Raw genomic sequence first — 57671 nt, 5'->3', positions numbered from 1 at the left:
GGGTTCGATGGGCGCGACTTGGTGTCTGCAAGCGAAGCCGACATGAACCGTTTGCGTGGCCAGTTCATAGGAATGATATTCCAGGAGCCGATGACGGCGCTCAACCCGCTAATGACCATTGGCGATCAAGTGGCCGAGACGGTTCGCGTTCATCAAAATCTGGAGCGCAGGGACGCCAGGGCGTTGGCAGCAAAAACGCTTGAACGGGTTGGTTTGCCCGGTGCGAAGATATCGCCTTCGCGGTATCCGCACGAACTTTCCGGCGGTCAACGCCAGCGGGTGGGCATCGCTATGGCGATTGCCTTGCGCCCGAAACTGTTGATTGCCGATGAGCCGACAACAGCGCTCGATGTGACAACGCAGGCGCAAATTTTGGAGCTGTTGGCAGGGCTTGTCCGTGAGGAGGGCATGGCCCTGCTGCTGATCACACACGACCTTGCCGTCGTGTCGCAGATGGCCGACGCAGTCGCCGTTCTGAAAGAGGGCAGGATCGTCGAATCCGGTCCTGTCGCCGCGGTTATCTCCGAACCGAAGTCAGGGTACACGCAACAGCTCGTATCCGCGAGTACCCACGTGCCGACCCGCGCAAGCCGGGCGATTGGCAAAGTTCTGTTGCAGGTTGAAGGGGCAAGCCGCGACTACAAGTTGCGGTCGGGCGTGGTTCCGAGTGCGCGCAAGGTCTTCCGGGCATTGGATAATGTCAGTCTAACGATCGCCCAAGGCGAGAGTGTTGGGCTGGTGGGAGAAAGCGGTAGCGGGAAATCGACGCTGGCGCGCGCCATTTTAGGACTGGAGCCCCTCGACGCCGGACACGTGCGATTTGCAGACCAGCAGGTGAAGCGAGCGGGGCGCGCAGCACGGCTTACACTGCGTGATATGCAGATGGTGTTCCAGGACCCTTATGGGTCGTTCGATCCACGGCATCGGGTTGGACGCTTGGTGGCCGAGCCGCTTCATCTCCTGGGCCGAGCAGCGCCACACGGGGCGGCGCGCGAGGGCCTTGTGGCCAAAGCGCTCGAATCGGTTCAGATCGATCCGGCAGCGGCGGGGCGTTACATTCACGAATTTTCCGGCGGGCAGCGTCAGCGGATCGCCATTGCGCGTGCATTGGTGATCGAGCCGGCGCTGATTATCCTCGACGAGGCGGTTTCGGCATTAGACGTTTCCATCCGGGCGCACATTCTCGATCTTCTTGCCGAAATATCGCAACGTGCGAGGATCAGTTATCTGTTCATAGCTCATGATCTGCAGGTGGTTCGGGCCATCACCGACAGGGTGCTGGTGATGGAGGGGGGGCGAATCATCGAGCAGGGGACGACTGAACAGGTGCTGGAGGATCCTCAACACGCCTATACGCGGCAATTGGTGAGTGCCGCTCCCAAACTGATGGGCAAGAGAGCAGGGTAAAGCCTTGCGTCGGTTCGCAGGCGGCGGTATTGACCGGTCATCAGGGCCGAAAGCACTTATGGAAGGCAGTTCGATGGATTTTTCGCGCGCGCGCCGGACGATGGTCGACAACCAGTTGCGAACGAGCGGGATTACCGATTGGCGTATTCTGGACGCGATGAACCGTATTCCACGTGAACGTTTCGTGCCCGATACGCATGCGGGGTTTGCCTATAGCGACGAACCGATTGCGCTTTCGCCTACCAGGACGATGGCATCGCCCGCAGATTTTGCACGGCTGGTGCAGCTCGCTGAAGTGTCCAGCCAGGATGTCGTTCTCGATGTAGCATGCGGCACCGGCTATTCGGCCGCTGTGCTGTCGTTGTTGGCCAACGCCGTTGTGGCCCTGGAAAGCGACGAGGTTCTGGCGGGGCGCGCCAACGACATTCTCTCCGATCTCGATATCGGCAACGCGGCCGCAGTGGCCGGTCCGATCGAGAATGGAGTGGCCAAGGAAGCGCCTTTCGATGTCATAATTGTTGAGGGGGCGGTGGATATGGTGCCTCAGGCCTTCCTGGCTCAACTGCGTGACGGCGGACGACTGGTTGCGGTTATCGGCTCGGGTAACGCCGCAGTGGCCAACCTTTTCATCAAGACGGGCAATGATGTGGCGCCGCAGCCGAGTTTTAATGCGAGCATTCCGGTTTTGGGGCGATTCGCGCCTGCGCCGGATTTTGTTTTCTGAGGCAGTTTAAGGTCCAATGCGCCGCCCGGTGTTACCGACACGCAACGGCATTAATGCTACATGCATCAAATTTAGGGTAATCTCTCCGTTTGGCGTTGAACGGATGGCTGCGCGCCCGTAGTTTGAGGCAGCGCTGGAGGCGCAGGCGATGAAATTTAATCAAGTATTGAGTGTGAGCGTCATTGCACTGATGAGCATGGTCTCTGGTGCACAGGCGGAAAGCCTGACGTCTGCTATGGCCTACGCGTACGAGAACAATCCTGACATCGCCAGTTCATTCCTATCCGTACGTGCGGCCCGTCAGGGAATCATTGCCGCTGAAGGCGCGGCGCTGCCAACGATTGGCGCTGAAGCGAGCATTGGCAATACCTGGTCAAACATTCCCTCGCGGGGTGGTCCCAGCGATACCGTCGGGCTTAGCTATTCGCAGACACTTTTTGACAACCATGCGACCAGCGCCGCGATCAGCGGTGCCGAGGCGCAATATGACGCTGCAGTGTATGGTGCCAAGAATGCCGAGCAGAACGTTCTGCTATCGGTCATTCAGGCATATGTAAACGTCGTGACCAACCGGCGGATCGTACAGATTCGCGAGGAGAGCGTCGGGTTCGTTCGGGCGCAAGTTGGATCGGCACGCGATAGACTCGAACTGGGCGAGGGCACGCAGCTCGAAGTTTCGCAGGCCGAAGCGAGCCTTGCGCAATCGACTGCATCATATCAGGGCGCTATCAACAATTTGCGCATCAGCGAGGCCAATTACCAGCGATGGGTTGGACGCGCGCCCGGAAGCCTGTCTGGCGGCTACAATTTTTCATCCTTATTGCCGAGTTCGCTCGATGCAGCGCTGGGGCGCGCCAATAGCGGACATCCCGCACTTCTGGCATCGGCCGCCCAGTTGCGCGCCGCGCAGTTTGGCTATGAGGAAACGCTTGCCAGCTTCGGCCCCAATCTCTCGATCAATGGCCAGGTTGGTGCAGGGGGGTGGACCGGCGGCACTGTGGCGACAGAAGCGAGCGTGAGCCTGCGGTTGAGCGTGCCGATCTTTGTTCCCAGCCGAACGCCTTCGGTTGAACAGGCCAATATCGGCCAGATCCAAAGCCAGCTTGAAGGGTTCGCAACTCGCGATCAGATCGTTGAGGCTGTTCGTCAGGGCTGGGCGGGCGTTCAGGCCGCCACTGCGCAGATCGAAGCTGCGACCGCGGCTGTTGCGGCCAGCCGCCTGGCTTTGCAGGCGACAGTCGATCAAAACGAGCTTGGTCAGGCGACCACTCTCGATGTTCTCGATGCGCGGTCCTCAGTTGCCTCCGTCGAAGAAACGCTGATTTCGGCGCAGTCGCAAAGGACAATCGCCGCCTATTCGCTGATTGCGGCGATGGGTACGCTCAGCGCCCAGCATTTGGGGCTGCCCGTGCAGCAACGCAATGTCGAGGGCACCGTTATAGTCCCGGCAGTAGCACCCGCAGCGCCAGCCGATGCGTGGGGTAACCTACGCTAGAATACAAATACCGCTGCTTTTCCGTGGATTACGCCCCCTCGCCGGGGCGTTTCTCTTTTCTGGCGCCAAGCTCTCACGTTAAGGTGTTGTAAAGCGAATCAGCGCCTGCGCGCCATTTTCGCTGCCAGTACTGAGTACCGGCCAAGGCGGCCAGAACGAAATCGGGGCAGATATGAACCAGCCGGCATCAAAAGAACCGACAATGGACGAAATCCTCTCGTCGATACGGCAGATTATCGCCGACGATGACGAGGCAGCAGCCCAGAAGATGCCGGTAGCCAAGGCTAGTGCTCTCAAGCCCGTGCCGGCTCCCGAGCCTGTTGCCGCGATGCCGTCGGCTGCCGAGATCGACCCTTTCAGCGACGATGATGACGATACGGTGGCCCCGCTGGCACTTTCGCCCGAACAGATCGTGGAAACCGCTACGGCAGAGCCCGATGAGTTTGAGCCGGAAGCGCAGGAAAAGGAAATGCCGTCAGCGGCGAGCCTTGATATCGCCGCGGAACTGGCTGCAGAGCTTGTAGTGCCAGACGATGTGGCATTCCAGCTCGACAAAGACGAAGAGCCAGCACCTCGGCCTTCGCCACAGATGCAGGCGAAGCCAGCACCAGCGCCAGCGCCGGAGCCGGAGCCGGAAGAAGAGCCTGCCCCTGAACAGCAGCAGAGTGCCCGGCCGTCGGGTAATTTTTCTCAAGCCGCGCCGATGCCCGATCCAGATTTGAGCAGCGATCTCGCCGACGAATTGCTGGAGCCGGCGACATCCGCCGCAGTCCGCTCGGCATTTGCTAAGCTTGGCGCGCCCAAGGCCGCGCATGACATGGCGGTTGGCGCGAGCGGCCTCACAATTGAGGCGATGATACGCGAAATGCTACGTCCCATGCTCAAGGACTGGCTCGAGGAAAACTTGCCTTCGATGGTTGAGCGACTTATCGCGCAGGAGATCGAGCGCGCATCGCGCGGTTGACTTCGCCGTCCGGCTTGGCTTTACACGTAGAAACACACTTTCAAGACCCGTCCCATCATAGGGGCGGGTCGTCGTTCTTGATTGTGTGGCCAGTTAGGTGATGGTGAGGCGCGTGATCGTCGGAGCCGGTCTCTGCTGAATTTCATTTCGGATCACCCTGATCTAACTGGTCATACAACCAAGAGAAATCTCGTTTTTGTTTTATCGCGCGTCCAGACAAAGTGTCGGCCACTTTATCTGGACGCGCTCTAGGGATACCGGCACAGATGATCGAAAAGACCTATGAACCGCGCTCGGTCGAAGGGCGTATCTACGGCTCCTGGGAAGAGGCTGGCGCCTTCAGGGCCGGCGCTGGCAGCAAGCCGGGTGCCGAGAGCTATTCGGTCGTCATTCCGCCGCCAAACGTGACGGGTTCGTTGCATATCGGGCACGCGCTCAACAACACCATCCAGGATGTTCTTGTGCGCTTCGAGCGCATGCGTGGCAAAAACGTGCTTTGGCAACCAGGCACCGACCATGCGGGCATCGCGACCCAGATGGTTGTCGAGCGCCGGATGATGGAGCGCCAGGAGCCAACTCGCCGCGAAATCGGGCGTGAAGCTTTTCTTGGAAAGGTTTGGGAATGGAAGGCCGAAAGTGGCGGGACGATTCTCAATCAGCTCAAGCGGTTGGGGGCGTCGTGCGATTGGTCGCGCGAGCGCTTCACCATGGACGAGGGGCTTTCAGAGGCCGTGCGCAAGGTCTTTGTGGAACTGTACCGCAAGGATCTGATCTATCGTGCGAAGCGGCTGGTTAACTGGGATCCGCAGTTCGAGACTGCCATTTCCGATCTCGAAGTCGAGAACACCGAAGTCAACGGCCATATGTGGCATTTCAAATACCCGCTGGCCGGTGGCGAGACCTATACGTACGTCGAAAAGGACGCCGATGGAAATGTGGTGCTGGAAGAAGAGCGCGACTACATTTCGATAGCGACCACCCGGCCCGAGACGATGTTGGGCGATGGCGCCGTTGCCGTGCATCCCGACGACGAGCGCTATGCACCCATCGTCGGCAAGATGTGCGAGATACCGGTGGGTCCAAAAGAACACCGGCGTCTCATCCCGATCATTACCGATGAGTACCCCGATCCCGAGTTCGGTTCCGGCGCGGTCAAGATCACTGGCGCGCATGATTTCAACGATTATGAAGTTGCCCGGCGCAACGCCATTCCAATGTATGCGCTGCTCGACGAGAAGGCAGCAATGCGGGCCGACGGTGCGCCTTATGAGCAGCAAGCCTTGCTGGCCGGCAAGATCGCACGCGGCGAAATGGACTTCGACGATGCCGTGACCACTGCCATCAATATCGTTCCCGATGAATATCGGGGCCTGGATCGGTTCGAGGCGCGCAAGAAGATCGTTGCCGACATCGATGCCGGAGGACTGATGGTGCTGGTCGAGGACAAGAAGATCATGCAGCCATTCGGCGATCGCTCGAAGGTTGTGATCGAGCCTTTTCTGACCGACCAGTGGTTCGTGAACGCCGAAGTGCTCGCACAGCCGGCGATCGCCTCCGTGCGCGAGGGGCGCACCAAGTTCGTGCCAAAGAGTTGGGAAAACACCTATTTCTCATGGATGGACAACATCCAGCCCTGGTGCATTTCGCGCCAATTGTGGTGGGGACATCAAATCCCGGCCTGGTATGGTCCTGATGGACAGGTGTTTGTCGATTATGACGAAGCGGGCGCCGCAAAGGCCGCCGAGGCTCATTATGGCGAGCCGGTTGAGCTGACGCGCGACGAAGACGTGCTGGACACCTGGTTCTCCTCGGGCCTGTGGCCTTTCTCGACTATGGGTTGGCCGCAGCAGACAAAAGAGCTTGAAAGCTACTACCCCACAGCGACGCTGGTGACCGGATTCGATATCATTTTCTTCTGGGTTGCCAGGATGATGATGCTGGGTCTTGAATTTACGGGTGAAGAGCCTTTCGAGACCATCTACGTGCATGCGCTGGTCCGCGATGAGAAGGGCCAGAAGATGTCGAAGTCGAAAGGCAACGTCATCGATCCGCTTGAGCTTGTCGATGCCTATGGGGCCGACGCCACGCGGTTCACCCTGGCCGCGATGGCGGCGCAGGGACGCGATATCAAGCTGGCTATGAGCCGGGTCGAGGGTTACCGCAACTTCGTCACCAAGCTCTGGAACGCGGCGCGGTTTCTCGAAATGAACGAGTGCGCACGGATTGAGGGGTTCGATCCAACGACATTGTCGGCCCCGCTCAACCAGTGGATCGCCGGCGCCACGGCGCGGGCCGTGGCCAATGTCGAAAAGGCAATCATAGAGTACAAGTTCAACGAGGCGGCCAATCATGCCTACGACTTTGTGTGGGGCACTTTCTGCGACTGGTTCGTGGAACTGGCAAAGCCCACATTCTCGGGCGCCGATGAAGTGGCGAAGGCCGAGACGCGGGCCGCGGCGGCCTGGGCGCTCGACCAGATCCTGAAAATGCTGCATCCGTTCATGCCGTTTGTGACCGAAGAGCTTTGGGCGGAAACCGGCAAGAGCGGTCCGAAGCGCGAGGGGTATCTTATGCTGGCCGACTGGCCGGTGCTCGACGCGATTTCCTATCCGCAGGCGGGCGCCGAACTGGGCTGGCTGATTGAGGTGATTTCGGCCATTCGCTCGGTGCGGACAGAAATGAACGTTCCCGCCGGGGCCAAGGTGCCGCTGGTCGTTGTGGGCGCAAGCGCCGAGACGTCGGCACGGATGGCGGCGCATCGCGCAGCCATCGAGCGGTTGGCGCGTGTGTCGACTATAGATGCCGTTGAAGTCATTCCTCCCAGTACCGCTCAGTTCGTCGTGGGCGAGGCAAGCTGGGGGCTGCCTCTTGCCGATCTCATCGACATCGCCGCCGAGCGCCAACGGCTATCCAAGGACGTCAAGAAACTTGAAGGTGAGATTGGTGGGCTTGAGAAAAAGCTCGGCAATGAGCAGTTTCTGGCCAAGGCACCCGAGGACGTTGTCGAGGAGCAGAAAGAGCGCCTTGTCGAAGCCAAGGCGCGGCGCGACAAGCTGCACCAGGCATTAGCCTCGCTGGGATGACCTAAGCGGCCCATCTTTGTGATAATTTTGCTACACTCTCGACAGACTCGTGATCGCGCCATGCGCGGTCACGTTTTGCTAAGGGCCCATGCCACAATCTTACCCTAAACCAGCCGGAGAACGGTTGGCGGTGGGCGGAGATAGGATCGTGGTGCGCGCTTTGGCGCATCGGGCTGCATGCCTGCCGACCGGAGCCCAAGACGCGACACTGTCGCGTGTTTGGGCAGGAGCAGGACAGAAATGGCAAAAGGCAAGGCCCACAGGGGGGACAACATCGGCCATCTGGCAAGCGCGTGCGCTGATATTTTGGTGACGGGCGTTTGCTCTAATGCCGACACAATGAGCCGTTATCGTAGGTTCAATCAAACATATGAACCGCTATTGAAGGTTCAGCCATTTGCTCGTGTGGCGGCGTGTTTCGCCGCGCGGAATGTGAAGGCACAAACAACAAAAAACTACAGGGTGGCGGCGGACACACGATCTGCCGTCGATAATGATACGGTAGATTTTCCCCGTCCGGCAGTGGGCACGCACATAAGAGTGCGAGCGCTGCGCGCGGGGGGCGTGAGAAGGTGTGTTATGCCTAAAGTCAGGAGTACCGCGTTCGCTCTGGCTGCGACCTGTTCGGCCGTACTGTCCTTCGGGTTAGTGGCGCCAGTCTATGCCCAAAGTGCGCTTGATGCCGCCCAGGAGCTGGCGCAGATGCTTGACGGTGTAACGGCGACTGAGTTGAGCGGCGACAATCTCGTCTCTGCCCTTGAGGGTGCTGCAGACGCCGGCCAGCCAATCGCGCTTTGGCAGCTTGGCACCATGTATGAAACTGGGGCAGGGGTTCAAAAGGACCCGGCAAAGGCCTTTCAATATTTTTCCCGCATTGCCAATGAAAATGCCGACGCACCGCCAAGCTCGCTCGATGCGGATATCGTTGCGCAGTCCTTCGTCAAGATCGGTGATTACTATCTGCATGGGGTTCCCGATGCGGGCATTCCCGAGGATGCATCGCGGGGACATACGCTCCTAATGCATGCGGCAACTTATTTTGGTGATGCGGATGCGCAGTTCAAGGTCGGCATGTTGTATCTCGATCCTGACGGATTTGGCGTGAACCCATTGCAGGGCGCGCGCTGGCTGTCGCTGGCCGCCCGCAAGGGACATTCGGGGGCGCAGGCACGGTTGGGCGAAATGCTCGTTGTGGGAAATGGCATCGAAGCGCAGCCGGTCGAAGGGCTGATGTGGCTCAACATTGCTTACCGCTCGGCGCTTGGAACCAGCGATGAAGGCTGGATCCGGGAACTGACGGAGGGCGCCATGGCGCAGGTTGACCCTGCACAAGCCGAGGCGGCCGTACGCGCTGCCGATACGCTGGGAAGCCAGTTCGCCGACTTCTAGGCCGCTTTTACCGATAGGCCGGCAAGGGCGAAATCGCCCTCTACAGGAACGTGGTCCGATGGCTTTTCCCAACCCCGGGTGTCTTTGTGGACGGTAACGCCGGTGAGGCGGTCGGCTGCCTGGGGTGAAAGCAATAGGTGATCTATGCGAATACCTGCGTTGCGGCGCCAGGCGCCGGCTTGAAAATCCCAGAACGTGAATGCCTGATCGCCGGTCGTGGCGCGCAACGCATCGGTCAGCCCCAGATTGACCAGACGGCGCCATTTTTCCAGGCTCTCGGGCCGGAACAGGGCATCGCCCCACCACGCCGACGGATCATGGCAGTCATCGCCAGTTGGGATGAGATTGAAGTCGCCCATCAGGATGAACGGCTCTTCATAGCTCAAGCGCTGTTCGACGAAGTCGTGGAGACGGTCCATCCAGCCCAGCTTGTAAGGGAATTTTTCTGTATCGACAGGATTTCCGTTAGGCAGGTAGATATTGCAAACGCGCACGACACCGCCGTCTTCGGTTGAAAAAACGCCCTCGATAAGCCGAGATTGGGGATCGTCGTCATTGCCTGGCAGCCGGCGATGAACTTCGTCGAAGGGAAGTTTGGAGAGGAGGGCGACGCCGTTAAAGCTCTTTTGGCCGTGGGTTTCCACATTGTACCCACGTGATTCGAACTCGGCGCGGGGAAAGTTCTCATCAAGGCACTTTATTTCCTGCAGGCCGACGATGTCGGGCTTGGTTTCGTCAAGCCAGGTGAGGACGGCCGGGAGGCGCGCATTGATGCCGTTGATGTTCCAGGTCGCTATGCGCATCGTGCCGTCTCGTTTGTTGGTCAGTGATCTGAAAGTGCAAGGCGCAGGCCAAGCAGGCCAAATGTGCCGGCAAAGCTGCGCCTGATCCATTTGAGCACGTCGGGTCGAGAGATTACATAGTCTCGCGCCAAGGCGGCGCAGGCTCCATACCCGACGAATGTCACGAAGGTTATCGCCATGAACGCCGCAGCATGCAAGGCCAGTGTTGGGGTGGCATTGGGCGTGTCGAGCGCGACGAACTGAGGAAGGAAAGCAAGGAAAAACAGGCTTAATTTGGGATTGAGGATGTTGATGAGCCCGCCACTTGTGGCAATCTTTGTCATCGATGCTGGCGTGTTGTCAGCCTGGAGTCCCATTGCGCCGCCTGAACGTAGAATCGACCACGCCATATAAAGTAGATAGGCAACGCCAGCATATTTCAGAAGCTGGAAGGCCAATGCGCTGGCATGGAAGATGGCGGCCAGTCCCACGATAGACGCTAAAGCCGATGGTATGATGCCCATAGTGCAGCCGAACGCTGCGGCGACTGAGGCCTTGAACCCGCGGCCCAGCCCCACAGCAAGCGTATAAAGTACGCCCGAGCCGGGCAGCAGGCAGACAATCAATGCCGTGATCAGAAATTCAGTGCTCATAGTTTGCCCTCTGCACAATTCGCGTGCGCGGAGGTAAACACTATAGCGGTCTCAAAGCGACCCGGAAAATGCGGTGTTCAGACTGCAAAGCTTGTCCCACAACCGCAAGCGGCCACAGCATTGGGGTTCTTGATCTGGAAAGACTGCCCGATCAGGTCATCGACAAAATCGATTTCAGAGCCGCCCATAAATTCAAGGCTCATCGAATCGATGTAGACGGTGGCGCCATCGCGAGTGAGGATCAGGTCGTCGTCGGTGGGATCTTCCTTGACGATGTTGTATTCATATTGAAACCCGGAACACCCTCCGCCTGCTACGGCGATGCGCAGAACGGTTCCCGGCTCTTCTTTTGACAGAATGCGATTTATCCGCTTGGCGGCGCGCTCTGTCAAAACGACCTCGTTTGGTGATAGTTGAATATCGGTCATGGCGCTGCTGCGTTGTTTGAACTTTCGACCTCCAACATAAGATCGTAGAGCGACGATGAAAAGGGGCACGCCCACATGAGTGATATGCATGCGGTCTATGCCGAAGATCCAGCGCGGTCGCGGGGCCGTGTTCACAGGCCCTCGGCCAGTCCCACGCGAAATGAATTTCAGAGAGATCGTGACCGGATTATTCACTCCACAGCGTTCCGGCGCCTCCAGCATAAGACGCAGGTTTTTCTCCATCACGAGGGGCAGCATTTTCGCACGCGCCTGACCCACACCCTTGAGGTGAGCCAGATTGCGCGTTCGATCGCCCGAGCGCTGCGACTTAATGAGGACCTTGCCGAGGCTGTGGCGCTGTCGCACGATCTTGGGCATACGCCATTTGGGCATGCAGGAGAGCGCGTGCTTTCGGAGAAAATGTTCGAGCTCGGTGGATTCGATCACAATGTGCAGGCGTTGCGCGTGGTTGGCGTCCTCGAAAATCGCTATGCCGAACACGACGGGCTCAACCTCACCTGGGAAACCCTTGAGGGCATCTTAAAACACAACGGACCCGTTGTGGGCGGAGCATCCGAGCATGGCCAAGAGATTGAAGCCGTGCTCGCTGAAATTCCGGCAAGCGCTGATCTGTTGCCGGAAACGTATGCCTGCCTTGAGGCACAGGTGGCGGCGATTGCCGACGATATCGCCTATAACGCTCATGATATCGATGACGCGGTGCGGGCGGGACTTTTGGTCATTGGTGATCTGGCAGATGTGCCGTTGGTCGGGCCAATAGCCCGCGAAGTTATCGAAATGTGGCCGGGCCTTGAGCGCGGGCGACAGATCCATGAGGTTCAACGACGCCTGATTACGCGGACGATCGAAGCGGTAATCGCTGAGAGTGCTGAGCGTTTGATCGACGCCGGACCAAAAAATGCAGACGATGTTCGGCGTGCGGGACGGGCCTTGATCGGGTTTCCCAGTGAGATGGCCGTCGACGTGGCCAACCTCAAGGCGTTTCTGTTCGCCAAGGTTTATCGTGATTCACGGGTAATGGGGCCAGTGCGCGAAAGCGAAGCCGTCGTCGGCAAGCTCTTCGATGCCTATTTTTTCGAAGGGGATATGCCTGGCCGCTGGGGCCTTGCCTATAGCGCTGCGACGTCCGAGTCGGCCCGTGCGCGGATTGTTTGCGACTTTGTCGCCGGAATGACCGATCCATTTGCGCTTGATGAGCATGCCCGTTTGTTTGACGAAAGACCGGAATTCCGGTAACCCGCCCCGACATGCCGATATTGGCGTAATGGCGGGCTGAAAATCCCGGCTGTCCGCGCTCCTGGTGCTTGCGTATCGATGGGTGCGACGCCGGGCTCGTGAAGGCCAATGATGTAGTCCCTCCATCACGCCCATATTGACGTGTTGGCCTCAAGTTCCAATCATAGGTTCCTATCATGGATGTGTTTGCCCTCTTTGAAGGGCGCGTCACTGATGCGCTGATCGCAAGTTTTCCTGAACTGGCCGAGAATCGAGATTTGCTGGCCCGCGTCGTTGTGGAGCCACCTCGCGATGCCGCCCATGGAGACCTGTCGACCAACGCCGCCATGGTTGTTGCCAAGCCGCTGGGCAAAAATCCGCGGGAGATCGCCGCAGCGATCTCCGAGCGCTTTGCCGTCGATGAGGACGTCGCTTCGGTTGAAATCGCCGGCCCTGGCTTTATCAACTTCCGGCTTTACCAAAGTGTTTGGCACAAGGTTCTCGCTTCGATCGCAGAGCGCGGCGACTGGTTTGGGCGCGCCGATGTGGGGCAAGGTGAAAAGGTCAATGTCGAGTATGTCTCGGCCAATCCAACCGGCCCTATGCATGTCGGTCATACGCGTGGCGCCGTTTATGGCGATGCGTTGGCGTCACTGCTTGCCTATGCAGGTTATGATGTCTCCAAGGAATATTACATTAATGACGCCGGCTCTCAGGTGGATACGCTGGCCCGGTCAGCCTTTCTGCGCTATCGCGAGGCTTTGGGCGAGGCCATAGAAATTCCGTCCGGGTTCTATCCTGGTGACTATCTTGTGCCAGTGGGGAAGGCGCTCGTCGAAGAGTTCGGAAACAGCCTGCTCGACAAGCCCGAAGCTGCATGGCTGGCGCCGGTAAAGCAGCATGTGCTCGCTGCGATGCTCGAGCTGATCAAGGCTGACCTGAAAAAACTCAATATCGAGCACGACGTGTTCTTCTCCGAGAAGACGTTGCACGGGCCCGGTGGCGAGATCGAGAAAACACTTGCCTGGCTGCGTGAAGAAGATCTTGTCTATGAAGGTCGGCTCGAACCGCCGAAAGGTAAACTGCCCGACGATTGGGAAGACCGTGAACAGACGCTGTTCCGGGCAACTCAGTTCGGCGACGATGTGGATCGCGCGCTGATCAAATCGGATGGCAGCTACACATATTTTGCTGCCGATATCGCTTATCACCGCAACAAAGTACTTCGGGGGTTCACGACGCTTATCGACGTTCTGGGCGCCGACCATGCCGGGTATGCAACACGCATCGAGGCAGCAGTGAAGGCAGTTTCTGGTGGCAAGGCATCCGCAGACGTTAGATTTTGCCAGCTGGTCAAGCTGTTGCGGAATGGCGAGCCAGTAAAAATGAGCAAGCGTTCCGGTGACTTGGTGACACTTGCTGATGTGGTAGAAGAAGTGGGCGTAGATGCTACACGTTTCATGCTTCTGTTCCGCCGGAACGATGCAACGCTAGATTTCGACTTTGCCCTCGTCAAAGAGCAGAGCAAGGACAATCCGGTATTTTACGTTCAATACGCTCATGCCCGGACGTTTTCGGTGTTCCGCAACGCTGCACGCGATTTGCCTGGCCTCGACACTTCGGAAACTGCTTTGGCCGGCGCGGACCTTTCGCCACTGGCTAGCGCTGAAGAAATCGAGCTTATCCGGTTGCTCGGATCATGGCCGCGGCAGGTTGCAGCAGCGGCACGTGCGCACGAGCCGCATAGACTTGCGTTTTACTTGCACGACCTTGCTGCGCAGTTTCACGCCTTCTGGGGTAAAGGCAAGGAAGATCCCAGCTTACGCTTTGTTAACGATGAAGACCCGAAACTAACGCTGGCTCGACTCGCGCTTGTTGACGGCGTGCGCCGAGTTCTCGGTAGCGGCCTTGATCTTCTAGGCGTGAGTGCACCGCAAGAGCTTTCATAATTACGGCGCATTGCTGTGAACAGTTCTGTGGACATGCTCGCAATCAAGGGCAAGTTAAAGTTTAAGACTTTCGGGGCATTGCTCTATGAACGACACCAAGCGCAACCCGGCTGATGCGGGGCATGACTCCGATGACTTGATCGCGGAGCTGGCGCGGCTTGTGGCGCAGGATGCCCGCACAGCCGCCGCGCCAGCCAGCGCATATCGGCCTGAACCGCCGCAGTTTGCTCCAGAGCCGGAGCCGGTTCAGCATGACGCTGTCCAACAAGACGAGCCTCATGCTCGCGAGCCGAATTTCGGCGCAGCTCAAGACTACCAGCATCACGATGAATTGGTAGATGAGCGCGTTGAAGAAACTGCGCCGCATGCCGATCAAAGCGACGCGATGCCGATTTTCGATTTCGGATTTGGAACTGCGCATGAGGTGCAGGCAGAAGAAACTGTTTCGGATGATCCTATTGCCAATCTGATCGCGGATGCCGACGTCGAATCCTATGAGCGCGATACTGCGCAGGATCACGAATGGAGTGTTCCAAGCGACTCGCAGCCTGCGGCATCCGATTATGTGCCTTCATATGTCGAACATGATCATGCGAGCGCTGATTTTGCGCAATCCGAGCCTGTCGCGGCGCAGCAAGACCGTGATCCGCTCGGAGAGATCGAGGCACTTATTGGAGAGGCTGCACGGGCCAATTCCGGTGATACGGGATTGCCAGGTGGCCGGCGCGTGAAGTCTAGTTTTCTAGATGACTTTGAAACCGATGCCGCAGTGGATGCAGCAGAATCGGCCATTCTGGCCGCTGCCGCTGCAACTGGCGCTTCCGTGCATAGAGTCGAACCTGCGCAAGATGCTGACGATTGGTTGGTGGCCCCCGCACCACAGCAGATCGATAAGCGGCCAGAGCCCGAATTTGCCGAGCAGCATCGTCCGGAGCAGTTTATCCCCGACCCGTTGTTCTCTGCGCCTGTGCCGCCACGGTCTGAGCCGGCAGGCGGTGATAGCGCGAGCGATTATGCGGATGAACAATACGCTCCAGACGGATATGCCGAAGAGGTAGGTGTCGAGGACGAGCCGATGGCCCGCCGCTCGCGCCGCCCATTGGGTGGCTTTGTCGTTCCCGTAGCCGCAGGTGCGGTTATCGTGGCGTTGATTGGTGGCATTTACTTCGCCTTCTTTTCCGGGCCAGGCGAACCGGGTGAAGCCCCGGTGCTGACTGCGGATACGCAGCCGCTCAAGGAGCCGGCACCGCCATCCCAGAATGACTCGACGGCGAGCGATTCCGTTGTGTTTAGCGAGATCGAAGGCAATAGCCGATCCCCCGAAGATGAAGCACTTGTGTCGCGGGATCAGACAAACGGTGCCAGTGGCGCGCAGGTTGCCGATGTGCTTGCCCCAGAAAATGGTGAAACGGCATTGGCCAATCGCCCTGTACGTACGGTTACCGTGCGACCTGACGGCACGATCGTGCAAGCTCCGGATAGTGTTGCAGGCTCCAATGTTCTTCCCGTTGAGCGTCCTGACGTTCCTGCTGTACCCAATAGCACTCTGACATCGGATCCGATCGGTGAAGCCATCGCGCAGGCCATTTCGGGTGGCGAACTCGCCGCAACGTCCAACGCGCCTGCTTCTGCCGCAGAGCCTATTGAAGCCGATGATGGGGCAGGTTTGACCGAAACGCCGAGCGAGAGTTCAGCGACGGGCACGGCAACTCCTGCGACCTTAGCGCCCACGCCGGTTGCTCGTCCGGCAGGGCTGACGGCACAAACGACTCCGACTGCCGCTGCGCCGATCACGCCGCTGGCAGCCGAAACTGTCGCGGCGGCAACGCCCGCGCCGGCAACACCCGCTCCAGAAACAACACAGGCGGCTGCCGGCACTGTGGGTGCCTGGGTTCAGCTGTCATCGCAACGCAGCGAGGCCGACGCGCAAGCTGACATTCCTTCGCTACAGTCGCGTTTTGGCACTTTGTTCAACGGCGCGACGCCAGAGGTGAGCCAAGTCGATCTGGGCGAACGCGGCATTTATTATCGCGTGCGGTTGCCTCAACCGACCTTTGCGCAAGCCAATTCGGTCTGCAGTGCCATTCAGGGGCAGGGTGGAGACTGTTTCGTGCTGAACAACTAGCCAAGAACGGCGCTGATGGCTTGACTGGTTTGAGGGGAGTGGCAATGCTGCTCCCCTCTTTTGCTTTGCCAGCGGCGGGATATGGCCGAGACTTCTGATCCCTGGTTCGATGCGGTTCCTGACCATGCACAGACTAACGCTGTGCTGCATGTCGACGTGCGCGGTTATGAGGGACCGATGGACCTTCTGCTCGATCTTGCGCGCAAGCAGAAGGTCGATCTGGCCGGGATTTCCGTTCTGGCACTCGCCGAACAATATCTGGCATTCATCGAGACTATCCGCCAGCAGCGGATCGAAGTTGCTGCCGATTATCTGGTGATGGCGGCGTGGCTGGCTTATCTCAAGAGCCGCTTGATGGTGCCTCAGCAAACCGATGACGACGAGCCGAGCGGTGAAGAAATGGCGGCGTTGCTTCAGTTTCGGTTGGCGCGGCTTGAAGCGATGCGTGATGCAGCAGGACGGCTGCTCAACCGGTCCAGGCTGGGCCGAGAGGTTTTTGCGCGCGGCATGCCAGAGCCGGTTTCGATTACGCGTCACGCGCTGTGGGAAGCCGATCTGTATCAATTGCTGCGGGCCTATGCGGCGCAGCGCGAACGCGGTATTCCCGCTGAATATTCGCCCCACCAGCGCACAGTGTGGGGCTTGCAGGAGGCACGGGAAATTCTGGAGCGACTTATCGGGCAGAGTTTTGAGTGGATTTCGCTCGATACCTATCTCGCCGAGTATCTGGCACGGCCCGAAGAGCGGGCTACAGCGATGGCGTCCAGCTTTACCGCTTCGCTTGAACTGGTGCGCCTGGGGCAGGTGGAATTGCGCCAACAGGAGGCGTTTGCGCCGTTGTTGATGCGCAGGCGGCAAGGAGAAACGCCGCAATGAGCACTGCAAGCGATGGTTTGGAACTGCGCGACCGCAATCTGCGCATTCTCGAGGCGTTGCTTTTTGCCTCGGAAGAGCCTGTGGATCTGAGGGAGGTGCAGCCATTCCTCTCGGACGGGGCGGATGTGGACGACCTGATCGATGCGTTGCAGGCGCGTTATGCGGGCAGGGGTATCAATCTTGTGCAGCGCGGCTCGAAATGGGCATTCCGGACTGCTGACGACCTCAATTTCTTGTTGCGGCGTGAAGAGACCGATACGCGGCCATTGTCGCGCGCGGCCCTCGAAACACTGGCGATTATTGCCTATCATCAACCCGTGACGCGGGCAGAAATCGAAGAGGTGCGCGGCGTTTCAATCTCCAAGGGCACCCTCGATGTTCTGATGGAAGCCGGATGGGTCCGCATGCGGGGGCGGCGCAGGACGCCGGGGCGACCCGTTACCTACGGCACGACTGAAGCGTTTCTCGATCATTTCGGGCTGGAGAGCCTTGGTGACCTGCCGGGCCTTGAGGAATTGAAAGGTGCCGGGCTGCTCTCGAGCCGCGTGCCCGCGAGCTTTAAAGTGCCGATGCCGTTTGACGGTGCGCTGGGTGAGGACGAGGACCCGCTCGAGCCCGATGATCTCGGGGATGCCGAAACCGAGAGCGAAGATTGAACGGATCAGCGGTGCTCAGAGACGATTATGCTCGAACAAGCGCACACTGCATCCTTGTTTTCGCCGCCAATAATCAATATCTCTGGCCCAGACACATCTGCCGTTTCGCGAAATGCCGAACCGGCGACTAGGAGGTACACAATGAATCCCGGACCCTGGGGACTTCTGATAATTGCAATTGTCGTGCTGCTGCTTTTCGGGCGCGGCAAGATTTCGGGCCTGATGGGCGAAGTTGCAGGCGGCATCAAGGCCTTCCGCAAGGGCATGGCCGAAGAAGATACGCCCGACGACAAGCCGACGGCCACTATCGATCAGAAGCCCGGCCAGGCTGAGCCTACGCTCAACCAGACCAAGGAAGCTGAAACCAGCAAAGACGCCTAAACGCGCCTTTTCTGTTTAGCTCCCAAACGAGGATAGATCAGCATGCTTGGGCTTGGCTGGAGCGAGATGCTCGTTATCGGCATCGTATTGCTTGTCGTCGTCGGCCCAAAAGACCTGCCGATGATGATGCGCAATGTCGGTCGCATGATGGGTACTGTGCGCCGTATGGGAAATGATTTCCGGAGAGAAATCGACAAGGCCATTGCAGCTGATGAGATTGCCGAGGCAAAGAAGGCAATCTCCGACCCGCTCAAACAGACCAGCGCTGAAATCAATCGCGAGTTCAACGCGATTCGAAACGGCAAGGTCGAGCCAAGCGGACGACTTCAGCCCTCCGAGCCTGGCAAGGAAAGTGTTGTCGACGAAATCCGTGCGCAGGCCGGCATGTCGCAATCCCGGCCAGAACCTTCTGCTGCGTCCGCTGCTCTGCGGGCAAAAGTCAGCGAATCCGTTGCCAAGCCAGCCAATGCCGCGACCAGTGCGGCGGAGCAAGCTGCCCCGCTTGCCGATACGCCAACTGCCAAACCTAAAGTAAAGGCGGCGCCGCGCAAAACTGCTGCATCCAAGACCTCGAGCAAGTCCAGCGCTGCGACAGCGGAAACTGGAGGAAAGGCAGCCGGCGCCAAACCGGCGACAAAACCTGCGGCCAAGAAAAGTGCTGGTGAGACGGCAGCGTTGAAAGCAAAAGCACCGGCCAAGGCTCGGGCAGCCACTGGCAAGACGGCAACCAAGAAAGCCGCGCCGACCCCGAAGTCGAGCGATGCGAAAACGGGTGGTGATCAATGACGCAGGCGCAGGAGAAAATCGCTGGCCCTGTGCCCAAGGACGACGAACTCAAGGCCAGCGAAGCGCCGTTGATTGAGCATCTGACAGAGCTGAGGACACGGTTGATCTATTCGATCATCGCGCTGGCCGTCCTGTTCATCCTCTGTTTTTTCGTGGCCGACCAGATTTACAACTTTCTGCTGGGGCCGTTTATCGCTGCTGCAGGCAGCCCCGAAGCCGTGCGCCTGATCTATACAGCGCCGCAGGAGTTCTTTTTCACCAAGCTCTCGGTTGCCCTGTTTTCGGCTATTTTCCTGGCGTTCCCAGTCATCGCTTCGCAGATCTATGCCTTTGTCGCGCCAGGACTTTACAAGAATGAGCGGCTGGCTTTCCTGCCCTATCTTGTTGCAACTCCTGTCTGTTTTTTGATCGGTGCTGCCCTCGTGTATTACGGGGTCATGCCGTTGGCACTGGGGTTCTTCCTCGGGATGCAGCAGACTGACCCTTCGGGCGTCTCGATCGAGATGGTGACGCGGGTTTCTGAGTATCTAAGCCTGATAATGACGTTGCTTCTGGCGTTTGGCGTGTGCTTTCAGTTGCCGGTGATTTTGACATTGCTGGCGCAGATTGGACTGATCGGTGTCGACAACCTCAAGAAGTGGCGCAAATACGCAGTTGTCGCGATCATTGTCATTGCTGCGTTTCTGACTCCGCCAGATCCTATTTCGCAGATCGGCTTGGCCGTTCCCTTGCTGCTTTTGTACGAACTTTCGGTCTTTGCAGTACGCATCGTCGAAAAGCGTCGGTTGAAACGTGAGGCTGAACTGGCCAAGGATTTGGAGAGCTAGGGGCGAGCTTTCGGAAAGAACTGGCCATGGCGCGTTTCTGGCACGATGAAGTCGAGCGGGTCGCGCGCCATATTAGGGCCATCAAAACTAGCGCGCCTCGACCGCTGGTCGCTGCAGTCGATGGACGAAGCGGGGTTGGAAAGTCGAGTTTTTCCAGAGAGCTCGGATCCAGCCACGATGCCGTTATCATTGATGGCGACGATTTTTTCGCAGGCGGCGTTTTTGTGCGTGACGACCCTGCGGCTGCTCTTGCGGAAACCTGTATCGACTGGCCAGCGCAAAGAGCAGTGATCGAAGCGCTGCTAACCGAGGGCCGTGCTCAATATTTTCCGTTCGATTGGGACCGATTCGATGGCTCGAAGAGTTCTGAGCTGCGGATTGTCGCGGCCAGGCCTCTCATCATCCTTGAAGGGGTCTATTCGGCGCGGCCGCAATTGCGTGACCATATCGACCTGGCCGTCCTGATCGAGGTGCCTCCAGAGCGGCGCATTGCTCAACTGCTCAAGAGGGAGGGCGAGATCGGGCCATGGGAGAAACAGTGGCATCGGGCCGAGGACTGGTATTTTGCCGCGCTAATGCCGCGCGAGGCATTCGATATCGTTATCTGATGATAGCCGCGTGCTGCGATTACAACGCATGAGGAAAAGTCAGCTTCAGGCGCTGCTTGAGTTTGGCGCAGCTGTCGGTTAGGCACTGGAGCGTATTTTCTTTCAGGCGGACCGACGACATGTTCGACATCAAGTGGATCAGTGCAAATCCTGAAGCGTTCGACGTCGCGCTCAAGTCGCGCGGGATGGAGCCGGTTTCCGCATCTCTTATCGCGCTCGACGAAAAGCGGCGTGCGGTCGTGGCCGAGCTCAATGCCATCCAGGAAAAACGAAATGCCGCGTCCAAACTGATTGGCCAAGCCAAGGCCCAGAAGGATGACGCGCGAGCCCAAGCATTGATGGCAGAGGTTTCTGGCCTCAAGGACAAACTCGGCGAACTCGATGCACGTGAGAAAACGCTTACCGAAGATATTCGTACTGCGCTTTCAGTGATCCCGAACTTGCCGGCAGAGGGGGTGCCTGAAGGTGCAGACGAAGCCGACAATGTTCCCTATTTCCGCGGGAACGAGTCCGAAGCGACGCGACCGGCAAAGCCGAATTTAAGTTTCGCCGCCAAAGAGCATTTCGAGCTTGGCGAAGCCATGGGCGGGATGGATTTCGAGACAGCCGCCAAGATCTCGGGCAGCCGGTTCGTTGTGCTCAAAGGGCAGCTTGCGCGACTCGAGCGTGCCATCGGGCAGTTCATGATCGACCTGCATGTGGATCAACATGGCTATACCGAAGTGCAGCCGCCTTATCTGGTGCGCGATGAAGCTCTATTTGGAACAAATCAGCTTCCGAAATTCGAGGAAGATCTTTTTTTCGTCCCGCATGGCGATACAAGGTTGGCGCTGATCCCGACGGCTGAAGTGCCACTGACCAATTTTGTTCGCGAGTCGATCTTGAGCGAGGAAGAACTGCCGTTGCGCTTTACGGCCCTGACGCCGTGTTTCCGTTCGGAAGCCGGGTCTGCGGGCAGGGATACGCGTGGCATGTTGCGTCAGCATCAATTCAACAAGGTCGAGATGGTTTCGGTTACCACGCCAGACAAATCGGCTGAAGAGCATGAGCGCATGCTGGCCTGCGCCGAAGAGGTGCTGAAGCGCCTGGGTATCCATTATCGCGTCATGCAGCTGAGCACGGGCGATATGGGGTTCGGGGCAAAACGCACCTATGACATCGAGGCGTGGCTGCCGGGGCAGGACACCTATCGCGAGATTTCGTCGGTTTCGGTGTGCGGTGATTTTCAGGCCCGGCGCATGGATGCGCGCTATCGCGACGCCAACGGCAAGCCGCAATTTGTCCATACGCTGAATGGATCAGGTGTTGCCGTGGGACGAGCGCTGATTGCTGTCATGGAAAATTACCAGAACGAAGACGGTTCGGTCAGTGTTCCAGATGTGCTGCGTCCGTATATGGGCGGCATCGAGAAGATCGGCGCATGAAGGTCAATCCCCGCATCCTTTTGACCAATGACGATGGTGTGGACGCGCCCGGGCTTGCCGTTTTGCTCGACATTGCCCGCGCGCTTTCAGATGACGTGTGGGTCGTTGCGCCTACAAACAACCAGAGCGGCACCGGGCACCGGATGACGTTTGGCTACGAGATTGAGATCGAGGAGCGCGGCGAGCGCATATATGCGCTCGATGGTACGCCTGCCGATTGCGTGGTTGCCGGAATTACCCATGTCCTCAAGGACCATCGCCCCGATATCGTTTTGTCGGGGGTCAATCGCGGGCAGAATCTCGGCGACATCATGCATTGTTCGGGTACAGCGGCGGGCGCGCGGGAAGGCGCATTGCACGGCGCTGTGGGTATCGCGTTGAGCCAAGCCATGGATTACAACCACGGCCGCGACGAAATCGATTGGGCGCCGTCAGCCGAACTCGGGGTGGAAACGGTGCGTTCGATCCTTGAAGTGGCCGGACAGCGCAATACCTATTTCAATGTCAACTTTCCGATCTGCGCGCCGAGCGACGTCACCGGCATTCGGTTGGTGCCGCACCAGCGCTTTGCACATTCGCCGTTCGAGCTTTATGAGAGTGACAATCCGGGCAAACATTTCGTGACCATCCTGAGTACGCCCAAGCCACTGGACGCGGACGCAGATTTCCATATCCTGCATGAAGACAAGGCGATCACGGTGACCCCGCTCATGTTGCAGCAGACCGATATGGAATTTGTCGAGCGCCACGACGGGCGATTGCCGTTCAGGTGGTCGAGGCCGCAATGAACCAAGCGGCTGCTGCAGATTGGTGTATGTCGTCCGGCTGGTTCGGATCCAGTGCGCCGCTCTGCTTTTCCGGGCCGTCAGCCGAATTTACGATCAAACTGAAAGGCTTCGCGCCGATCAGTTTGGGTAGAGCGGGGCATTAGCGTGACCGACTACTGGGAAGCGCGGGCCGGTCTGATCCTTAACCTGCGCCAGCTCGGTGTGACCGATCCAGAAATTTTACGGGCTTTTGAAACTGTGCCGCACGAGCGATTCGTGCCTGAAGAGTTTGGGGAATACGCTTATCGCGAATCGTCGCTGCCGCTCGAATGTGGACAATCGATCACTGCTCCAGGACTTCTCGCGCAATTGCTGGTGCCACTTGCCCCTCAAGGCACCAACAAGGTGCTGGAGGTGGGAACAGGGTCGGGTTATTCGGCGGCGCTGCTTTCCCGCATGGCGCGACGTGTGTTCTCTATCGAAAAGTACCGCGCCCTGGCGAGTAGCGCACAGGCGCGCTGGCAGGCCGAGCGCTATACCAACATCATAGGGTTGAACGAGGATGGGCTGCTGGGACTTGAGCAGCAAGCGCCTTTCGAGCGCATTCTTTTGACCGGATCGATCAGCGAAGTACCAGAAGACCTTATCGAGCAGCTTGCCGATGGCGGAATCGCCGTAATGGCGGTCGGCGCACCCACCGAACGGCAGGCTATCCTGCGGATCGAAAGGGCCGATGAGAGCTTCATCGAGACGGAAATGGGCACTGTGCGCCTTGCGCCGTTGAGCCCGGGACGGTCACGTAGTCTCTAAAAATTGCAGATAGCGATGCGCTTTAAGCTCGTCTTTACCTTAACAAGTCTACTCTAATTTCCATTGAGTAGACGAGTTGACAGGCATTTCCCATGACCTTGAGCGTAACAGGTTCCATTCTGCGCAGCACCGGCTCCGCACTTGCAATGAGTGTTGCAGCGCTTGTGTTGGCAGGGTGTTCTTCCATGGGGTCATTCGGAGGCGATCCTACGGTTACGGGATCAACCTCGCGTACGGGTGGTGCCGTGATGGGGCAGGCGATGCCGGCATATCTGCCGCCAGCCAACATTGGCGGCGGTGCTGGTAATATTGCCAATTCCGGTCCGGTCCTTATCGATCGGACGACCGCTTCGCCGGTCGGTACGCAGTCGGCTGTCGTCTCCCAGGATCTCCCCGCTTTGCAGTCGTCAGTAACGAGTACCCAAGCCATGCCTGCACAAACCGCCGCAATATCCCCGCCGTCCTCAACGCCTTCCCAGTCTGCGCCGTCTACAGCGCCGCAGCTTGGCGTGGTGCAGGGCGATACCTACAAACACACGATCGCATCGGGCGAGTCGCTCTATACGATCGCACGCCGCTACGATGTGAGCGCAACCGACGTTATCGCCGCCAACAATATCAGTTCGCCTGACAAAATTGTCGTTGGTCAGAGCCTGATCATTCCCGGGCGGCCGGATCTTCTTGCCCAGCGCGGGCAGGCACAGCAGGTTGCCGCTGTTTCGGGCAGCCAGACGCTGACGACGCCGTCGGGTACTCCGGCTACGCAGCCAGCCAATACGCAAGCGGCAGCCCCTGCAGCGCAGCCGGCGCCTGCGCCGACCACCCAGGTTGCTGCAGCGCCGACACAGCAGCCGACGCCAACTGCAACACCTTCTGTGACGAGCGACAAGTTCCGCTGGCCGCTTTCGGGGCGGGTCATTACTGATTTCGCCGCTTCGCGCGGAACTGGCATCAATATTGAAGCGCCTGAAGGTACATCGGTTCGCGCCGCTGAGAACGGTGAAGTGATCTATGTCGGCAACGCTGTCGAGGGCTATGGCAACCTCGTGCTGGTCAAGCATGCCAATGGCTTTGTTTCTGCCTATGCTCACCTCAACACGATTGGCGTGGTCAAAGGCGACGCGATCTCGCGCGGCGACGCAATCGGCACCGTAGGAATGACCGGGTCGGTCTCGCGGCCGCAGCTCCACTTCGAACTGCGCAAGGGCGCGACACCAGTCGACCCGATGCCGTTGCTGGCTGGCTAGTTCAGCGAAATGCCGTGCCGGGCGTTGCCCGGTGCGGAACCTGCTCCAGAAATGGAGGCAAGCTCCACGTCACAGGCCGGCCCAGGATGGGCCGGCTTTGCTGTCTCAGGCTATCGATCTGCCCTTGAGACCTGCAAGGTGGCGGACGAACTGGATGGCGACGCGACCTGAACGCGAGCCGCGAGTTGCCGACCATTCGATGGCGAGCGCGCGCAATTCGTCCTCGGCAATATCGATCTGGTAGTGAGTGACATAGTTACGCACCATGGCCAGATAGGTGTCCTGATCGCAATTGTGGAAGCCGATCCACAGTCCGAAGCGGTCCGAGAGGGATACTTTCTCCTCGACGGCTTCACTTGGATTAATTGCCGTGGAGCGTTCGTTCTCGATCATATCGCGCGGCATGAGGTGGCGACGGTTCGAGGTGGCATAGAACAAAGTGTTGGCGGGGCGGCCTTCGATGCCGCCATCAAGGACGGATTTGAGTGCCTTGTAGCTGGACTCGTCCTTGTCGAAACTCAAGTCGTCGCAGTAAATGATGTAGCGCTCTGTGCGGTTGAGCAGAAAGCGCAGCAGCGCGGGCAGGGTTGCGATGTCCTCGCGGGCGATTTCGATGAGGATTAGCCGCGAAATCCCCGGTTCTTCTATTGTTTCGATGTGGCCATGGATGGCCTTGACCATCGAGGATTTTCCCATGCCACGTGCGCCCCAGAGCAGCGCATTGTTGGCGCCGTGCCCCCGTGCGAAGGCCAGGGTGTTTTCGAGCAGGATGTCGCGCAGATGCGAAACGCCTTCAAGAAGGTCGAGAGGGATGCGATTGACACTGCGCACTGGGCGCAAAACCTGGTCGGTGCCGTCCCAAAGATAGGCATTAACACCCTCTTCGATGCGCACTGCCGGCTCGGTGTTTCCGGCCATGGTTTCCAGGGCGCGGGCGATCTTGTCGAGCGACGCCGAAATTGTCGAAAGCTGGTCAGTATTTTCCACTGGAGAATAGTCCCTGAAACTGCCCGATAGGCTTTGCCTTTCGCCGGGCTCGCTAGTATAGTCCGCCCGATTTTTTGGGAGGAAATTGCCTACCCAAAACCGCAAGCGTCCCTATATGGGACAATCAGTCCTGCTTTGACAAGCAGACCGCTACGGAGTGCCTTAATGTTCGTTACGCCAGCCTTCGCCCAGGGTGCAGCAGCCCCCTCCGGCATGGATTTTATTTCCAGCTTTATACCTATCATCCTGCTTATCGCCATTTTCTGGTTTCTTATCTTCCGCCCTCAGCAGAAGCGGATGAAGACCCATCAGGCCATGCTGGCGGCTGTCAAACGTGGCGATACCATCGTCACCAATGGCGGTGTCGTGGGCAAGGTGACCAAGGCCGTCGACGGCGAAGATCTGGAAGTCGAGATCTCCCAGGGCGTCAAGATCAAGGTCGTTCGCACCATGATCGCAGATGTGCGGACCAAGTCCGAACCGGTCAACGACAACAAATAGTCGATTGGTTTTATCCGTAGGGCCGTTGTCCTGCGAACGCGAAACCGGTAGCGCCAGCGTGCCTTGAGTGGCAGCGCTGGCGCTATGGATCATTAAAAACGAAGGTTTCTCATGAAGTTCCCGCCATTCCGGACCATCGCCGTTCTTCTGGTGACGCTGCTCAGCGTCCTGGCGGTCATGCCGAATTTCCTCAGTGAGCAAACCAAGGCGGGTTTGCCGGACTGGTTGCCGAACCAGGAGATCGTACTTGGCCTTGATCTGCAGGGCGGGTCGCACCTTCTCTTGCAGGTGAACCGAGACGACATCGTCGAAGGTCGCATCAGCGATATTCGCCGCGATGCGCGGGCCAGTCTGATCGAGGCTGGAATTGGGAGCCTTATTACAACCAACGGCGCGACACTGAATGTCGAGCTGACCGACCCGAGCCAGCTTGACGACGCGCGCAACGCGCTGGCGCCGCTGGCACAGCCGGTTGAGGGCGGGATTTTCGGTGGCGGCACCGCAGCGCCTGAAATCGAAATCACCACAACGGGTGGCCGGATCCTTATCACGCTGACCGAAGATGCGATTTCCAGCCGAATGTCCTCGCTGGTCGCACAATCGCTCGAGGTGATCCGCAGCCGTATCGATGAAGTGGGTACGACAGAGCCGATCATCCAGCGCCAGGGCGAAGATCGCATTTTGGTGCAGGTTCCAGGCTTCGGCGATTCCGAGCGCCTAAAGGATCTCATCAGCCAGACTGCGCGTCTCACGTTCCATCTGGTCTATCCCTCGATGACGGCAGCGCAAGCGCAGGCACAGGGCCTGCCAGCGGGCACTATGCTGGTTCCGAGCTCGGATGGGTTCGACGAGCTGCTTTATGAGGACGTCGCCATCGGCGGAGAAGAACTGGTGGATGCTCAGCCAGCGTTCGATCAGAACAGCCGTCCGGTCGTATCCTTCAGGTTCAACACGCAGGGCGCTATCACGTTCGGTGAAATCACTTCGCAAAATGTCGGGCGGCGGTTTGCCATCGTGCTCGACGGGCAGGTGATAACAGCGCCAACTATCCAGCAGCCCATTACGGGCGGCACCGGACAGATTTCGGGAAATTTCACTTCCGACTCGGCGAGCGATCTTGCTGTGCTTCTGCGCGCCGGTGCGCTGCCGGCGACCCTTGATGTGGTTGAGGAGCGCACGGTCGGCCCGAGCCTTGGTGCGGACTCTATCAATGCAGGCGTAACTGCGGGGCTGATCGGCACCGCGGGCGTTATCATCTTCATGCTCGCTGCCTACGGGTTGTTCGGGGTGTTCGCCAATATTGCGCTTGTGCTCAACGTCGGGATGATCCTGGCGGCGCTCTCGACGCTAGGGGCCACGCTGACGCTGCCTGGCATTGCCGGAATCGTGCTGACAGTCGGTATGGCTGTCGATTCCAACGTGCTGATCTTCGAGCGTATACGCGAAGAACTGGGGGCAGGGCGATCGCCGTTCCAAGCTATTGATTCCGGTTTCAGGCGCGCGATGACGACGATCGTCGATGCTAACGTTACGACCCTCATCGCTGCCGTAGTGTTGTTCTTCCTTGGCTCGGGACCGGTGCAGGGCTTTGCCGTCACGCTGGCCATCGGCGTTCTGACGACAATGTTCACAGCATATCTTGTGACTCAACTGCTGGTGACGACCTGGTTCCAGAACCGCCGGCCGAAGACCCTGAAGGTCAACGTTCTGCAGCGCTTTCTGCCGCTCGAGCCCAAATTGCCCTTCATGAACTGGCGCAAGTTCGGCTTTGCCTTCACACTGGTACTGCTGGTTAGCACTGTCGCGCTTGAGGCAACACGGGGTCTGAACCTCGGTATCGACTTTACCGGCGGTAGCGCGATTGAACTTCAGGCCAACGATGGAGATGCCGATATCGGCGATCTGCGTACGCGGCTGGGCGATCTGGGCATTGGTGAAGTGCAGGTCCAGGAGTTTGGTTCGCCTTCTGACGTTCTTGTTCGTATTGGGACTCAAGACGGCGATGAGACGGCTCAACAAGCTGCAGTACAGCAAGTTACCAACGCGGTTGCCGAGGACTATGAAGTACGGCGTACGGAGGCTGTGAGCGGCACTGTGTCGTCGGAGCTTGCATTCAACGGCATTATTGGCGTTCTGGCTGCAATGGTCGGCATCGTGATCTATGTCTGGCTGCGATTCGAGTGGCAATTTGGCGTGGGTGCTATCCTTGCGTTGTTGCACGACGTCATTTTGACAGTGGGGCTGTTTGCGTTGCTGCAGCTCGAATTCAATCTGTCGAGTATTGCGGCGGTGCTGACGGTGATCGGCTATTCGCTCAACGATACGGTGGTTATCTACGACCGAATTCGAGAGAACCTGGCGAAATACAAGCGGGTCAGCCTGTCTGAAATCATCAATATGTCGCTCAACCAGACGCTGACGCGAACCATCCTGACAGGTGGAACCACGGCACTGGCCCTGATCGCACTGGTGGTTTTCGGTGGCGAGGTGATCCGCAGCTTTACGCTGGCCATGGCATGGGGCGTGTTTGTGGGTACCTACTCGTCAATCTTCGTTTCGGCCCCGATCCTGCTTTATCTCGGCGTCAAGACGCGCGCCGAAACCGAAGTTAGCGACAAACCCAAGCCTGAGCGCCGCGCCGACGGCGCTGCGGTCTAGAGCTTATGGCCTGGGAAGCAGGTCAGGGGCACTACCCCTATCAGGCAACCATCGACGCTTACGGTGATGGCGGGTTCCGCTTCGCGGACATGTCACACCGAGGTTCGTTGATGTGTTTGCCTTCGGGGATGTTTGCTTGGGATGTCAAAGATCCTGGCGACGTTACTGAAGCGTCGTTGGCCAGGGTGATCGAGCACGCCGACAGCATCGATGTGATGTTGATCGGCATGGGACCCGATATTGCGCCAATCGCGCCGGCCATAAAGAAGGTGCTGCGTGAGAAGGGCGTCATTGTCGAAGCGATATCTACTGGCAGCGCTATTCGCACCTACAATGTTCTTCTTGCCGAAAACCGAGCTGTGGGGGCTGCGCTGATCAGCGTCCAGAAGGCGCGATAAATGAGTGACAGCTTTGCACTGGCGGCGGACCAGTTGCGCGAACTTGATCGGGACAGGTATACGGCAAGTCTGGTGATCCCCAGCGATCACCGTGCGGCCGTACAGTCGATCTTTGCATTTTCCGCCGAAATCGCTGCAGTTCGCGAACGGGTATCCGAACCTGGTCCGGGTGAAATTCGACTTCAATGGTGGGTGGATGCAATTGAAGGGGAAGGGCATGGCGCAATTGCCAGCAATCCCATTGCTGACGCACTTTTTAGAACACTGGGAACGCATGCGTTGCCTAGCGGCCCACTGCTTCGGCTGCTGGCCGCACGGCGGTTCGACTTCTACCACGATGCCATGCCTGATGTCGGCCAGTTCGAAGGGTATGCGGGTGAGACTGTGTCAGTGCTCTATCAATATGCCGCTATGATTCTCGGTGGTGGAGCTGTGGATGCCGCTGCGGATGCTGCCGGTCATCTGGGGGTCGCGCAGGCGCTAGCGGGGCATATACGCGCTTTCGGCTATAACGCTTCGCGGGGCCAGCTCTTTTTGCCGCTCGCGATTTTCACGGCAAATGGTGTGCGAGAAGCCGATATCTACGCCGGCAAAGACAGTGACGCGGTTCGTGCCGCGCTGACGCAGATCGGCGAGCTGGCACAGACGCACGCCGACAAGGCCGCCGTTGCCATCAGTCAGCTTGACGCCAGCATCAAGCCTGCCTTTGCCAGTCTGGCATTGGTGCGCTCCGACATTAGCGCGCTGGATCGCCAGATTGCACAGCCATTTACCGCGCTGTCGTCATCGTCGGCGTTCAGCCGCTTGTGGTCGGTGATCTGGTGGACGCTGCGGAACGTGCGCTGAGCCGTCTGCTTCAGACTTTGTATTACCTCAAATCACAGATATGGGCTTGGGTCCCGCGCACCCATTGATGCGCGGGACGGTCATAGTGGTTAAAGCCAGCCTGCCAGATCTTCGAGCGCGCGGCTTGTAAAAGCGCGCTTCTTGGCCTTCGCCTTATCGGGGCCACGCCAACGGCCCTTGAGTCCTTCGGGTTTCTTGATTTCTACCGGTGGAAACAGCCCAAAATTGACATTCATGGGTTGGAAGCTGCGTGCGCCGGAATAGGCTTCGGCCTCGAGGTGACCGCCGGTAATGTGGCCAATCAAAGCGCCAAACGCTGTTGTGACCGGCGGCAGCGCCGGGGTTGCGCCCTTGGCTTCTGCCGCAGAAAGCCTGCCGCAGATGAGGCCCATTGCAGCACTTTCAACGTAGCCTTCAACGCCAGTAACCTGCCCCGCGAAGCGAAGACGAGGGTCGGCTTTGAGCTTGAGGTCTGGCCCAAGCACCTTGGGTGAATTGAGGAAGGTGTTCCTATGCAATCCGCCCAACCGGGCGAACTGAGCGTTCTCTAACCCCGGAATCATGCGAAAAATATCGGTCTGGACGCCGTAGCGCATCTTGGTTTGAAAACCCACCATGTTCCAAAGTGTACCAAGAGCATTGTCCTGGCGGAGTTGGATGATTGCGTAGGGTTTGGTTTCCGGGTCGCGCGGATTGGTCAGGCCTACTGGCTTCATTGGACCAAATCGCAAGGTTTCGCGCCCGCGCTCGGCCATCACCTCAATGGGAAGGCAACCGTCGAAATAGGGGACGATCTCCCAATCCTTGAATTCATGAAGCGGCGCGTCGAGCAGGGCGTCGATGAAGGCGTTATACTGCTCTTCGGTCATCGGGCAGTTGAGATAGTCAGCTCCAGTACCGGCCGGACCGGGCTTGTCGTAGCGCGATTGTGCCCAAACGATATCGTGATCGATGCTGTCGTAATGGATTATTGGGGCTATCGCGTCGAAAAAGGCCAGCGAGTCTTCGCCGGTCAACTGTTGAATGGCTGTAGCCAGGGCTGGCGACGTCAACGGGCCAGTCGCGACTATGACGTTTTCCCATTCCGCCGGCGGCAGACCAGCGATTTCCTCGCGGGCGATTGTGATGCGCGGATGCGCTTCGAGAGCTTCAGTGACCTTCTGGGAGAAGCCGTCGCGATCTACCGCCAAGGCGCCGCCGGCGGGCAGCGCGCATTTATCGGCGCAGGACATGATCAGCGAACCAGCACGGCGCATCTCTTCATGGAGCAGGCCAACGGCGTTATGTTCGTGATCGTCTGAGCGAAAACTATTCGAGCACACAAGTTCGGCGAAACCGTCAGTGTGATGCGCGTCGGTTGGCTTGACCGGACGCATTTCGTGCAACACCACCTCTACGCCGGCCTCGGCTGCCTGCCAGGCAGCTTCGGACCCTGCAAGACCGCCGCCAATCACGTGAACTTTCGCCATGACACCATCCGTTTGTATAACTGGCATGGCTATAGACGAAAAGCGCGCAGCAATCCAAGACTGCCGCGCGCTGCGTTTGGTCACAGGGGCAAATCAGGCCGCTCGACCCTCATGCAGGCCCTCATTGATTTCCTCAGCTATTTTTTCACAGAATTTATCGAGATCGCCGGGATTACGGCTGGTGATCAATCCTCTATCGGTGACGACCGGGCTGTCTTCCCATTGGGCACCAGCGTTGATGACATCGGTTCTGACCGAAGGGTAGGACGTCATCCTGCGTCCATTGGCGATACCGGCTTCGACAAGCAGCCAGGGCGCGTGGCAAATGGCGGCGACAACCTTTTTGTCGGACCAAAATTGCTTGATGAAATCGAGAGCCTTATCCTCAACGCGCAACAGATCGGGGTTGATCTGGCCGCCTGGGAGCACGATGGCATCGTAATCCTGGGCGCTGACCCCATCGAGGGTTTTGTCGACATCGACAGCGCGACCCCAGTTATCCTTGTCCCAGCCTTTGATCTGGCCAGATTCAAGCGATATCACATGGACGATGGCGCCTGCCTCGCGAAGTTTGTCGCGCGGCACTTCGAGTTCTGACTGTTCGAAACCATTGGTGGCAAGAATTGCTACGGACTTGCCTTGCAGATTTTGCATGACTTTCCCTTTCTTTTTGGAGAACGGGAAAACGGTCAGAGCGGTCCGATGTTCCTGCAGGCTAACGCGAGACAAAGAAAAAGAGCGCTCCGATGACAGAGCGCTCTTTAAATGTGGTCGGGTATGCGGCCGGAGCGATTACAAGGCGCCGGCATGATCGCGAGCAATACGCTGGATGTCCGAACGGGCGATGCCGAGATCGTTCAGCTCACGATTGCCAAGTGCGTTCAGTTCGCGAACTGTCTGCTGGTAGGCCGACCAACGTTTGAATGTCTTGCGAATGTCCATTTTATTCTCCTTTCGTCTTACGCCTCTTAGCTAATGAGAATCGTCGCAATTGTGCAGAGGCAGATTGGTCATTGCCGCCTTGCATGTTCTGCATGACTATTGGTCAGGGCGATTCAGCCTTGCTTAACCAATGAGCATTTCATGACCGATTTGATACTGTGGGGACGGGCGAGCTCGGCCAATGTGCAGAAAGCTCGATGGGCGTTGGAAGAGGTCGGGGTAACTTACGCATTGCGCGAGGTTGGCGGGCGATTCGGGGGGCTGGATACGCCCGTATTTGGCGCTATGAATCCAAACAGGCTGGTGCCTGTTCTTCAGCACGGCGATCTGACGGTTTGGGAAAGCCATGCAATTGTACGCTATGTTGCGGCTGCGCTGGGCGACGGGACGATGTGGCCACCCGTGGCCATGGATCGAGCGCTTGCGGATCAATGGACCGACTGGACCGTAACGACCTTTCAGCCGGCCTGGATACGGTTGTTCTGGCTGTTGGTGAGAACTGCCCCCGGTCAACACGATCAAACGTCCATTGCTGCAGCGCTGAAAGACACTGTGGCAGGTTTGCAAACGTTGAACGGGCAACTGGAGAAGACGGACTATCTGGCTGGCGGTCATTTCAGCTATGCAGATATCGTCGCTGGTGTTTCACTTTATCGCCTGACGACCATGGAGATCGAGCTGCCGGCGCTTGCCGGTATCGCTGCCTGGCATGAGCGGCTAAAGCAAAGGGCCGGTTTCGAGAATGTGGTTTGCATTTCTTACGAGGAGCTGCGGGCGCGTTAATAAGGCCCTGGAATCAAAAAAGGCATCCCAATCAAGGATGCCTTTTTCGTGCCTGGACGTTGGAGGTCGTCTGAGAGCCAGCAGTGCTCTTAGAGCTGGCTTGCATGATCACGTGCGATGCGTTCGATATCGCCACGGGAAATGCCGAGGTCGTTGAGTTCACGGTTGCCAAGCGAATTCAGTTCGCGAACTGTCTGCTGGTAAGCCGACCATTTCTGAAAAGTCTTACGAATACCCATGTGATGTTCCTTTCGTTTCGATGACCAAGACATAGGCGGTTAAAGACGACCTTTGCACTAGGGATTTGCTCAACTCGGCCATGCGGTTTTCGCATGGCTCGTAAGATTGGCTAATGAACAGAGGCGATACGGGGCTGCTGTACCCGACGGACGCCGCCGGGTACAACGTATGTTGGATCAATCGTGCCGATCGAACAGGCCCTTGGTCATTTTTGCGAAATCCCGAACCGGGTATTCCAAATCTCCGCAGAAGCGCCGGGGAATTGGAGCTATCCGACGCAGGCTCCTCGGATCAGAACCGGCGGGCTTTGATTGCTTCCAGGATATACGAACGAACATGGAGTCCTCCATGCAGGTTGTTTGCACACTGAAAGGATAGGCACGAATCATGACAATGCGTTATCGGGGCAGGCGCACGTCGCCCCTGCATTGGACGCATGGCGATCCGCCTTCCGAAGCGCCAAATGCGCCATTTCCGCTATTGCGCTGCCGTCATGCGTAAGGGGCGGCGCTCCATCACTTCCTTGAGGAAATGGCCTGTATGGGAGCGGGCGATTTCAGCCACTTGCTCTGGCGTGCCGACAGCAACGATCTCGCCGCCGCCATCGCCGCCTTCGGGGCCAAGGTCGATGATCCAGTCAGCCGTTTTGATAACTTCGAGATTGTGCTCGATGACAATCACTGTGTTTCCGGTATCGACAAGCTGCTGAAGCACATTGAGCAATTTGGCGACGTCGTGGAAATGCAATCCGGTGGTTGGCTCGTCCAGAACATAAAGCGTCCGGCCGGTCGCACGCTTGGACAATTCCTTGGCAAGTTTGACGCGTTGCGCCTCGCCGCCCGACAGAGTCGTCGCCTGCTGACCGATCTTGACGTAGCCAAGGCCAACCCGCTGGAGCGTGACCAGCTTGTCCCGGATGACAGGCACCGCAGAGAAAAACTCGGCGCCTTCGTCAACTGTCATGTCGAGAACGTCGGAAATTGACTTGCCCTTGAACTGGACTTCGAGCGTTTCACGATTGTAGCGCTGGCCCTTACAAACGTCACAAGTGACGTAAACGTCAGGTAGAAAGTGCATTTCAATCTTGATGACACCATCGCCCTGGCATGCTTCGCACCGGCCGCCCTTGACGTTAAAGGAGAACCGGCCGGGACCATAACCACGCGCCTTGGATTCCGGCATATTGGCGAACCATTCGCGAATATGGGTGAAGGCGCCAGTATATGTTGCCGGGTTGGAACGCGGCGTGCGACCGATCGGGCTCTGGTCGATATCGATGACTTTGTCGAGCAATTCGAGACCGGTCAGGCTTTCGTGGGGCGCTGGGTGAACGCGGGCGCCATTCAGGCGTCGGGCAATGGCCTGATAGAGTGTATCAACTGTCAGCGTGGACTTTCCGCCACCAGATACTCCGGTTATGGCGACGAACATCCCAAGCGGAATGTCGACAGACACATTCTTGAGATTGTTGCCAGTCGCGCCCCTGAGCGAGAGCTGGCGCCCCTTCTTGGCCTTGCGGCGCTCAGCGGGAACAGGAATGCCCATACGGCCCGATAAATATTGTCCGGTCAGGCTGTCAGGATGAGACAGGATATCTTCAGGGTTGCCCTGCGCAATGATGTTCCCGCCGTGAATACCAGCGCCGGGTCCAATATCGAGAACATGGTCGGCTGTCAGGATTGCATCTTCGTCGTGTTCAACGACGATGACCGTATTGCCGAGATCACGAAGCCGCCGAAGTGTTTCCAAAAGACGTGCATTGTCACGCTGATGCAGACCGATGGAAGGCTCATCGAGAACGTACAGAACGCCTGTGAGTCCAGAGCCAATCTGGCTGGCAAGACGAATGCGCTGGCTTTCCCCACCAGAAAGAGAGCCGGAATTGCGCGAAAGCGTCAGATATTGCAGCCCGACGTCGTTGAGGAAGGCAAGCCGGTCGCGGATTTCCTTGAGAATGCGCTCACCGATTGCCGATTGCGTTTCGTTGAGATGGTCGGGCAGGTCCGCAAACCAGTCGGCAGCGCCCTTGATGGAAAGCTCGGAGACCTGGCCGATATGGCAGCCATGAATTTTGACTGCAAGGGCCTCAGGTTTGAGGCGGTAACCGTTGCAGGCTGGGCAAGGCGCCGCTGACATATAGCGCTCAATATCCTCGCGCGCTGCAGAGGACTCGGTTTCGCGGTAGCGCCGTTCAAGATTTCCTATAACCCCTTCAAACGGCTTCTGTGTCGAGTATTTACGCAGGCCATCATCGTAAACGAATTCGATCTTGGTCTTGTCGGTTCCGAACAGGACAGCATGTTGCACTTCGAACGGCAGATCCTGCCACGCAGTGCCGGTAGACGCCTTAAAATGCCGGGTGACGGCCTTCAAAGTCTGCAAATAATAGGGCGATGACGTTTTCGACCAGGGTTGGATAGCGCCGTCCCGCAGTGACAAAGATCCATCGGGGACCACGAGATCGGCATCGATCTTGGCCTCAGTGCCGAGGCCTGAACATACCGGGCACGCGCCGAACGGATTGTTGAACGAGAAAAGACGCGGCTCAATTTCGGCAATGGTGAAACCGGAGACTGGGCAGGCAAATTTCTCTGAAAATGTCAGGCGCTTCGGACTGCCGCCCTCTTCGACCTGATCGGCGTATTCTGCTAGCGCGATGCCATCGGCCAGTCGCAACGCTGTCTCGAAACTTTCGGCAAGACGGCCAGAGATATCGCCATTGACGACGACGCGATCGACGACCACCTCGATATCGTGCTTGAGTTTCTTGTCCAGGGCAGGGGCTTCTTCGATCTCGTAGAATTGGCCATCGATCTTGACGCGCTGAAAGCCCTTCTTCATCAGATCGGCAAGTTCCTTGCGATACTCACCCTTGCGACCACGCACTATGGGAGCCAGCAGGTAAAGACGCGTCCCTTCCTCGAGCGCTATCACCTTATCGACCATCTGAGAGACAGTCTGACTTTCAATTGGAAGCCCGGTTGCTGGCGAATAGGGGATGCCGACGCGGGCGAACAGGAGGCGGAGATAATCATAGATCTCGGTGACAGTACCCACAGTCGAACGTGGATTGCGCGAGGTCGTCTTCTGTTCGATTGAAATCGCTGGCGAGAGCCCCTCGATGCTTTCCACGTCCGGCTTTTGCATCATTTCGAGAAACTGGCGCGCATAAGCCGAAAGACTTTCGACATAGCGGCGCTGGCCTTCGGCATAAATCGTGTCGAATGCCAGCGAGGATTTGCCCGATCCGGACAGCCCGGTCATAACGATCAGCTTGTCGCGGGGCAGGCGAACATCGATATTTTTGAGATTATGCTCCTTGGCGCCCCGGATGACGATGTCGCGATTTGGATTGGTAATGTCATTCATGGGGGCGATCATCCAGGATAGCGGGCCGGTCGATGCCGACAATGAGGTTCTTAACGGGCGCGGGCGGCGTCCGGTTCACTTAAGCACAACTTCTTTTACCTGCAAGGCCAGCTGTCGCACAGCAGCATTGCTGTCGAACATAATAGGAACATGCGGGAACCAGTCAAGCTTGACATTCCTCAAAAATCTCGAACAGAGTAAGAACAAACGAGTTGTGCATAGCATGGCTGCGCGCTGAACATTTTTCCGCGAAGCCTATATAGTGCGCTCAACGTGACTGGCCGAACACCGGTTCGGCGGACAAGAGACAGGAAGGCGAATATGTCGGGAAGCGTGAACAAAGTTATTCTGGTGGGCAATCTGGGTGCCGACCCTGAGGTGCGGTCACTGCCGAACGGCAATCCTGTGGTCAATCTGCGCATCGCGACATCCGAGCGCTGGCGTGACCGTAATTCCGGTGAGCCGCGGGAAAAGACCGAATGGCATAGGGTGGTGATCTTCAGCGAGGGGCTGGCCAAGGTGGCTCAGAATTATCTCAAGAAGGGCGCAAAGGTCTATATAGAGGGCCAGCTCCAAACCCGAAAATGGGAAAAGGACGGCCAGGACCAATACACGACAGAGATCGTGCTGCAGGGCTTCAATTCAACTTTGACCATGCTCGATGGTCGTGGCGAAGGCAGCGGCGGCGGCGAGAGCTCAGGCGGCGGTTATGGTGGAAGCCGTCAGGTAGAGAACCGTGGGCGTCCATCAAGCGCGCCAGCGTTCGAGCCAGGCGGCATGGACGACGATATCCCGTTTTGATTGAATTCAAGGGCGCCTTCGGCGCCCTTTATTCTATCGTATAGCGATTGCAGCTATTGCGTGAAGGGTACCTGGGCCGTCGTGACACCACCAGTGGCCAGGTCGGTGATCTCGAAGTCCATTCCGATCTGGGCATCCTGAAGTGCCATAGCCGCTTCTATGCGATACGTCTTGCCTTCAGCATTGCGGTTGACCAACTCAAAATCGATACCCTCACCGCTGGGTCGTCCGATGGCGACGCCTTGAAAGCTGGCAACCGATGACATTGCCGCTTCGTACTGGCCAGCCTGTTCGTTCCAGATCATCGTGCCAGCCACTGATATCGTCCGACCAGCGAGCGTGCACCGGCCATCAAACGTGATGCGAGCCGCGCCGGTATCTTCGACAGACATACGGCATACAACGGTTTCTTCTTTTCCTGTCGACGCAAGCACAGCCGAGCCTCGACCACGCCAGTCCCCGACATAGCTCTTGAGCAGATCGACGTCAGACTGGGCCGCATGTCCAGGTGAAACGGATAAGCTCGTGAGTGCGAGAGCACAGAAAAGCGCCGCCGCGCGGCGTGGGTGACCGGTTCGTTCAGGTCGGGTGTGTTGGGGTGCTCGGGCCATATCAGGCAGAGATTTCATTTTTGCTTCCACTCCATCTGGCAAGTATCATTCCGCCACCGATCAACAGTACGGGCAGCACGATCAGATCTCCGATCAGCGCCGAAATCAGCGTGATGACTGTCAAGAAGCCGAACATGGCGACTTGAGGCAGAACCGATACCGTGACCACCGCGCATCCGGCGATCAGGATGAGCGTTGTCGCAATGAGAGCCGGACCAACTCTGTCGAGCGTCGTATCTACAGCCTGGGCAATGCTCTCGCCACGATCGCGTGCCCGCGCATAATGGGCAAGAAAGTGGATCGTGTCATCGACGGCGATGCCGAACGCGATGGTCAGCGAAATCACTGTGGTAAGCTGCAGATGGGTTCCTGACGCATAAAGAAACAACTCGGTGAGCAGGACCGGCATGCTGTTTGGGATGATAGCAACGAACGCCAGCTTCCATGATCTGAAGGCAATACCGATCAGGCCGACCGACAAAAACACAGCCAGAACAAGACTGATCTGCAATGTAGCGATCATATCGAGGCTAGAATAAGCGGTCAGGACGCGAAAGCCCGAAATTTCGGCGCCTTGGATGCCGGCTGCCACCAGTTCGGCGCGCATGGACTCTACGACCGCGACTGTTTGTTCAGCATTATGGGAAGTCGGTGAAAATGCGGTGATCAGGGCCTGCATGCCATCTTCGGTGATAAAGCGCTGACGCAGGAAGGGTCCGACAGCATCGAAAATACGCTGTCGGGAAAACCCGAGATCTGAATAGTGCCGGAAACTTGCTGCAGATATCACTTTTCCCGTGCCAAAATTGCTTTCGGCAATCTGGTGGACGCGCTCGACCGTAGCAAAGTCGCCGTCGGTCATTTCGGTCAAACCACCCTCAAGGGGGATTCTGATGTAGATTGGCGCGACGCCCCCGACACCGGCGTCGATCTGGTTGCTGGTGGCAATGGCATCGCTGCCGCGGGGCAAAAAGTCCTGAAACTGGAAGCGCGCCTCGAGCAGAAAATGGGGGATTAGCAGCAGACCAGCGGCTAGGATGGCGACGAGGGCGGCCTTGCGCGGCGCTGCGTGGGCAATGCGGCGCACCAGGGGTATGGCTGCAGTCAGTGCCACCGCGGGCGACTTGCGCATGCGAAAGCCCAAACGCATAGCCAAAAGCAGCGAGAGCGGGAGAAATGTAACCAGGGCAAGGAAGGCGAGGGCCATGCCAAGTGCGCCGGAAATTGCAAATTCGCGCAAGCCCTGACCGGGTGCCAGCGTGAGACTGGCAAATGCGATGACAGTGGTAATTGCAGTCAGCGCGCAGGCCGGACTGACTTTGCGGATCGTCTCGGCGAGGGCACCTCGCTGGTCCAGCCCCGAATTGCTCGTTCGCATCCAGTAAAAGCAGAAATACATGCTTTCAGCGAATGCGATGACCAACACAAGGGCAGAGATGATGTTGGTGAGAAACGTAAAGCTGCCGAAAACGAGAATGGTCATTCCCGTGACCCAGAACGCCGTGACGACCGGGGTGAGTGTCGCAATCAGTGCGCCCCAGAAGGTGCGGAAGCTCAGCAGCGCTGTGAGGAACCCCAGTGCTACGCCGGCAGCCATGAACATAAGCTGGTCGAAGCGTGACGCCTTGAGCAATTCCTCTTTCCAGATCGCCGGTCCGGTCAATTCGAGTTGGATGTCTTCGCTCTGATATGCGGCCATGAGATCACGCAAAGAGGCGATCATCGCATCTTCGCCGAGTTCGATCGCAGCGCCGGGATCGGGGAACATGATCATCACCACCCCGGCATTGTCAGCCAGAATGAGATTGCTCATCAGGGGGTCGTTGGCCCTGAGATCATTCAAAGCTGCGTCGACTTTCTCGGACGTTTCCATGCCTTCGGGGACTGCCGGCTCCGAGGTGCCGCCATCGGCGGGACGCCTTAAGGAAAAGGGCGACATCGTACCGGCGGCAAACTCGTTGAGTTCAAGCTCAAAACCCAGAAAACGCAGCTCTTCAAGAATATCCGGGTCGGTCAGATTGTTCGATCGGGCGAGCAGATAGACGTCGTTCTCAAATGTGCCGAAATTTTCGTTGAGCGCGACATAGCGATCGTACTCGATACCTGAGCCGCGATAGAGGCGAAGCAGGTCGCCGTCTATGTTGAATTTTGTCAGCTGAAACGTGCACAGGGCCGTAAAAGCGAGGACCGCGACCGCCATGATGCGGGGGAATTTGAGGGTCAGCAGCCCAAGTCGCTCAAGGCCAAATCCGATGGACACCTGTGGTCCTTCCTCCGGGCGAATCGAAGCGAAAAGTCACGTCCAAATTGGTAAAGGCTTGAGCGAACGGCGTCTACCACGAGGGCGAAAACGGCAAAATGCCGGTTAACGCCGGAAGCGGGCAGCGAGCAGGATATTGGTTTCCGTAACGCTGATCCCTTCGATCAGACGGATGGCGCCCAGCACGGAATCAAATTCGGGTAGAGATGCGCTCTCGATTTCGGCGACAAGATCCCACCGGCCATTGGTGCTGAAAAGCGCCCGGACCTGGGGAAGTCCCGAAAGGGCGCGCGCCACCTTGTCTGTGCCGCGGCCTTCGACTTCGATCATCGCTATGGCACGGACACGCTCTGCGTCGTCAGGAGCGCCGAGCCGAACGCCATAGCCCGAAATTGTGCCGTTGGATTCCATACGCTCCATGCGAGCGCGAACAGTGGTGCGCGAGACCCCTAACGTGGCTGCGAGGCTTGCGATGGAAAGTCTGGCATCGTCGCGCAGCAGTGCGAGGATTTTCCTGTCGAGATGATCCGTGGTTGGCATTTCGAGCCGTCTTGCTTGTCAGAATGATCAATAGTACTGCCGAATTGCGCAGAATTGCAACTTTTCGTCGCCACCTTGCTTGGGCATGCTGACCCTAGTTATTGGAGGCAAGAGCGAATGCGTGGACCCGAACCGAAAACGATCACCCTGATCGGCGCTGCCATTGAAGACGGGGCAGGGCGGCAGGGGTGTTCCATGGGGCCTAAGGCCCTGCGGATAGCCGGCCTGGCTGACGCCTTGTCCGGACTCGGACACAAGGTGGTCGATCGTGGCGATGCCGTTGCTGAAGACAATGATTTCGCACTTGATGGCTTTGCGCACAATGTCGTCGAGGTAACTGGCTTCGCGCGTGCGGTAGCCAAGGAGGGCGAAGCTGCACTCGCCGAGGGAACCGCTGTTTATCTTGGCGGTGATCATGCATTGTCGTTTGGGTCTGTGGCAGCCGCACTGCGGCACGCCGACCGGCTTGGCAGGATGCTCCATGTCCTTTGGCTGGATGCGCATGCCGATTTCAATACACCGCAAACCTCCACTTCAGGGAACATGCATGGCATGCCTGCAGCGTTCTTTTGCGGCGAGGCCGGGTTTGATGGCATGCTCGACTGTCCGAAAATGCCTGCCACACGGTTTCATCTCGTGGGCGCGCGTTCGATCGATCCGACTGAAGTGGATCGGTTGGCCGCCCGAGGCGCCGACGTCAACGATATGGCAGAGATCGACGAGCATGGGATTGCTGCGATCCTGCGTCGGATTCTCGGGGAAGTCGAAGCCGATAACGCGCTTTTGCATGTGAGCCTCGACGTGGATTTCATTGAACCCGATCTGGCACCTGGTGTGGGCACGACGGTGCCGGGTGGTGCAACGGTGCGTGAAGCCCACCTGGCGATGGAATTGGTCGGGCGGTGCGGACGACTGATCAGCCTCGATCTCGTCGAACTCAACCCGTTTCTCGACGATCGCGGCAAGAGCGCGCGCCTGATGGTAGATCTGGCTGCCAGTGCATTTGGCCGACGGATATTTGACCGACCGACACAACCGGCATGAACGAGGGGAAAACCATGGCACTGACTGACGATCTCATCGCACTCGAGCAGACCTTGGGCGCACACAATTACAAGCCGCTTGATGTGGCGCTGGTTCGAGGGGAAGGTGTGTTTGTCTATGATGTCGATGGCAAAAAATATCTCGATTGCCTTTCGGCATATTCGGCGGTGAACCAGGGGCATTGCCACCCGAAAATCCTAGAGGCGATGGTCAATCAGGCCAGCAAGCTTACCCTGACGTCGCGGGCCTTTCACAACGACCAATTGGCGCTGTTCTACCAGGAAATCGCTGACCTAACGGGGTCGCATAAGGTGCTGCCGATGAATACGGGTGCCGAGGCCGTGGAAAGTGCCATAAAGGCAGTCCGAAAATGGGGGTATGAAGTCAAGGGCGTCGATAAGAACAAGGCTGAGATCATCGTCTGCGCCAACAATTTTCACGGTCGGACAATGGGAATCGTGGGGTTTTCGACCGACCCGGACGCACGGAACGGGTTTGGGCCGTTCGCGCCCGGGTTCAAAATTATTCCGTTCGGCGACGCGGAGGCTCTTGCGAAGGCGATTACACCCAACACCGTGGGATTTCTCGTGGAGCCCATCCAGGGAGAGGCCGGTGTTATCATTCCGCCTGAGGGCTATTTCAGGAGCGTGCGTCAGCTGTGTACCGAAAATAACGTGACGCTAATATTAGACGAAATCCAGACAGGGCTTGGCCGGACCGGCAAACTGCTGGCCGAGCAGCATGAAGGCATCGAGGCCGATGTCACGCTTCTGGGCAAGGCGCTTTCAGGTGGGTTTTATCCGGTATCGGCTGTGCTTTCCAATTCCGAGGTGCTGGGCGTTCTTCAGCCAGGGCAGCATGGCTCAACTTTTGGTGGTAACCCGCTAGCATGTGCAGTTGCACGCGCCGCGCTGAGGGTCTTGACCGAAGAAGGCATGATCGAGAACGCAGCCAATCTCGGGCCGTATTTCCTCGAGGGGCTAGCGGCGATAAAATCGAACCATGTCAAATCGGTTCGGGGACGAGGTTTAATGCTGGCCGTCGATCTGCATCCGGAGGCTGGAGGGGCGCGCCATTTCTGCCATGCGCTCAAAGATCGTGGTATCCTTGCCAAGGACACTCATACCGATACGATCCGAATTGCGCCGCCACTGGTCATAACCAAGGCGCAGATCGATGAAGCGCTGGAAATATTTGACACAGTATTAACCGACTAAGGCTCCACATTGTCAGCAACATAGGCGCCCCGCTTGCCCATAGGGCGATCGGGGCCGACTGTGCTGTCGACAGCCGTGCGCAACTCGAGACCGGCATTTAGAGCTGCACCGAATACAAATATCTGTGCCGAAATGAACATCCAGAACAGCATCACTACCGCCGCGGCGAGAGAGCCGAACGTGGCTTCGAACTCGCCGAAATACTCTACATAGAGCGAGAACAGCAGACAGGCTGCTATCCAGACGAATGCTGCCAATGTCGCGCCGGGCCAGATCCAGCGCAACTTGGCTCCGCGGCGATTGAGTGCGTAGCGATAGATCAGCGCAAAAGCCACGATGGCAATTGCAAGCAGGGCTGGCCAGCGCAACAAAAGCGCGAGCTGCTCTCCTGTGCCTGGAATTGGCGAGAAACTCGTGAAAATCGGTATTGCAGCAATGAGGGTCAGTGCCACGACGAGAAAGACAGCTCCCAAAACCGTTGTTGCGAAGGCTACGAGCACCGATACGAAAAACCCGCGATCCGACGTCTCGCCATATGCAACAGATGTGGCGTGCAAAAGGGCGTCGACGCCGCGCGAACTACTCCACAAGATCACCACTACCGAAATTGCGAGCCCGACACCAAAACCCGCCTGATCCTGATTCATGAAGGAATCGAGCTGATTGGCGATGAGCGAATACGCAATGGCCGGCATAATGTCGGAAAACCTGTCGATCTCAGCCCGCAGGGCACCGTAGTCGCCGAGGATGCCTACCAGCGACACCAGGATGCCAATGGCGGGAAAGATCGACAGAAATCCGTAAAAGGCCACGCCGGCACACCGCAAAGACATGTCCTTTTCGCTCATCGTCTTAACGGTGTGGAGAGCCACATGCTTCCAGTCCCGCAGCTTGAGGGCGAAGGGATTATGCGCGTGATGCGCCGAAATGGACACGTTGATTAGCCTGCGCTGAGAATGCGTTCAATCTGATCCACTGGATGATTGGTCAGTGTCTTGGGAACTTCACCGATTACACGGTCACTGACAACAGCATGAAGCTCTTTGCGCAGTTCGCCAAGAACGCGCGGTGCGGCGCACAGAACGATCTGTTTGTAACGCTTCTGATTGGCGTATTTGTAGAGCAATTCTGCAGCGTCCTTGGCAAAACGCTCTTCAGCAAGCCGATGCCAGTCCGTTGGCTCCATGGCGCTTTTCTGGCCAGGGCCGCCATCGTTCATTCGGCCTGGCGCATCAGTACCTTGCTCGCGCGTGGGCGGGTTGTCTTGCTCCATTTCCCTAACCACTTTGAAAACTGGCGTCTTTCTTGTGCCAGTGTTTTCAAAGAACAGGGCTTTTTCGCCATCGGCGACCAGCACCCAGACCTTGTTGTCGACCTTGAAATCCATCTCTTGCATGGGGCGCTCCTGTTCTATTGATATTCAAACAAGGAACGGGTCAGGCGGGCGTGAGTTCCGCCCGGAATTTTCCAGTCTATGCGGCCCGTACAAATAAGCCGTAACTTATTGTTTCAAAAAATTTTTAATCGTCCTCTGTGCTGAAGTTCGCGTATTGAGCAAGGCGGGAAAGGCTCAAGGTTACGACGACAAGCGCTGCAGTGCCCATCAGGACCGGAGAAAACCCCGTACGCTCGGCAATAAATCCGATGGCCGATGGAGCGACAAGGATGCCCGAATAGCCAAGCACGGTGACGATGGACAGGCCGATCCCTGGGGGAACGCCGGGGAGGTTGCCGGCGGCGGAAAATGCGATGGGCACTATGTTGGAAATGCCGATACCTGCAATCGCAAATCCAAGTATGGCCACTTCGGGTGCGGGAGCCAGGGCAGCAAGCATCATACCTGTCAACGCAAACCCGCCGCATATCCGCAGTGTGAGGACGGCGCCGAGTTTTTGTCGGATCACATCGCCAGCAAAGCGCATTACGGCCATGGTTGCCGAGAACGCCGCGAAGCCAAGGGCTGCAAGTTCGATGCTGGCCCCATGCTCTTTCTGCAAATAGAGCGCAGACCAATCCAGAATTGCGCCTTCGGGGATCATGGAGAACAGCGCCATCAGACCGACAAGATAGGGTAGGGGCGAGCGGGGGAATTTAAGTGGTGTTGATGCTTTGGCTTCGGGCGTGGGTTGGTCCTGAGCGAGAAGCGGTAGCGCAAAAAGTGCCGCAGCGGTGGCAGCGACAGTAACAATGATGCCGTGGGCAAATTCGCCCATGGCGCCAAGCAACAGTCCGCCAAGTGAAGCGCCAATCAAAGCGCCCAAACTCCAGAAACCATGACAGGTGGACATAATGGCGCGCTTCATCCGCTTTTCCACAGCGACCGCGTTGGTGTTCATCGCGACATCCATGCCGCCCACCAAGCCACCGAAAGCGAAAATCACGAGCGCTGTCGTGATTAGCTCCGGCGCAAGTGTAAGCAGGAACAACATTGGCAAAAGCGCCAGGGTTGCGGGCTTGAGCAACGGCGCCGATCCGTGTTTGGCGGTCAGTGCGCCGACCACTGGCATCATGAAGATCGATCCCAGGCCAAATATAAGGATCAGTAGACCCATAATGGACTCGGTGATGTCGAGTCGGCCCATAAGGACCGGGATTTTTGGGGCCCAGCTTCCCACAAGGAAGCCATTGACCAAAAACAACGTCGAGACGGCCAAACGGTCTCCACGCACACCAAAATACAGCGGCGCTGAGCCGCGCGAAGTCGCCAGATCGGACATGGAAAACCAAACTCGCAAAAATGGGATTATCGTCGATTGCCATTCAACCGATTGCAAGAAAATGGGCAACCCCTTTTCTGTAATCGATATCAAAGTCGGGCCGCGGCAAGAAATCTGTACCTGCATGTGCCCATAGCGGCCCGCAAAACTGGCATATCCTTTCGGAATCGAATACACCCTGTGGCAGCAGAATCAGTGCAGAACGAGCATCGTGACAGATACGCCAAAAGATGACGCAGGCAGCATGTTGCCTTCCGACATCCACCCGATCTCGATAACCGACGAGATGCGCAAGTCTTATCTCGATTACGCGATGAGCGTGATCGTGAGCCGGGCGCTGCCCGACGTGCGCGACGGCCTTAAACCCGTGCATCGCCGCATCCTTTTTTCGATGCACGAGCAAGGGTATGAACACAACAAGCCCTATCGTAAATCGGCCCGCGTGGTCGGCGACGTAATCGGTAAGTACCACCCGCACTCGGACGATGCTGTCTACATGTCCCTTGTGCGTATGGCGCAGCCGTTTTCGATGCGCGTAAAGCTCATCGACGGGCAGGGCAACTTCGGTTCGGTCGACGGCGATATGCCGGCCGCCATGCGCTACACCGAGGCGCGCATGGAGAAGGTCACAGGTTCGCTTCTTGATGACCTCGACAAAGACACTGTCGATTTTCGCGACAACTATGATTCGAGCGAGCGCGAGCCGACAGTTCTGCCTGCACGCTTCCCAAACCTGATCGTCAATGGCGGGGGCGGTATCGCCGTGGGCATGGCGACGAATATCCCGAGCCACAATCTCGGTGAGGTCATCGACGCCTGTCTTGCCATGATGGACAACGCAGACATCACAGTCGACGAACTGATGGAGATCATTCCCGGTCCCGATTTTCCGACTGCGGGTATCATTATCGGAAAGTCCGGCATCCGTTCGGCCTACGAGACCGGTCGCGGGTCTGTCCTGATGCGTAGCCGCGTCACTGTCGAAGAGGTTCGCAAAGAGCGTGAAGCGCTGATCGTTCACGAGATTCCCTATCAGGTGAACAAGGCGACGATGATCGAGAAAATCGCCGAGATGGTGCGCGACAAGCGTATCGAAGGCATTTCCGATATCCGTGACGAATCCGACCGTCAGGGCATGCGCGTTGTTATCGAGCTCAAGCGCGATGCCGTTGCAGACGTGGTGTTGAACCAGCTTTATCGCTATTCGATGCTGCAGACGTCATTCGGTTGCAACTTCGTGGCGCTCAATGGCGGCAAGCCCGAGCTAATGAACCTGCAGACAATTCTTCAGGCTTTCCTGCGCTTTCGCGAAGAAGTTATCACCCGCAGGACGCGGTTCCTGCTCAACAAGGCGCGAGACCGCGCGCACGTGCTGGTCGGCCTGCTTGTTGCCGTCAATAATGTGGACGAGGTCATTCGCCTTATCCGGTCGTCCCCGGATCCCGCAACTGCGCGCCAGAAACTGCTGGAGCGCGATTGGCCGGCATCGGACGTTATGGATCTGATCGGGCTGATCGACGATCCGCGTCACCAGATCAATGACGATGGTACCTTCAAGCTGTCCGACGAGCAGGCGCGCGCCATTCTCGCCCTGACCCTGTCACGACTGACGGCGCTTGGGCGCAACGAAATCGGTGATGAGCTCAATGCGCTTGGCGAGCAGATCAAGGACTATCTTGATATTTTGCGCTCCCGTGACCGTGTACTCGGCATCATTCGAGACGAATTGAACGAGATCAAGGAACAGTACGCGACCCCGCGTATGACCCAGATCGATGAGTTTGCAGGCGATCTTGACGACGAAGACCTGATCGCGCGCGAAGACATGGTCGTGACCGTCTCCCATGCCGGTTACATCAAACGCGTACCGCTCTCGACATATCGCGCGCAGCGCAGGGGCGGGAAGGGGCGTTCTGGCATGTCGACCCGCGACGAGGATTTCGTTGCGCGCCTGTTCGTCGCCAATACCCATACGCCTGTTCTGTTCTTCTCTTCGCGTGGCATCGTCTACAAAATGAAGGTCTGGCGCTTGCCGGTGGCCGCCCCACAGGCGCGAGGCAAGGCGCTGATCAACATGTTGCCGCTCGAAGATGGCGAGCGGATCACATCGATCATGCCGCTACCCGAGGACGAAGAGAGCTGGGCGAACCTCGATGTGATGTTCGTTACTCAATCGGGCAATGTGCGCCGCAACAAGCTGTCGGACTTTGTCGAAGTGCGCCAGAACGGCAAGATCGCCATGAAGCTCGATGAGGGCGATGGCATCGTCGGCGTCGAAACTGCTTCGGAAAGCGACGATATCCTGCTCACGACGAACAAGGGGCAGTGTATCCGTTTCGCCATCACCGATGTTCGAGTCTTCAAGGGGCGCGATTCGACTGGTGTGCGCGGCATCAATCTGGCCAAGGGTGATGAAGTGATCGCTATGTCGATCCTGCGCCATTTCGACGCCAGTGCCGATGAGCGTGCCGCTTACCTCAAGATGAGCCGCGCGGTGCGTGGTGAAGCCGACGAGGCCGCCGAGACTGACGAGGACGTTGAAGCAAGCGGTGATGCGCCGCTTGATCAAGATCGTTACGCGTCCATGAGTGCGGCCGAACAGTTCGTTCTGACAATTTCGGAAAAGGGCTTTGGCAAGCGCACTTCGTCGTTCGAGTATCGAGTGACCGGTCGTGGCGGTAAGGGTATCGTTGCCATGGCCGTCAACAGCCGCAATGGCAGTCTCGTTGGCTCGTTCCCTGTGGAAGACGAAAATCAGCTGATGTTGGTTACCAATGGTGGCCAGGTAATCCGGGTGCCGGTCGACGGCATTCGTATTGTCGGGCGCTCGAGCCAGGGCGTCACCATTTTTCGCACTGCGGCTGATGAAAAAGTGGTGTCGGTCGGTCGGATCACCGAGCCGGAAAGCGCTGAGGGCGAAGAACCCGAAGACGGCGAAGAGATGCCAACCACTGAAGAATGATCAAATCCAGCCATGGCCCGCTATGCGCATGGGTCGTGGCTGGAACTAAAATGCTCTGCGGCTGATTATGCCCAATCAAGTGGTAACCGCCTGACACAGTTGAAGACCGCTGGATCGTCTCTGTATTCCTATGCTGAGGCGTCGGACTGCTGTGGAGCCAGGAAATGTGTGAGCAGGATCGCTGTCGCATCTGGCTTGCGCTTCAGCGCCGAGCATGACAAAAACCGCAAATGACTGAGCGTGTGGGATTTTATCCCGGGTCGTTCGATCCGGTGACCAACGGCCATCTCGATGTAATCGAGCGGGCGTGCAAACTCGTCGACAAGCTGATTGTCGGTATTGGGGTGCATGCGGCCAAAAAAGCAATGCTGACAGCTGACCAGCGGCGCGATCTGCTGGCTGATACCGCTGGTGCCATTGGCACGCGCAAGGGCGTGACCATCGAGATCGTCGAGTTCGACGGATTAATGGTGCAGGCCGCTCACCGCTGCGGAGCAGGGATGGTCATTCGCGGGTTGCGCGACACGACAGATTATAACTACGAAATGCAAATGGTGGGCATGAACGCTCAAATGGCGCCTGACATCCAGACTGTCTTTGTACCTTCGAGCCCCTATGTGCGCCATATTTCGGCAACTCTGGTGCGCCAGATAGCGGAAATGGGGGGCGATGTGACTCCCTTCGTACCGCGTGCCGTGCTCAAACTTCTGGAGACATAATGGCTGACCATACCGCCAAGCCGACCAACCGCAAGGTTGGCTTTCTCGCATTCGCTTTTGTTGCCGTGTTCGGCGCAATGGTTGCATGGCCCTATCTGCCCTTTGGCCAGACGCAAGCCATGGCACAGACAGCTTCGGAGGTACCCTCCGATGCCCCGATCGCAACGTTAACGCTGGAATCGGGAATCGTAACTATTGCGCTTCGTCCCGATCTCGCACCCGCCCATGTGGAACGTATCACCGCGCTGGCCAATTCGGGTTTTTATGACGGTCTGAAGTTCCATCGCGTTATCGACGGTTTCATGGCGCAGACAGGTGATCCCCTCGGGAATGGTTCGGGCGGTTCGGACGAAGACGATCTCGTTGCCGAATTCTCCAATGAGAATTTTGTCCGCGGAACGCTGGGCATGGCGCGTACGAATAATCCCAACTCTGCCAATTCTCAATTCTTCATCGTGACAGCAGATTCGCCGCACCTGAACGGACAATACACACTGTTCGGCAATGTCATAGAAGGTATGGACCTGATCGACGGCCTCGAAAAGGGCCCGGCCAGCGCCAATGGCGCGGTCCAAAACCCCGACATCATGGTTTCTCTGCGCGTTGCAGAGCCGCAATAATCAAAAAAAGGAAAGCCGCTCATGGCCGATATCAAGGATCCGGAAAACACAATCATCATGGAGACCTCCAAGGGGCCTGTGGTTATCGAGCTGCGCCCCGACCTGGCTCCCAGCCATGTCGAGCGCATGAAAGAACTGACCCGTGAAGGGTTTTATGATGGGATCGTCTTTCACCGCGTGATCGATGGTTTCATGGCGCAGGTCGGCTGCCCTAAAGGGAACGGCACTGGCGGTTCGGACAAGCCGGACCTCAAGGCTGAGTTCTCCCAGGAAAAGCACGTCCGCGGAACGCTTTCAGCAGCACGCTCGGCCAACCCCAATTCTGCCAATTCCCAGTTCTTCATCTGTTTTGACGAAGCGCCCTGGCTGAATGGTCAGTATTCAGTGTTCGGCAAAGTGATCGAAGGCATGGAGATCATCGATCAGCTCGAAAAGGGAGAGCCCGTCCGCAACCCTGACAAGATTGTTTCGATGAAAGTTGCTGCAGACGCTGCATGAAATCTGTTTCGGCACTTCGCCGAAACGTCGAGAACGGGCCGCGCTTGCGGTCATGCACCCCGGCGCAAGCCGGGGTCACCTTTTTGTGGAAGGTCCTCCATGAAGGTCGATCTTTTCGACTTCGATCTCCCTGAAGAGCGTATTGCTCTGCATCCGGTTTCGCCCCGCGACAGCGCCAAGATGCTCGTTTTGGAGCCTGATGGCTCGCTGTTGGACAGCGTCGTAACAGATCTTGAGCGTCTGCTTGAGGCTGGCGATGTACTGGTCGTCAACGACACTCGGGTTATTCCGGCCGAACTCAAGGGGACGCGTCATCGCGGTGAGTTTTCCGCCTCGGTGTCCTTCAATCTGCATAAACGCGTGGATGCCAATACCTGGCTTGCATTTGCCCGCCCTGCCAAGCGGTTGAAAGTGGGGGATCGGGTGGAGTTTGGCGCGCCCTCGCAAGTTTGTATGCTCGAAGAGCTCTCAGCGACAGTTAAAGCCGTCGAAGATGGGCAGGTCACCCTGGCGTTCGACTTTTCAGGCGCCGTACTCGATGAAGCAATCAAGGCGCGCGGAGCGATGCCGCTGCCGCCCTATATTGGAGCAAAGCGGGCGCTCGAGGAACGCGACAAGTCCGACTATCAGACAGTTTACGCAGAACATGACGGTGCGGTAGCCGCACCGACTGCCGGGCTGCACTTTACGCCTGAGTTGCTGGACCGGCTCGAACGCAAGGGCGTGACAATTGAACATGTAACTTTGCATGTTGGCGCCGGCACATTCCTGCCAATGAAAGCTGACGATACTGACGAGCACAAGATGCACGCTGAGTGGGGCGTCGTGTCCGCGCCGACAGTTGAGCGCGTCAAGGCGGCCAAGGCGGCGGGGGGACGCGTCGTGGCTGTGGGGACGACGAGTTTGCGGCTACTCGAAAGCGCAGCGCGCAAGACCGGCGTACTCGAGCCGTTTGCCGACGAGACCGATATTTTCATAACCCCGGGCTTTGCGTTCAAAGTTGTCGATGTGCTGATGACCAATTTCCACTTGCCACGTTCGACACTGTTCATGCTGGTCTCGGCCTTTTCCGGCTTGGAGACCATGCACAATGCCTATAAGCACGCCATCGATCACTCCTATCGTTTCTATTCCTACGGCGACTCTTCGCTGCTGTTCCGGGCCGACCGATGACCGAAGACTTCCAGTTCACGCTTTCCGCAACCGACGGACCGGCGCGCCGCGGGCAGATGGATACGCCGCGTGGTGAAATCCGTACGCCCGCGTTCATGCCTGTCGGTACGGCTGGGACGGTTAAAGCGATGTATCCCGAGCAGGTGCGCGATACGGGGGCCGATATCGTGCTGGGCAATACCTATCATCTGATGTTGCGTCCGGGGGCCGAGCGCGTTGCGCGGCTGGGTGGATTGCATGATTTCATGGATTGGCAACGGCCGATCCTGACGGATTCAGGCGGGTTTCAGGTGATGAGCCTCGCCAAATTGCGCAAGCTCGACGAAAACGGGGTGACATTCAAATCCCATATCGACGGGTCCTCACACAGCCTGACGCCAGAACGCTCTATCGAAATCCAGAAGCTGCTCGATTCCGATATCATCATGCAGCTCGATGAGTGCGTGAGCCTACCTGCTGATCATGATGAGCTTGAACGGGCCATGGCACTCTCCATCCGTTGGGCGGAGCGCTCCAAGCGCGCTTTTGATAACGCCAAGGGCAGGGCGCTCTTTGGGATTGTGCAGGGCGGAGACAATTCCGAACTGCGGTCCCGTTCGGCTGCGGGACTGATTGACATTGGATTTGACGGGTACGCGGTTGGCGGGCTGGCGGTTGGCGAGCCGCAAGAGGTCATGTTCAAGGTTCTTGACGAGATTACACCGCAATTGCCGGTCGACAAGCCGCGCTACCTGATGGGTGTTGGTAAACCCGACGATCTGCTGGGCGCCGTCGGACGCGGTATAGACATGTTCGATTGTGTGCACCCTACCCGCGCGGGCCGGCATGGCCATGCCTACACGCGATTTGGCGTCGTGAATTTGAAAAACGCCAGACACAAGGACGATCATCGTCCCCTGGATGAAATATCGCCCAATCCGACGGCGCGGCGCTTCTCACGCGCCTATCTTCACCACCTTGTCAGATGTGAAGAAATGCTCGGAGCAATGATCTTGAGCCAGATCAATCTCTCTTACTATCAGGAGTTGATGGCGGGCATGCGAAATGCGATTGAGAGTACGACTTTCGTCCAATACTGCGCTCAGGTTCGCGAAGGCTGGGCCAAGGGCGATATGCCAGCGCTAGATTAGGGATACCAATTATGTCGAACAAAGTTCGTAAGGCCGGTTTCGAAGCATTGAAGAAACACAAGAAGCGCCTTGCGGGCACCAGTATGCGTGAGCTGTTTGCGCATGACGACGACCGTTTTTCTGCCTATTCGGTATCGTTCGGCGACATGTTGCTCGACTATTCCAAGAACCGTATCGACAGCCAATCGATGTCTGCGCTTTTCGATCTCGCACGCGAAACCGGGGTGGAGGCACGGCGCGACGACATGTGGGCCGGGAAGCCGATCAACATTACCGAGAACCGCTCGGTGCTTCACATGGCGCTGCGTTATGGTGGTGACGACAGCGTGGCGGTCGAAGGCGTTGACGTGATGCCTGCAGTGCGGGACGTTCTGGCGCGGATCAAGGGTTTTTCAAACGATGTTCGCGACGGCGCCATCCGCGGCGCGTTGGGGGACCAGTTCACCGATATCGTCAATATCGGTATTGGCGGGTCAGATCTCGGACCGGCCATGGTCACCCTGGCGCTGGAACCTTATACGCGGGCGAATCTGCGTGCGCACTACGTTTCCAACGTCGATGGCGCGCATATGCACGACACGCTCAAGGGGCTCGATCCGGCGCGGACAATGTTCATTGTCGCCTCAAAGACGTTCACCACCGACGAGACGATGACAAATGCGCATACAGCTCGCAGATGGCTGGCGGATGCGCTAGGTGATCAGGCGGTCAACGATCATTTTGCTGCAGTTTCCACCAATATCGAAGGATGCCAAGCGTTTGGCATTCGGGAAGATCGTATTTTTGGCTTCTGGGATTGGGTTGGTGGGCGATATTCGGTCTGGTCGGCCATTGGTTTGCCGGTCGCGATTGCCGTAGGATACGAAAACTTCGTGGCTTTCCTTCGGGGCGCTTATGAAATGGATCAGCATTTCCTGTCGGCGCCACTGGAAGAAAATTTACCGGTTATCATGGGGCTGTTGGGCGTCTGGTATCGCAATGCCTGGGGTTTCGCCACGCATGCAGTGTTGCCGTACGATCAGCGCCTTGCGCGGTTCACAGCCTATTTGCAGCAGCAGGATATGGAATCGAACGGCAAGTCGGTCACCTTGAACGGTAAGAGCGCGCCCTGGGATACAGGTCCCATTATCTGGGGCGAACCGGGCACCAACGGGCAGCATGCCTTTTATCAGTTGATCCATCAGGGCACTTCCGTAATTCCTTGCGATTTTCTGGTTGCCGCCAACCCGCACGAAGATTTGCCGCCTCATCACGTCAAGCTGGTCGCCAATTGTCTCGCGCAGTCTGAAGCGCTGATGCTCGGCAAATCCACAGAAGAGGTCGTCAACGAGCTCAAAGGTACCGGGCTGTCCAAGGCTGAAATCAAGGCATTGACGCCACACAAAGTGTTTCCGGGAAACCGTCCTTCCAACACGATAATGTACTCCAGGCTCGATCCTGCGACGCTGGGCAAACTCGTCGCGCTCTACGAACACAAGGTTTTCGTTCAGGGCACGATCTGGAACGTCAATTCGTACGATCAGTGGGGGGTAGAACTGGGCAAACAGTTAGCCAAAGCTTTGTTGCCCAAAGTCGAGGGCGCGGAGAACGCCGAGAGCCATGACAGTTCGACCCGGGGTTTGCTGGGTCATTTCAACGCTCTGAAAGGCTAAGCGATGACCATCACGTCCGAGGAAGAACTTGAGCGCCTCAAGGCTATCGGTCGAATCTGTGCCATTGCGCGCGACACGATGGCGACGGCGCTCGAGCCGGGCATGACAACCAAGGAACTCGACGATATAGGGCGAAAAGTGCTCGACGAGCACGGCGCTCGTTCTGCGCCGGAAGTTACATACCAGTTTCCTGGTGCCACCTGCATCTCCGTCAATGAAGAGGTCGCTCACGGCATCCCTGGTGATCGGATCATCAAGGCTGGCGATCTGATCAACATCGACGTTTCGGCAGAAAAGGACGGAATTTTTGCCGATACCGGCGCGTCCTACATTGTCCCGCCTGGTTCGACGCGCCGGCTGGAAAAGCTCTGCAACGATGGAAAAAGGGCCATGTGGGCCGGCATTCGCGCTGTGCGGTCGGGCGGACGGATCGCAGATATTGGCGACGCTATCGGAAAATTCGCTGGCACAAACGGTTACACGTTGATCAGGAACCTGGCCAGCCACGGTATCGGTTATGGCCTTCACGACGAGCCCGGAGAAATCCCAACCTGGCCTGACCGCTCGGAACGTCGGCGTATCGCTGATGGACTGGTGTTTACAGTCGAGCCGTTTCTCTCGATGGGCGGGCAGATGGCCGAGGAAAAATCATTTGACGACCCTTGGACATTGGTGAGCGTGCCCTCCGCCCCTTGCGTACAATACGAACACACGATCGTCGCGACTCCACGCGGGGCTGTGGTCGTGACCTTGGCGGCATAAACTTCAAAAGCTCGTTCTGACGCCTATCATCATGGCGTTAGCGGATCCGCCCCCGCCGAACGTATTCCAGGCGCCGGACCGATGATGCACCCGCCAGAACACCTCGGTTTCGGGGGTTTCTATGGTGGAAATGCTGATCTCTGGGCTGAAGTAGAAAAGAAAGTCGCCCGGAAGACCATCGTTGGCCTCTCGTTCGGCTTCCACGCCCATTGTATCGGTCACAAAGCTGCCGCCTATAGTAAGCGACGGTGTGATGCGAAATGTCTCATCGATCACGAATCCTTCATATCGAGCAACCAGCCCGCCCCATATTTCGCCGGTTGTCTTGCTCCCGAGCCGCGCCGCTACGCCGATCTCCACGCCCAGTTGGAAGTCGTCGACTGGTTGGTAGAGAAAGTGCTGGTAGCCCACGCCCAAGATTATTGCATTTTCATATTCGGTTGTGAGCGGAAACAGGGTTTGGACGAAATCGCTTTGCGCCATTCGTCCGCCCATTACAAATACCTTTCGATCTGGAACAGAACTGACGTCTGGAGCGCCCGTTTGGGCGGCTGCGGGAAGGGGCACGCCGAGCCAGAACAACAGCATTAGAACAGCGAAACGAGACACGGTATTGGTCCTGTAGACGGATGCCGGACTGCAGTCATCGAGACGAAAATAGGCTGCGAGCCGTCGGTCACCGGTGCCTTGTGCAAAGCCTGAAACGATGCCGCGTGACCGGGATAAGGTCTCGGTTGCCAACGCATTGATCAGGGTGGGAAGTTAGAGAAACCGCCCCTGTTTTCCTGAGCCAACCCAGGCCGTTGCTGATGGCCGACGCACGTTGCATCGCTACTGTAATAATGTGCCCTCTAGCGTCCGGTTCCCTGACAGGGGGCGCGCCGACTGGTTTATTGCTCGCCGTACCCGCTGGACATGCGCTGGGAGCGGATATCGTCAGCGTTCTCGGCAATATAGATCTGGAGCTGGTTCAGGCCCGTGAGGACGTCAGACCGGGCGGCTGAACAGTCTGCATCGGGCGCAAAGCCGTTTGGAGTCGATTGGTCCCATTCGATTACCGCGTCGATGGTGTCGAGCAAACTGTCGAGATCGCCAAAGGCATAATAGTTGATTTCCGACCCGATCATTTCACTCAAGGCGCTGAACAATGCAGGATCGCCATCGGGGGGCAAATCGGGATTGCAGGTGAGGTGGGTGCGGTAACGAAGCTGGCCGGCATAAAACCAGAAAACAGCCTCGTCCCTGTCTCCAGCATCGTAAAGTCTTGAGGCGAGTACGTAAAACCCGGACGGGTGAGCATTGGACACTTCGGCGCGAAGCTGATCGACCGGCATCGCTTGGAAGTCTTGGGCTATGGTTGGGGCCGTCGAAAGCATAAAGAAAATAGCGAATGGAGTGAGGGCGCGGTAAAGGGCCGCCATGATAAAGCTCCTTGAACTGGAGCTATTGGCGACCTGCAATGCGACGCAAATTTGGCAGAATCGCGAGCTTGCCAATTTGGCAGCGCGGTTGTGCTGCAACCGCCACGGTAATGCGCTAGGGCAGGTGGACAAGCATGAGGGGCGCAGCAAGTAGCAGAGCCACCACCGCAGGAATGCGGACAAGCCAGGATGATCGTAACCACGGCAGAGAGATTACAGAGACGAGGAATACGACGATTGGCGGTATAACGGCCAACTGGAGAAAGTCGAGGCGCAGGAAATTGTCATAGCCCGCTAGTCGCAGAAGCACCCAATAGCCGGCCACAAAGCCGGCCAGTGCCGCCATGAGCATCAGCAATACGTCTGCGAAGATTGCAATCATTTTGTCGAGGTAAGCGCTGGAGAAGACCAGAACGATGGCCGACGCAACAAGGAAACCCGAAGTGAGGGCGACCGGCATCCGAAGATCGGAGAGAACCGATATTGTATCGTGCGGCCGGTAAGCGGTAAGCGCCAAGCCGCCTGGTAACATGAAGGGCAAGGCAGCAAGGCCCCAGATTACGCCCAGCAGGCCGAATCCGCTTAGCGCAAAAAAGGCGGCGGTGACGGCGATAGCCTTGAGCCTGCTTGCGACAGGGTTCATGGCCTACTCGGTGCCTTCGACGAATACCGAATATGCCGTGTAGCAATAAGATGCTGCGCAATCTACGAGATCGAGCTCGAGTGTGATGCGG

Annotated in this window: 54 protein-coding genes (2 of these 54 cut by a window edge); 35 read left to right on the top strand and 19 right to left on the bottom strand. The window is 57.7% G+C overall.

Annotated features, from left to right (window positions below):
- From ACN0TA_RS08365 to ACN0TA_RS08340, 6 genes are all read left to right on the top strand, one after another.
- A protein-coding gene (locus ACN0TA_RS08365) for an ABC transporter ATP-binding protein (protein WP_417581679.1) crosses the window boundary here: on the top strand, positions 1–1407 show its 3' portion. Its footprint begins 189 nt before the window's first position; only the last 1407 of its 1596 coding nucleotides appear in the window; the start codon falls outside the window, past its left edge; the stop codon is at positions 1405–1407.
- A gap of 73 nt (positions 1408–1480) precedes the next feature.
- Entirely contained in the window at positions 1481–2131 is a 651-nt protein-coding gene (locus tag ACN0TA_RS08360; RefSeq protein ID WP_417581677.1) for a protein-L-isoaspartate O-methyltransferase family protein, read from the top strand.
- A gap of 148 nt (positions 2132–2279) precedes the next feature.
- Entirely contained in the window at positions 2280–3626 is a 1347-nt protein-coding gene (locus tag ACN0TA_RS08355; RefSeq protein WP_417581675.1) for a TolC family outer membrane protein, read from the top strand.
- Positions 3627–3828: 202 nt separating this feature from the next.
- Complete coding sequence (locus ACN0TA_RS08350; protein WP_417581673.1) at positions 3829–4590, top strand: DUF2497 domain-containing protein; 762 nt, start codon at positions 3829–3831, stop codon at positions 4588–4590.
- Between the two features lie 266 nt (positions 4591–4856).
- Positions 4857–7673, top strand: coding sequence for a valine--tRNA ligase (locus ACN0TA_RS08345; RefSeq protein WP_417581671.1), 2817 nt, complete (start codon positions 4857–4859; stop codon positions 7671–7673).
- Between the two features lie 579 nt (positions 7674–8252).
- A complete protein-coding gene (locus ACN0TA_RS08340; protein ID WP_417581669.1) occupies positions 8253–9062 on the top strand; it encodes a tetratricopeptide repeat protein in 810 nt (269 codons plus the stop codon).
- On the opposite strand, the gene xth is transcribed toward ACN0TA_RS08340, so the two are convergent.
- From xth to ACN0TA_RS08325, 3 genes are all read right to left on the bottom strand, one after another.
- A complete protein-coding gene (xth, locus tag ACN0TA_RS08335; protein ID WP_417581667.1) occupies positions 9059–9865 on the bottom strand; it encodes an exodeoxyribonuclease III in 807 nt (268 codons plus the stop codon). The genes ACN0TA_RS08340 and xth overlap by 4 nt on opposite strands.
- Before the next feature lie 20 nt (positions 9866–9885).
- Positions 9886–10497, bottom strand: coding sequence for a LysE family translocator (locus ACN0TA_RS08330; RefSeq protein ID WP_417581665.1), 612 nt, complete (start codon positions 10495–10497; stop codon positions 9886–9888).
- Between the two features lie 77 nt (positions 10498–10574).
- Positions 10575–10925: a HesB/IscA family protein gene (locus ACN0TA_RS08325; RefSeq protein ID WP_417581663.1), complete on the bottom strand. Its 351-nt coding sequence runs from the start codon at positions 10923–10925 to the stop codon at positions 10575–10577.
- 84 nt (positions 10926–11009) lie between these two features.
- On the opposite strand from ACN0TA_RS08325, the gene ACN0TA_RS08320 reads away from it, so the two are divergent.
- The 13 genes from ACN0TA_RS08320 to ACN0TA_RS08260 all read left to right on the top strand — a co-directional run bounded on the left by ACN0TA_RS08320 (position 11010) and on the right by ACN0TA_RS08260 (position 24617).
- Positions 11010–12182: a deoxyguanosinetriphosphate triphosphohydrolase gene (locus ACN0TA_RS08320; RefSeq protein ID WP_417582104.1), complete on the top strand. Its 1173-nt coding sequence runs from the start codon at positions 11010–11012 to the stop codon at positions 12180–12182.
- Positions 12183–12358: 176 nt separating this feature from the next.
- The gene (argS, locus tag ACN0TA_RS08315; protein ID WP_417581661.1) at positions 12359–14110 is read left to right on the top strand and encodes an arginine--tRNA ligase; all 1752 of its coding nucleotides are present in this window, start codon (positions 12359–12361) and stop codon (positions 14108–14110) included.
- 85 nt (positions 14111–14195) lie between these two features.
- Positions 14196–16235 (top strand): SPOR domain-containing protein, encoded by a 2040-nt coding sequence (locus tag ACN0TA_RS08310; protein WP_417581659.1) that lies wholly within the window; start codon positions 14196–14198, stop codon positions 16233–16235.
- Between the two features lie 81 nt (positions 16236–16316).
- Positions 16317–17111, top strand: coding sequence for a segregation and condensation protein A (locus ACN0TA_RS08305; protein ID WP_417581657.1), 795 nt, complete (start codon positions 16317–16319; stop codon positions 17109–17111).
- Positions 17108–17767, top strand: a complete 660-nt coding sequence (gene scpB, locus ACN0TA_RS08300; RefSeq protein ID WP_417581655.1) for an SMC-Scp complex subunit ScpB — start codon at positions 17108–17110, stop codon at positions 17765–17767. Before ACN0TA_RS08305 ends, scpB begins: the two co-directional genes overlap by 4 nt.
- A gap of 141 nt (positions 17768–17908) precedes the next feature.
- Complete coding sequence (gene tatA / locus ACN0TA_RS08295; protein ID WP_417581653.1) at positions 17909–18148, top strand: twin-arginine translocase TatA/TatE family subunit; 240 nt, start codon at positions 17909–17911, stop codon at positions 18146–18148.
- A 42-nt stretch (positions 18149–18190) separates the two neighbouring features.
- Complete coding sequence (tatB, locus tag ACN0TA_RS08290) at positions 18191–18934, top strand: Sec-independent protein translocase protein TatB (protein WP_417581651.1); 744 nt, start codon at positions 18191–18193, stop codon at positions 18932–18934.
- Complete coding sequence (gene tatC, locus ACN0TA_RS08285) at positions 18931–19761, top strand: twin-arginine translocase subunit TatC (protein WP_417581649.1); 831 nt, start codon at positions 18931–18933, stop codon at positions 19759–19761. Before tatB ends, tatC begins: the two co-directional genes overlap by 4 nt.
- Before the next feature lie 26 nt (positions 19762–19787).
- Entirely contained in the window at positions 19788–20369 is a 582-nt protein-coding gene (locus tag ACN0TA_RS08280) for a uridine kinase family protein (RefSeq protein WP_417581647.1), read from the top strand.
- Between the two features lie 119 nt (positions 20370–20488).
- On the top strand, positions 20489–21793 hold the full coding sequence (gene serS / locus ACN0TA_RS08275; protein WP_417581645.1) for a serine--tRNA ligase: 1305 nt from the start codon (positions 20489–20491) through the stop codon (positions 21791–21793).
- Positions 21790–22581 carry a 5'/3'-nucleotidase SurE gene (gene surE, locus ACN0TA_RS08270; RefSeq protein WP_417581643.1) on the top strand — a complete coding sequence of 264 codons (792 nt, stop codon included), beginning with the start codon at positions 21790–21792 and terminating at the stop codon, positions 22579–22581. The genes serS and surE overlap by 4 nt, the downstream gene beginning before the upstream one ends.
- Before the next feature lie 144 nt (positions 22582–22725).
- Positions 22726–23370, top strand: a complete 645-nt coding sequence (locus ACN0TA_RS08265) for a protein-L-isoaspartate(D-aspartate) O-methyltransferase (RefSeq protein ID WP_417581641.1) — start codon at positions 22726–22728, stop codon at positions 23368–23370.
- Between the two features lie 92 nt (positions 23371–23462).
- Positions 23463–24617 (top strand): peptidoglycan DD-metalloendopeptidase family protein, encoded by a 1155-nt coding sequence (locus ACN0TA_RS08260; protein ID WP_417581639.1) that lies wholly within the window; start codon positions 23463–23465, stop codon positions 24615–24617.
- Between the two features lie 105 nt (positions 24618–24722).
- Here ACN0TA_RS08260 and ACN0TA_RS08255 read toward each other — a convergent pair whose 3' ends face one another.
- A complete protein-coding gene (locus tag ACN0TA_RS08255; protein WP_417581637.1) occupies positions 24723–25604 on the bottom strand; it encodes an ATP-binding protein in 882 nt (293 codons plus the stop codon).
- Positions 25605–25769: 165 nt separating this feature from the next.
- Between ACN0TA_RS08255 and yajC the strand changes: the two genes are divergently transcribed.
- The 4 genes from yajC to ACN0TA_RS08235 all read left to right on the top strand — a co-directional run bounded on the left by yajC (position 25770) and on the right by ACN0TA_RS08235 (position 30007).
- Positions 25770–26105: a preprotein translocase subunit YajC gene (yajC, locus tag ACN0TA_RS08250; RefSeq protein ID WP_417581635.1), complete on the top strand. Its 336-nt coding sequence runs from the start codon at positions 25770–25772 to the stop codon at positions 26103–26105.
- A 111-nt stretch (positions 26106–26216) separates the two neighbouring features.
- Positions 26217–28763 (top strand): protein translocase subunit SecD, encoded by a 2547-nt coding sequence (gene secD, locus ACN0TA_RS08245; protein ID WP_417581633.1) that lies wholly within the window; start codon positions 26217–26219, stop codon positions 28761–28763.
- A gap of 5 nt (positions 28764–28768) precedes the next feature.
- The gene (locus ACN0TA_RS08240) at positions 28769–29161 is read left to right on the top strand and encodes an Mth938-like domain-containing protein (RefSeq protein ID WP_417581631.1); all 393 of its coding nucleotides are present in this window, start codon (positions 28769–28771) and stop codon (positions 29159–29161) included.
- The gene (locus tag ACN0TA_RS08235; protein ID WP_417581629.1) at positions 29162–30007 is read left to right on the top strand and encodes a phytoene/squalene synthase family protein; all 846 of its coding nucleotides are present in this window, start codon (positions 29162–29164) and stop codon (positions 30005–30007) included.
- An 89-nt stretch (positions 30008–30096) separates the two neighbouring features.
- Here ACN0TA_RS08235 and trmFO read toward each other — a convergent pair whose 3' ends face one another.
- From trmFO to ACN0TA_RS08220, 3 genes are all read right to left on the bottom strand, one after another.
- Positions 30097–31476, bottom strand: a complete 1380-nt coding sequence (trmFO, locus tag ACN0TA_RS08230; RefSeq protein ID WP_417581627.1) for a methylenetetrahydrofolate--tRNA-(uracil(54)-C(5))-methyltransferase (FADH(2)-oxidizing) TrmFO — start codon at positions 31474–31476, stop codon at positions 30097–30099.
- A gap of 93 nt (positions 31477–31569) precedes the next feature.
- A complete protein-coding gene (locus ACN0TA_RS08225; RefSeq protein WP_417581625.1) occupies positions 31570–32130 on the bottom strand; it encodes a type 1 glutamine amidotransferase domain-containing protein in 561 nt (186 codons plus the stop codon).
- A gap of 138 nt (positions 32131–32268) precedes the next feature.
- Positions 32269–32418 carry a DUF1127 domain-containing protein gene (locus ACN0TA_RS08220; RefSeq protein ID WP_417581623.1) on the bottom strand — a complete coding sequence of 50 codons (150 nt, stop codon included), beginning with the start codon at positions 32416–32418 and terminating at the stop codon, positions 32269–32271.
- A 141-nt stretch (positions 32419–32559) separates the two neighbouring features.
- On the opposite strand from ACN0TA_RS08220, the gene ACN0TA_RS08215 reads away from it, so the two are divergent.
- Positions 32560–33201: a glutathione S-transferase family protein gene (locus tag ACN0TA_RS08215; RefSeq protein ID WP_417581621.1), complete on the top strand. Its 642-nt coding sequence runs from the start codon at positions 32560–32562 to the stop codon at positions 33199–33201.
- Positions 33202–33290: 89 nt separating this feature from the next.
- On the opposite strand, the gene ACN0TA_RS08210 is transcribed toward ACN0TA_RS08215, so the two are convergent.
- Both ACN0TA_RS08210 and uvrA read right to left on the bottom strand, forming a co-directional pair.
- Positions 33291–33440 (bottom strand): DUF1127 domain-containing protein, encoded by a 150-nt coding sequence (locus ACN0TA_RS08210; protein ID WP_417581619.1) that lies wholly within the window; start codon positions 33438–33440, stop codon positions 33291–33293.
- 478 nt (positions 33441–33918) lie between these two features.
- Positions 33919–36810, bottom strand: coding sequence for an excinuclease ABC subunit UvrA (gene uvrA, locus ACN0TA_RS08205; RefSeq protein WP_417581617.1), 2892 nt, complete (start codon positions 36808–36810; stop codon positions 33919–33921).
- A gap of 321 nt (positions 36811–37131) precedes the next feature.
- Between uvrA and ssb the strand changes: the two genes are divergently transcribed.
- Entirely contained in the window at positions 37132–37611 is a 480-nt protein-coding gene (ssb, locus tag ACN0TA_RS08200; protein WP_417581615.1) for a single-stranded DNA-binding protein, read from the top strand.
- Positions 37612–37664: 53 nt separating this feature from the next.
- Here the strand turns inward: ssb and ACN0TA_RS08195 are convergent, their stop codons facing one another.
- The 3 genes from ACN0TA_RS08195 to ACN0TA_RS08185 form a co-directional block, all read right to left on the bottom strand.
- On the bottom strand, positions 37665–38240 hold the full coding sequence (locus tag ACN0TA_RS08195; RefSeq protein ID WP_417581613.1) for a hypothetical protein: 576 nt from the start codon (positions 38238–38240) through the stop codon (positions 37665–37667).
- Entirely contained in the window at positions 38224–40482 is a 2259-nt protein-coding gene (locus ACN0TA_RS08190; RefSeq protein ID WP_417581609.1) for an efflux RND transporter permease subunit, read from the bottom strand. Before ACN0TA_RS08190 ends, ACN0TA_RS08195 begins: the two co-directional genes overlap by 17 nt.
- Before the next feature lie 105 nt (positions 40483–40587).
- A complete protein-coding gene (locus ACN0TA_RS08185; RefSeq protein WP_417581607.1) occupies positions 40588–41022 on the bottom strand; it encodes an Lrp/AsnC family transcriptional regulator in 435 nt (144 codons plus the stop codon).
- Between the two features lie 117 nt (positions 41023–41139).
- Here ACN0TA_RS08185 and rocF point away from each other — a divergent pair, with 117 nt between their 5' ends.
- Positions 41140–42066, top strand: a complete 927-nt coding sequence (gene rocF / locus ACN0TA_RS08180) for an arginase (protein ID WP_417581605.1) — start codon at positions 41140–41142, stop codon at positions 42064–42066.
- 14 nt (positions 42067–42080) lie between these two features.
- Positions 42081–43283, top strand: coding sequence for an ornithine--oxo-acid transaminase (gene rocD / locus ACN0TA_RS08175; protein WP_417581603.1), 1203 nt, complete (start codon positions 42081–42083; stop codon positions 43281–43283).
- On the opposite strand, the gene ACN0TA_RS08170 is transcribed toward rocD, so the two are convergent.
- From ACN0TA_RS08170 to ACN0TA_RS08160, 3 genes are all read right to left on the bottom strand, one after another.
- Positions 43280–44218, bottom strand: a complete 939-nt coding sequence (locus tag ACN0TA_RS08170; protein ID WP_417581601.1) for a YihY/virulence factor BrkB family protein — start codon at positions 44216–44218, stop codon at positions 43280–43282. The genes rocD and ACN0TA_RS08170 overlap by 4 nt on opposite strands.
- A 5-nt stretch (positions 44219–44223) precedes the next feature.
- Positions 44224–44679, bottom strand: coding sequence for a host attachment protein (locus tag ACN0TA_RS08165; RefSeq protein ID WP_417581599.1), 456 nt, complete (start codon positions 44677–44679; stop codon positions 44224–44226).
- Positions 44680–44803: 124 nt separating this feature from the next.
- Positions 44804–46000 (bottom strand): MFS transporter, encoded by a 1197-nt coding sequence (locus tag ACN0TA_RS08160; protein ID WP_417581597.1) that lies wholly within the window; start codon positions 45998–46000, stop codon positions 44804–44806.
- Between the two features lie 244 nt (positions 46001–46244).
- Here ACN0TA_RS08160 and gyrA point away from each other — a divergent pair, with 244 nt between their 5' ends.
- The 8 genes from gyrA to map all read left to right on the top strand — a co-directional run bounded on the left by gyrA (position 46245) and on the right by map (position 55516).
- A complete protein-coding gene (gene gyrA, locus ACN0TA_RS08155) occupies positions 46245–48962 on the top strand; it encodes a DNA gyrase subunit A (RefSeq protein WP_417582102.1) in 2718 nt (905 codons plus the stop codon).
- Positions 48963–49192: 230 nt separating this feature from the next.
- Entirely contained in the window at positions 49193–49681 is a 489-nt protein-coding gene (coaD, locus tag ACN0TA_RS08150) for a pantetheine-phosphate adenylyltransferase (protein ID WP_417581595.1), read from the top strand.
- The gene (locus ACN0TA_RS08145; RefSeq protein WP_417581593.1) at positions 49681–50301 is read left to right on the top strand and encodes a peptidylprolyl isomerase; all 621 of its coding nucleotides are present in this window, start codon (positions 49681–49683) and stop codon (positions 50299–50301) included. The genes coaD and ACN0TA_RS08145 overlap by 1 nt, the downstream gene beginning before the upstream one ends.
- 21 nt (positions 50302–50322) lie before the next feature.
- The gene (locus tag ACN0TA_RS08140) at positions 50323–50799 is read left to right on the top strand and encodes a peptidylprolyl isomerase (RefSeq protein ID WP_417581591.1); all 477 of its coding nucleotides are present in this window, start codon (positions 50323–50325) and stop codon (positions 50797–50799) included.
- Between the two features lie 99 nt (positions 50800–50898).
- On the top strand, positions 50899–51972 hold the full coding sequence (gene queA / locus ACN0TA_RS08135; RefSeq protein WP_417581589.1) for a tRNA preQ1(34) S-adenosylmethionine ribosyltransferase-isomerase QueA: 1074 nt from the start codon (positions 50899–50901) through the stop codon (positions 51970–51972).
- Positions 51969–53102, top strand: a complete 1134-nt coding sequence (tgt, locus tag ACN0TA_RS08130) for a tRNA guanosine(34) transglycosylase Tgt (RefSeq protein ID WP_417581587.1) — start codon at positions 51969–51971, stop codon at positions 53100–53102. Before queA ends, tgt begins: the two co-directional genes overlap by 4 nt.
- An 11-nt stretch (positions 53103–53113) precedes the next feature.
- On the top strand, positions 53114–54754 hold the full coding sequence (gene pgi / locus ACN0TA_RS08125) for a glucose-6-phosphate isomerase (protein WP_417581585.1): 1641 nt from the start codon (positions 53114–53116) through the stop codon (positions 54752–54754).
- Positions 54755–54757: 3 nt separating this feature from the next.
- Positions 54758–55516, top strand: a complete 759-nt coding sequence (gene map, locus ACN0TA_RS08120; RefSeq protein WP_417581583.1) for a type I methionyl aminopeptidase — start codon at positions 54758–54760, stop codon at positions 55514–55516.
- A gap of 3 nt (positions 55517–55519) precedes the next feature.
- Here the strand turns inward: map and ACN0TA_RS08115 are convergent, their stop codons facing one another.
- The 4 genes from ACN0TA_RS08115 to ACN0TA_RS08100 form a co-directional block, all read right to left on the bottom strand.
- Entirely contained in the window at positions 55520–56257 is a 738-nt protein-coding gene (locus ACN0TA_RS08115) for a hypothetical protein (protein WP_417581581.1), read from the bottom strand.
- Positions 56258–56406: 149 nt separating this feature from the next.
- A complete protein-coding gene (locus ACN0TA_RS08110; RefSeq protein ID WP_417581579.1) occupies positions 56407–56937 on the bottom strand; it encodes a hypothetical protein in 531 nt (176 codons plus the stop codon).
- Between the two features lie 115 nt (positions 56938–57052).
- On the bottom strand, positions 57053–57580 hold the full coding sequence (locus tag ACN0TA_RS08105) for a hypothetical protein (RefSeq protein WP_417581577.1): 528 nt from the start codon (positions 57578–57580) through the stop codon (positions 57053–57055).
- A gap of 3 nt (positions 57581–57583) precedes the next feature.
- A protein-coding gene (locus tag ACN0TA_RS08100; protein ID WP_417581575.1) for a hypothetical protein crosses the window boundary here: on the bottom strand, positions 57584–57671 show its final stretch. The gene runs 383 nt beyond the window's last position; the window shows 88 of its 471 coding nt (coding positions 384–471); its start codon lies off the right edge, out of view; the stop codon is at positions 57584–57586.

Origin of the sequence: Pelagibacterium sp. (assembly GCF_048264985.1) — a bacterium.
Classification (GTDB): Bacteria; Pseudomonadota; Alphaproteobacteria; order Rhizobiales; family Devosiaceae; genus Pelagibacterium.
This window is presented reverse-complemented; position numbering and strand designations above follow the sequence as displayed.

Bases quoted from the DNA above. Each gene is read 5' to 3' on its own strand.
- ACN0TA_RS08360 (WP_417581677.1), top strand. From the start codon at position 1,481: ATGGATTTTTCGCGCGCGCGCCGGACGATGGTCGACAACCAGTTGCGA.
- ACN0TA_RS08355 (WP_417581675.1), top strand. From the start codon at position 2,280: ATGAAATTTAATCAAGTATTGAGTGTGAGCGTCATTGCACTGATGAGC.
- ACN0TA_RS08350 (WP_417581673.1), top strand. From the start codon at position 3,829: ATGGACGAAATCCTCTCGTCGATACGGCAGATTATCGCCGACGATGAC.
- ACN0TA_RS08345 (WP_417581671.1), top strand. From the start codon at position 4,857: ATGATCGAAAAGACCTATGAACCGCGCTCGGTCGAAGGGCGTATCTAC.
- ACN0TA_RS08340 (WP_417581669.1), top strand. From the start codon at position 8,253: ATGCCTAAAGTCAGGAGTACCGCGTTCGCTCTGGCTGCGACCTGTTCG.
- xth (WP_417581667.1), bottom strand. From the start codon at position 9,865: ATGCGCATAGCGACCTGGAACATCAACGGCATCAATGCGCGCCTCCCG.
- ACN0TA_RS08330 (WP_417581665.1), bottom strand. From the start codon at position 10,497: ATGAGCACTGAATTTCTGATCACGGCATTGATTGTCTGCCTGCTGCCC.
- ACN0TA_RS08325 (WP_417581663.1), bottom strand. From the start codon at position 10,925: ATGACCGATATTCAACTATCACCAAACGAGGTCGTTTTGACAGAGCGC.
- ACN0TA_RS08320 (WP_417582104.1), top strand. From the start codon at position 11,010: ATGCATGCGGTCTATGCCGAAGATCCAGCGCGGTCGCGGGGCCGTGTT.
- argS (WP_417581661.1), top strand. From the start codon at position 12,359: ATGGATGTGTTTGCCCTCTTTGAAGGGCGCGTCACTGATGCGCTGATC.
- ACN0TA_RS08310 (WP_417581659.1), top strand. From the start codon at position 14,196: ATGAACGACACCAAGCGCAACCCGGCTGATGCGGGGCATGACTCCGAT.
- ACN0TA_RS08305 (WP_417581657.1), top strand. From the start codon at position 16,317: ATGGCCGAGACTTCTGATCCCTGGTTCGATGCGGTTCCTGACCATGCA.
- scpB (WP_417581655.1), top strand. From the start codon at position 17,108: ATGAGCACTGCAAGCGATGGTTTGGAACTGCGCGACCGCAATCTGCGC.
- tatA (WP_417581653.1), top strand. From the start codon at position 17,909: ATGAATCCCGGACCCTGGGGACTTCTGATAATTGCAATTGTCGTGCTG.
- tatB (WP_417581651.1), top strand. From the start codon at position 18,191: ATGCTTGGGCTTGGCTGGAGCGAGATGCTCGTTATCGGCATCGTATTG.
- tatC (WP_417581649.1), top strand. From the start codon at position 18,931: ATGACGCAGGCGCAGGAGAAAATCGCTGGCCCTGTGCCCAAGGACGAC.
- ACN0TA_RS08280 (WP_417581647.1), top strand. From the start codon at position 19,788: ATGGCGCGTTTCTGGCACGATGAAGTCGAGCGGGTCGCGCGCCATATT.
- serS (WP_417581645.1), top strand. From the start codon at position 20,489: ATGTTCGACATCAAGTGGATCAGTGCAAATCCTGAAGCGTTCGACGTC.
- surE (WP_417581643.1), top strand. From the start codon at position 21,790: ATGAAGGTCAATCCCCGCATCCTTTTGACCAATGACGATGGTGTGGAC.
- ACN0TA_RS08260 (WP_417581639.1), top strand. From the start codon at position 23,463: ATGACCTTGAGCGTAACAGGTTCCATTCTGCGCAGCACCGGCTCCGCA.
- yajC (WP_417581635.1), top strand. From the start codon at position 25,770: ATGTTCGTTACGCCAGCCTTCGCCCAGGGTGCAGCAGCCCCCTCCGGC.
- secD (WP_417581633.1), top strand. From the start codon at position 26,217: ATGAAGTTCCCGCCATTCCGGACCATCGCCGTTCTTCTGGTGACGCTG.
- ACN0TA_RS08240 (WP_417581631.1), top strand. From the start codon at position 28,769: ATGGCCTGGGAAGCAGGTCAGGGGCACTACCCCTATCAGGCAACCATC.
- ACN0TA_RS08235 (WP_417581629.1), top strand. From the start codon at position 29,162: ATGAGTGACAGCTTTGCACTGGCGGCGGACCAGTTGCGCGAACTTGAT.
- trmFO (WP_417581627.1), bottom strand. From the start codon at position 31,476: ATGGCGAAAGTTCACGTGATTGGCGGCGGTCTTGCAGGGTCCGAAGCT.
- ACN0TA_RS08225 (WP_417581625.1), bottom strand. From the start codon at position 32,130: ATGCAAAATCTGCAAGGCAAGTCCGTAGCAATTCTTGCCACCAATGGT.
- ACN0TA_RS08220 (WP_417581623.1), bottom strand. From the start codon at position 32,418: ATGGACATTCGCAAGACATTCAAACGTTGGTCGGCCTACCAGCAGACA.
- ACN0TA_RS08215 (WP_417581621.1), top strand. From the start codon at position 32,560: ATGACCGATTTGATACTGTGGGGACGGGCGAGCTCGGCCAATGTGCAG.
- ACN0TA_RS08210 (WP_417581619.1), bottom strand. From the start codon at position 33,440: ATGGGTATTCGTAAGACTTTTCAGAAATGGTCGGCTTACCAGCAGACA.
- uvrA (WP_417581617.1), bottom strand. From the start codon at position 36,810: ATGAATGACATTACCAATCCAAATCGCGACATCGTCATCCGGGGCGCC.
- ssb (WP_417581615.1), top strand. From the start codon at position 37,132: ATGTCGGGAAGCGTGAACAAAGTTATTCTGGTGGGCAATCTGGGTGCC.
- ACN0TA_RS08195 (WP_417581613.1), bottom strand. From the start codon at position 38,240: ATGAAATCTCTGCCTGATATGGCCCGAGCACCCCAACACACCCGACCT.
- ACN0TA_RS08185 (WP_417581607.1), bottom strand. From the start codon at position 41,022: ATGCCAACCACGGATCATCTCGACAGGAAAATCCTCGCACTGCTGCGC.
- rocF (WP_417581605.1), top strand. From the start codon at position 41,140: ATGCGTGGACCCGAACCGAAAACGATCACCCTGATCGGCGCTGCCATT.
- rocD (WP_417581603.1), top strand. From the start codon at position 42,081: ATGGCACTGACTGACGATCTCATCGCACTCGAGCAGACCTTGGGCGCA.
- ACN0TA_RS08165 (WP_417581599.1), bottom strand. From the start codon at position 44,679: ATGCAAGAGATGGATTTCAAGGTCGACAACAAGGTCTGGGTGCTGGTC.
- ACN0TA_RS08160 (WP_417581597.1), bottom strand. From the start codon at position 46,000: ATGTCCGATCTGGCGACTTCGCGCGGCTCAGCGCCGCTGTATTTTGGT.
- gyrA (WP_417582102.1), top strand. From the start codon at position 46,245: ATGTTGCCTTCCGACATCCACCCGATCTCGATAACCGACGAGATGCGC.
- coaD (WP_417581595.1), top strand. From the start codon at position 49,193: ATGACTGAGCGTGTGGGATTTTATCCCGGGTCGTTCGATCCGGTGACC.
- ACN0TA_RS08145 (WP_417581593.1), top strand. From the start codon at position 49,681: ATGGCTGACCATACCGCCAAGCCGACCAACCGCAAGGTTGGCTTTCTC.
- ACN0TA_RS08140 (WP_417581591.1), top strand. From the start codon at position 50,323: ATGGCCGATATCAAGGATCCGGAAAACACAATCATCATGGAGACCTCC.
- queA (WP_417581589.1), top strand. From the start codon at position 50,899: ATGAAGGTCGATCTTTTCGACTTCGATCTCCCTGAAGAGCGTATTGCT.
- tgt (WP_417581587.1), top strand. From the start codon at position 51,969: ATGACCGAAGACTTCCAGTTCACGCTTTCCGCAACCGACGGACCGGCG.
- pgi (WP_417581585.1), top strand. From the start codon at position 53,114: ATGTCGAACAAAGTTCGTAAGGCCGGTTTCGAAGCATTGAAGAAACAC.
- map (WP_417581583.1), top strand. From the start codon at position 54,758: ATGACCATCACGTCCGAGGAAGAACTTGAGCGCCTCAAGGCTATCGGT.
- ACN0TA_RS08110 (WP_417581579.1), bottom strand. From the start codon at position 56,937: ATGGCGGCCCTTTACCGCGCCCTCACTCCATTCGCTATTTTCTTTATG.
- ACN0TA_RS08105 (WP_417581577.1), bottom strand. From the start codon at position 57,580: ATGAACCCTGTCGCAAGCAGGCTCAAGGCTATCGCCGTCACCGCCGCC.